We start from the raw sequence: 53,888 nt of genomic DNA, 5'->3' as shown, positions 1-53,888 counted from the left end.
CCGAGCATAGTCCGTAACCACGTTGGGTGAAAAGTTCAAATTTTCCACCCACAAGATAATATCAAATGTGCCGACGCACAACCACTTTCCGGCCAAGCTTCTAGTTCGTTCCGCCCGCCTTGACGTCGCCCGCGCTGTCAAGCTGGCGATATTTTTCCGAGTATTTCCGATACAACGCTTCATGTTTGTTGCCGAGATCGATGCGCCGGCCTTGAATAAACTCGTGCTCGACCTGCGTAGGAATTTCGAGCGGATCGCCGTTGGTCACGATCAACGTCGCATCTTTGCCGGGTTCGAGCGAGCCGACACGATCGGCAACGCCGAGAATTTGAGCCGGATAGAGAGTGATGGCTTTTAGCGCCTCTTCCCGCGGCAGGCCATACGCTGCCGCCGTCGCCGCTTGATAGGGCAAGTTGCGCACGTTGGCATTGTCGAAATCCGCGAGGCAGAATTTCACGCCCGCGGCATGCAGTTTCGCCGGAACCGTGAACGGCGTATCGTAAGGCTCCCATCCGCGGTTGGGCAAATCATGAACCTGGCCGTAAATCACCGGCACGTCTTTCGCCTTTAACAAATCCGCGACGCGCCACGCATCCTGCCCGCCGGTGATGACGATGCGAAGATTCTCTTCGACCGCCCACTGCACGGCCGCTTGAATTTGTTTGATCTCACCGGCATTCACGAACACCGGAATTTTTCTCTCGAACACCGGAATCATCGCTTCCCAGCGCGAATCGCTTTCATGAAAAACGCCTGCGGTTTTGGCTTCGCCGGCTTTGGCTGTCATGTAAGCGCGGCCCTGCGCAAACGCCTCTTTGAGTTTTTCCATGTTCTCTTTCATCTGCTTGCGCTGTTCTTCGTCGCTTTGCGTAATCCACCAGCGCCGCTGCAGCGTCATGTTCGGCCAATTCACGTGCATGCCCACCGGCGCTTTGAGCGTCATCTGTTCCCAGGTCCAACCGTCGAGCATGATCAATGCCGAGGTGCCGCTGATGATGCCGCCTTGCGGCACGCTGAGAGCGAGCGCCACGCCGTTCGCGCGCGTCACCGGAATCATTTCGCCGTCGGGATTCACCGCCACTTCCGCGCGCACATTGGGATTGATCGGGCCGGTTTCAGAAAAGTCCACAGTGGCGCGCACTGAGCCGATTTCGATCAAACCCAATGTCGTGTTCGCGTCGATCATTGCGGGATAAACATGCTTGCCGGAAACCTCGATGCGCTCGGCATTGGCGGGGATGCTCACATTTTGCCCCAGTGCCACGATTTTGCCTTGATCGAACACGATGGTGGCGTTCGCGATTGCCGGCGTGCTCACCGGATGAATCGTTGCGCCCACCAGCGCGATTGGCCGGGTTTGCAGCGGCGCCGGCACCTGGCCGTAGTTTTGCGCAAGAACGTTAGCTGCAAGCAACAAGCTGATTAAGAAAACGAATTTTATTTTCATCACTGATGGCTCCGTGTTGGGTCTAGTTCGTAGTTGACCCTTCAGGGTCAAGAAGTTTAGTTACCGAACGCGCCTGAAGGCGCGACTACGAACTCAATCCGTGGGTTTCTTTGCCTCGCGCGGACTATCTTTGGCGCTCTCTTCTTTTTCCATCAAAACTTTTTGGATCAACGCAGCGCGTTCTTTTTCGACTTCCGCTCGCATGCGGAGATCTTCCTCACGATCGAAATACTTGCGGCCCTCGATCCACGTCTGCTCGCACATCGAATAGGTTGACAGCGGCGAGCCGTTCCAAATCGCGAAATCCGCGTGTTTGCCGGCTTCGAGCGAGCCGACAAGATGATCGACTTTGAGTTGAATCGCAGGATTCAGCGTGACGAACTTCAGCGCTTCTTCCTCGGGCACATTGCCGTATTTCACTGCTTTTGCCGCTTCGAGATTCATGCGCCGCGCCAACTCGCCGCTATCCGAGTTGAACGAAACTACGATGCCCTGCTTGTGCATCATCGCGCCATTGTGCGGAATGGCATCGTACACTTCGAACTTGTACGCCCACCAATCGCTGAAACACGAGGCCGCCGCGCCGTGCGTGCTGATGGCATCCGCGACTTTATACCCTTCCAGCACGTGTTGGAACGTTCCGACTTTGAAGCCGAACTCATCCGCCAGGCGAATGAGCATTAAAATTTCGTCCTGGCGGTAAGAATGGCAATGAATGAAGCGCTTGCCGTTCAAGATTTCAACCAGCGTTTCCAGCTCCAAATCGCGGCGCGGCGGGATGGCCGCGACCGCATTTTTCTTGGCGGCGTTGAATGTGTTCCACTCCTTCTCATAATCGCGCGCGGCTTTGAAACGATCACTGATGATTTGCTCAACGCCCATGCGCGTGGCGGGATAACGGCTCGAAGGCTGCGAGCTGTTGCTGCGCTTGACGTTTTCGCCCAGCGCGAATTTTATGGTCGGCGGCGCTTCGACGAATTTCAATCCTTCGGCATCCGCGCCCCAGCGCCATTTCATGGTTTGATTTTTTCCGCCAATCGGATTTGCGGAGCCATGCATCACATGTGCAACCGTCAGCCCGCCGGCAAGTTGCTGATAGATGTTGATGCTGGTGGGATTAATCACATCTTCGATGCCGACTTCCGAGGTCACCGCCTGGCCAGATTCATTGATCGACGAAGCGGCGGAATGTGAATGCGCATCGATCAAGCCGGGCGTGACATGTTTGCCTTTCGCATCGATAATCATCGCGCCGGCAGGCGCCGTCAAGCTCTTGCCGATTTGCGCGATTTTACCGGCTTTGATCAGCATATCCGCGTCTTCGAGTTTGCCCTGCGGGCCGCTGGTCCAAATCGTTGCCCCGCGCACCAAAACGGTTTGCGGCTGCTCGGGCGCGCTGCTGCGGCCATAGCCGCCAAAGGGATAAACTTTCTTCAAAACCGCAGGCGCTGCGGCCGCCTTGATTTTCTCCGAAGATTTTTCTTCAAACGGCGCGGTTTGTTTCGCGCTCCACGAAACCGCAGAGCCGTCGGCCAGCTCGCCGTTGCCTTGCAATGCGCCGGCTTCAGCGAAACCCGAAAGCCGGATCACACCGGCATGGCCGAGCGAGTCGCCTTTGAAAACCAACGCAACTTTCTTGTCATCGAGTTGTGCTTTGGTGAGATTGGCCTTTGTCGCGTCTTTAGCAATGTCGCCGCTCAATTTCTCCGGCGTGCCTTTGAGATTGAGCTTATAAGATTGAATCGTGCCCGCAGCATTGGTCAGTGTGATTTCCCACGTGCCGCGCAAATCAACTGCCGCCGGCTTCTTGATTTCATGGCGGCTGCCGTCGATCCAAACATCCAAAATCGAAGTTTTTTCGGCAAACAAATTGCCGTCGGTGACAACGAGATTCGCAACTTTACCCGAGGCAATGCTGCCCAAACGATTTTCTTCACCCACGATTTTCGCGGGAATCGTCGTCAATGCCGCCAGTGCGGCGCTCTCCGGCAAGCCGCGTTTGATGGCTTCGCGCACGCGCCCGGGAAAATCTGATTCCTTTTTGAGTTTGGTGGTGCTCAACGCAAAACTTACGCCGGCTTGTTGCAGCCAATGCGCATTCGCCGGCGCCATATCCCAATGTTGCAATTCCTCGAGTGTAACTTCCAGCGCATCTTCCGGCGTTTCGACGTTGGGTTTCTCCGGGAAATCGAGCGGTAAAATCAGCGTGACGCCCGCGGCTTTCACGCGATCCAACTGGCGATATTCATGGCCGCTGCCGCGCACGATCATGTTGAGATTGAATTCTTTCGCGATTTTCAATGCGCGCATGAAATTCAAATCATCGTTCACTTCGATGATCACCGGCTGCCGGCTGTTCGCCGCTTCGAACAAAGCCGCGAGTGCGGGACTTTCTTCCGGGCGCGTTTGCGCGGGATTCTTGCGATAAGCCGTCATCGCCGCTTCATACCATTTCGCATCCAAAAACGTTTGGCGGATGAATGAAATGCTGCCCATGACGGAATTGGGATAGCCACCGTCCTGAAACGTGGCGGTTTCGAAAGCGAGATGCTGCGCCACGTTGGGTTTGAGGATGCCGCGATTCGCCGCTTCTTCGCCCAAACTGATCAGTGCGCTGGCGCCGCGGAAAATGCCTTTGGCCGGTGCGGTTAATGCCGCACAAAATCCCAACTCGCGCAGCGCTTGCGCTTTCTTGGCATCCGGTTGAAACATTTCTTCGGCGCTGTCATCGGCGCGCATCAGGGGATTCCAATGCCGCGGCCCGCGCCGTTCTTCGGTGCGGCGTTCCGTTTGACCGCCGCCGGCCTGGCCGCGAGTGGGAGGAGGCGCTGCCGGCAACCCGAGATTCGAATAGGTTTCAATGAAACCAGGATAAATAGTCTTGGCGGTGTAATCCCATACGCGCGCATCTGCCGGCGGCGTCACTTGCGCGCCGGCGGCCACGATCACACCGTCGCGCACGATCACTGCGCCTTTTTCGATTACTTGTCCAGGCGCCGGGACGATTCTGGCGTTGATGAGGGCATGCACTTTGGGCGTATTGTCGCGTAAACCCTCGGTCGGCGCAATTTGCGTATAGGCAACGCAGGTGTTGATGAGGACGATGAGAACCGCAGTCGGCAAAACATGATTTGCCAGCGGCCGGGTTTTCTTAAAGTGGCAACTGAGGTCACGTGGCATGAAATCCTCCTCTTGATAATGAACGGCAATAATGATTGTGCTGGGATGCGGCCAATATGCAAAGTTTCACTTGTGATGTCAAGCGCGCAAACGCAAATCCCAGGATAAAGTGCTTGCGTTTTTGACCGGCGGAGTAGAAATTAAGCTTGCTTTTTGCAGCGGTGATGATTTTTGCTATTCGTGTTCATTTGCAGTTTACTTTTAATGTCAGAAAACTAAGCTACATAAACGGAAAAACAGGAGTTCATTATGAAATATTTTCTGATGCTGTTGAGTTTATGGTTTTTGTCCGGCGCGATTTCTTCCGCCTCTGCACAAATAACGGCGCGCCGGGTCGCGCGCGAGGCTGCGGCGGATCGCGCCGAGATACGTTCCGCGAAATTGACCAACGAAGGCCTTGCGCTGATGAAGCGCGGCCGCGTGGTTCTGGCAAAAGCGAAATTCGAACAGGCTCTCCGGCTCGATCCGAAAAACGCAAAGGCGCATTTAGCCTATGCTGATTTATTGTTCAAGGAAGGCAAGTCCCTTGCAGCGTACGATCATTTCACCAAGGCTTTGAAATTCGCGCCGGAGGGAGGGAAGGATCGCGCGCAAGCGGCGCAAGTCATCGCGCGCATTCGCAGCCAGCATCCGGAATGGTTTAACAAAGCGCAGCCAAAACCGGAGAAAGCTGCAGAACCTGCACCGGAGCCACAGGCAATAACCGTCGTGGGCGAGAAGCCGATGTTGGCAGTTTTCCCGTTTGATTATCCCGGCGGCGATTCAACCGCGCAAGGGCTGGGCGCAACTTTTTCAGAAATGATGGTAACCGCGCTGATCAATCATGGCGCCTATCGCATCGTGGAGCGCCGCCAGATCGACCGCGTTTTTGAAGAGCAGGCTTTGGGACAAACCGGCGCGTTGGAGGCGGAGACGGCGGTGGCGGTGGGAAAAATCTTGGGCGTACAAGCCGTCGCCGTGGGCAATCTCAGCCGGCTCGCCGGCGGCTATGAAACCGATGCGCGCATTTTGCATGTGGAAAGCGGCGAAGCGCTGCTCGCCTGTCATGCGAAAGCCGCTTCATCCGCGCAATTCCGTGAAGCCGCCGAAACGCTGGCGGCAGACTTGAGTACCAAAGTTGTAAAAGTGCAGCAAGCGGTTGCAAAAGATTCGACAGAAGCCGCCGATCAATAAAATTGCCGGTAAGCAACCTCTTCATTTGCTGACTCACTCGCCGTGTCTCAGACATGGAGTTGTTTGAGCCTGGGCTTAATGCCGAGTACGTCACCCGATCCATGTAGGATGACAAGCGATGCTAGTTAGACGAATTGAGGTAACGCGGTAATAGCGAAAATTGACGCAGGCTGGGAATAGGCTGAAGGCCGTCGGTGTTGAGAGAAGAGTGACGAGCAGCCAGCCGAGTCAGCCTAGCGATAGCGCGGCGCAAGAGTTTTTGTTTCAGCTTGAGGTTATTCAGATTACGAAGCTGATTTCGGATTTCAACGATCATTCAATGTGATAAGGATTATGCCAACGCCCAGCGAACAACCTGCCTTTTACACTCGCCTGAAACAATTTCTTGTCGATATTCTGCATTCCGGCAGCGGTCCGAATGAGCGGCCGTTTCTTAAGAAACACAATGAGAGTAATTTTGCGGGCTTGTACATCGTGGGCGATCTTGCTGGCGCGCCGGTGATCAAGTATGCCATGGCGCAGGGGTTCGAGGTTGTTGAGCATATCGCCACATTACCCAATGCCATCGGCGGCAGCGATCGCGAGCTTTATGATGTCGTCGTGATTGGCGCGGGCGCAGCGGGGTTGAATGCCGCATTGCAAGCGAGTGAGCGCGGCATGCGTTACGTGTTGCTCGAGAAAGAGCAAATTGCGAATACCATCGAAAATTTTCCAGAAGGAAAATACGTTTATGCCGAACCGGATAGCCAGCCGGCCAAGGGCAAACTCTGGCTTGACGGCGCAACCAAGGAGGATTTGATCAAGCGCTGGCATCAAATCATTCAAGCCAATAGTCTAAATGTGCGTACAGGCGAGGGCGTTACCGGATTGGAGAGGAAGGGCGGCATTTTTTATGTGCAGACATCGTCAGCAACGTATCGCAGTAAACGGATCGTTCTTGCCACGGGGCTACGCGGCAATCCGCGCAAGCTTAACGTGCCTGGTGAAGAGCACGAGCGCGTGTATCATCGCTTATATTCGCCGCGCAAGTATAGGAATGAAAACATCCTCGTTGTCGGCGGCGGCAACAGCGCCGTGGAAGCGGCAATCACGCTCAGCGAACAAAACCAAGTCTATCTTTCCTACCGTCGCGGCGAATTTGAGCGCATCTTCAGAGATAATGAACGCCAACTCAACGAAGCGATTGCCGCGAAACGCATTGAGCCGATTTTTCATTCCAACGTCACGGAGTTCGGTGAACGCGAAGCGACGCTCACGATCGCTCACGGCGGCTCGCAAGAAACGCGCAAAATTCCATACGATCATGCCTTCGTGCTCATTGGCGCGGAGGCGCCGCGCGATTTCTTGAAATCACTCGGACTCAAAATGGAAAACGAATGGGATGGCAGCCTCACTCGCGCCGTTGTGCTTACGATACTCGGTTTCCTTGGCCTGTCAATCTTTGGCGCAAGCCTGGGGGGACATGCAAATTTTCTTGGCGTAAATTTGCCTGATTTACCTGGCTGGTTCGGCGGCCTCATCTGGGCGTTAAGTCTGGGCAGTCTGATTTTTTATGGCATGCGCGGCGATCGCTTTGCCTGGCTCGGCCTATCGTTCTTCGTATGGTACACAATTTACGGCGCAAAGATCGGCGCAGGGCAAGAATTTTGGCCCTATAAAGATTGGGGATACCAATTTCTTTCGCTGCTCGATCGCCCGTGGTCGTTTTGGTATACCGTACTGTACACCGCGTTGATGACGTTTTTTGGCTTGCAAGCACTCAAGCGCTGGGGACTTGATCGCAAAGATAAATTTCAAATTTGGCGTTTTGTCAGTTTGATCAGTTTTCAATGGGTTTTCTTTTTTCTCATCCCCGAGTTCTTATTTCAGACGGCAGTGAACTATCAATGGGTGGGAGAGAAGCTCGCGAGTGATCCAACATTTGCCGAGCAAGCGTGGCGGAGTTATGGACTCATTTATGCCTGGCCGCTGTTTTTTTACACGTTTTTTTACAGTCCGCATCAAGTTTGGGTTGTGTGGGGCGTGTTATTGACGTTCATCATCATCCCGATATTTGTGCTGTTTCACGGCAAGCGCTATTGTTCATGGATTTGCGGGTGCGGCGGTTTGGCCGAGACGTTCGGCGATCGCTGGCGACATCTCGCGCCTAAAGGTCAAAAATCAATTCAGTGGGAATGGATGAACCTTGCCGTATTGATTTTTGCCGCGCTGGTTACACTCTTGATGCTCTTGAAAGACGTGTATAACGCACTCACCGGCGCCGCCGAGTTGGGTATCAGCATTTATCGCATTTACGCGGATGTCTGGCTCGTCGGCATTTTGCCGGTGACGTTATATCCCTTCCTTGGCGGAAAGGTTTGGTGCCGTTATTGGTGTCCGCTCGCCAAGCTGATGCAGTTGGAGTCCGCCCTGTTTGCTAAACTGAAAATCGGCAAGTTCAAAATCGTGGCGAATGATAAGTGCATCGGCTGTTACGAATGTTCGCGGAATTGCCAGGTCGGCATCGATGTCATGAGCTATGCACTCAAGCAGCAAGTGCTGGATAACGCCACCAGCTCGTGCATCGGCTGCGGCATTTGCGTTACGGTATGCCCGATGGATACCTTGAGTTTTGGCAAAACCGACAGCCCGGCGCCTCTCGCCCCCATAAAGCTGACGAATAGAAAAGGCGAAGTGGTGGGATGAGAGTTGGACGCGAAGCATGATCTGAATGGAGTCGGATTTCACTTTGTCGTGATGATATTGCATCTGCACGCTTTTACCTACACCAGTAATCCCCCCTCGTTTCTGCTCAATTTTGCCCAAACTTGAAACTATTGCAACCCGCGTCCCGTTGCCTCAAAATAAAATGTTACCGGGAGGGGTGTAAAAAGGCTTTCGTCTTCCGAAGGAAGACGGGGGGTTAGGGTGTTTGAAAGTTTTCATTCTTCGATGGTCCTGTTTGTATGCGTTGCCAAAGTGAGAATGCGTTTAATCTTTTGGCTTATGGTTTTTTGTAGTTGAAATGGATTTAATGCCTGATACTGTTCTTTGAGTTGACGCTTCCGGGCAGGGCTCACGTGCGGCGAAGCCAGCGCACGCGCCAAGGGGGTTTGCGGGGCGTCGTACTTTTTGATAATCTTTGAGCCCAGCCGTTTCTTTTCGATAAGCTTGACCGAGGGCAAAAACGCATTCATCAGCCACCGCCACTCCGAGGTGTAGAGTTCGTTGAGCAAAGCCGTAATCTCTTGTTGATCGAAACGTTGATACCCGAGATATTGCCGAACGTGCGTCCAGTTTTTGTTTTCAACATGGGCATTGTCGTTTTTGTGATACGGGCGCGAACGCGTAAATTGAATCGGGCGCTTGCGCTTTTGCAGATACCGTTCCAAATGCCAATTTAGAAACTCCGAACCATTATCGCAATCGAAGCCGCGCACGTCGAAGGGCAGCAGGTGTTCGATGCTGGTAACGGCCTCGAGCACGCCGCGCTCGCCCTTGCCCTTGCCCCACACCGCACGCTGTTCTGACCAGCCCGTAGCAAGGTCGGTAGCGTTGACGGTCAAGACGAACATCCCGGCCGTGGAGTTGCCACAATGGGCCACGGTATCGGCCTCGAGAAAGCCGGGGATGGTTTCATCCCACTGGTTGGTTTTGACCGGGATGTGATGCTTGAGTAAAGAACCCGGTTTGGTGGTGGCCAATCCGCGTTTGGCATATTTCCCGCGGCTGGGCTTGAGCAAACGATCAATCGTTGCCGCAGAGATGTTCGAGAGCTTCTGCTGGATGTCATCCGGCAGTTCCCACTCGTAATGTGGCAGCCACAACGGCAAGAGCGCTTTGAGCCGTTTGGCGCAGGGCAAATTAGCCGCACGCCAAATGTCTTTGAGCACGCGCAACAGCAGCGGTTGATCATAGCCTCGTTTTCGCCCCCGTGGTTGACGCACCCGCGCATTCTGCTGGCGAGTCGGGCGTTGCAACAAACGAATCGCATGCTTGCGATGATAGCCACAGATTTCACAAAAGCCGTCCAGCAGTATTCTCTTTTCGGCGCGACTGGCTTTCTGATAACGCGCAAAGATGGCTTTTAGATACTCGCGTTTGGAAAAATGGCTCATAACTTATGTTCTCCGGTTTTGGGTAACATAAATTATGAGGCAACGACCCCTCATTCAAAATGCTTCGGTAACATTTTTTATGAGGCAATGCGGCGCAGTTCTGAGTTAAAAAGCGATTGACAGAAGCAGAAATTCCATTATCTTGAAGGCGTTAAGTAAGCAGACATGCCTGACAAGTATTACGCCTTTGAGAAGAAGCCCCGAATGATATGAATACAATGATGAATGAGACAACAATCAAAGGCAAGGGTTTACACCTCACTAAGCCGCCTCATTCAATCGGCATTATGAGTTACTCTGAAAGAGTGAAGACGTACCTTGCTAGCGCCCGCCTGCGTCCCCTTCTCCTCCATGGTGATGCGCAGATCGTCCTGGACGAACTTCCGACTTCGTCTATTGATTTCGCCATGACCTCGCCACCGTACTGGGGGAAACGTGAGTATGAAGCCGGAGGCATCGGCCTTGAAAACGACTATCAGGAATTCATCCGCCACCTGTTGGACATCGTTCTTTCACTAAAGCGAGTACTCAAACCTGAGGGGTCGTTCTGGCTCAACATCGGGGATACCTACCAAGATAAGGGACTAGCCGGCATTCCCTGGCGAGTGGCACTCGAACTCACCGATCGGCAAGGCTGGATTCTGCGCAACAGCGTGATTTGGAACAAAGTCAAGAGCGGCATGGACAACACGAAAGATCGCCTCGGCAATGTTCACGAACATGTCTTTCACTTTGTGAAGCAGGCGAAGTACTACTACGACGCTGACGCGATTCGGTCAAAACCCAGGGAGGCGCGGGTCGTTAACGGCGCCGTCGTATCTGCCACCGGCGTTTCTGGCGTCCGTTACAAGCGGCAGATCGAACTCTCTACATCGTTGAGCGAGGAAGAGAAACAAGCTGCCTTCAAAGCGTTGAACCAGGTTCTGGCAGACGTTGGTGCTGGACGCATCTCGGATTTCCGCATGATTATTCGCGGCCAACAACGTGCGACCCACTCCGATAGCGAAAAGGTCTCGGGCCGTGCCAAGGAACTGCGCGATCGAGGGTTCTACTTTCTCCGATACCATCCGAATGGTAGCAAGCCGGCCGATGTATGGGACATTATGCCCGAAGACACACAGAAAAGAGAGAGTCACTTCGCACCCTACCCGGTGGACCTGTGTCGAATTCCCATTCTCGCGACATGCCCGCACGGTGGAGTCGTGCTTGATCCGTTCTGCGGGACGGGTACTACCCTTCTTGCCGCGCGTGACCTGGGGCGTCAGTCCATCGGGATTGACATTTCAAGCCATTACCTAAAGATCGCAGAGGAACGATGCGCGACGCTGCTATGAGTACGGTCGTCGAACTGTTCGGCCACTCAGTCGAAAGCCGGCGGAAGGACTGGTCGCGTGTCGTGCGTGAGCAGCAGTGCCCATTTCTATCAAAGACATGCTACAAGGTTCGGAAGAGTGACCCCGGCACTTCCATAGGCTCGTGCACAGTTCTTTACGGCAAGGAGCAGGAGCCTGTGGTGATCTGCCCGACACGCCTTCTTGAACGACGCCAGATATTCACCGACTGCCTGCACTTGTTGACCACACATGAACCGGGAAACGAGCTTCACATCGTTCAAGAGGTCTCTGTTCCTGGTGGGAGCGTTGACTACTTCCTGGCATCGGCTCGAAAGGGTAAGGTGAAGGATTTCGTAGGAATTGAGATTCAGACTCTGGATACTACCGGCACCGTATGGCCGGAACGACAGCGACTCCTCTAAAAACTCGGCGCTCCACGCAGAGATAAAGAAGAGTCATCCACGAAGTCATACGGCATGAATTGGAAGATGACGGCGAAGACGATCTTGGTCCAGATGCACCACAAGATTCAGACTTTCGAGCACATCAATAAGAAGCTGGTTCTTGTACTCCAGGACAAGCTCTTCCGTTACATGGCGAAGGAGTTCACCTTTGAGCATTTGAAGAACCCAGCCGTACTTGGCGATGCGATGCACATGCACGTGTACCGACTGGAGAAGCAGGCAGACCGTTCGTTCAAGTTGGGAATGCATTCAAGGGTAAGTACCGACGCCGACGGAATCGCAGCATGTCTTGGGCTTCAGGCCGAAGCTCGGATTGAGCTGGCCCAGATTGTCACGGCTTTGGAAGCAAAGTTGTCTTCCAGCACACTTCTAAAGCCGGTGTAAGCGATTGTCCTTCTTAGCTAACAAGAAACTGCATCGGAGTACTCCAAATTGCCATCTGTTGTGAGGTCACTTTTCATTTCGTCGAGCCAATCACTTCGAAATGGAAGTCAGGACAGTTATCTGGGCTGTTACAAAATTTTTTGTGCAAGCATCTCCTCCCGCCAACTGAAACAGGAAAGGAAAGAATGTATGAGTGATCAAGAAACGACTCCACAAAGCGGCGTTATGTCGCGCCGGCAATTTTTGGGCACGGCAACCGCAGCGGCGGCATTCACCATTGTGCCGCGGCGTGTGCTCGGCGGCCCTGGTTTTGTGCCGCCTAGTGACAAAATCAATCTCGCTGTGATCGGCGTTGGCGGCCAAGGCACGTTTGACATGACGCGCTTTATGGAATTGCCCGAAGTGCAAGTGGTCGCCGTGGCAGACCCCGTGCAAGAAATGGATTACAGTAAATTTTATTTTGGCGGCATGAAAGGGCGTGAGCCGGCCAGGCAATTGGTGAATGAAACCTATGCCAAACAAGCCGGCAACGGCGCCTACAGCGGTTGCAATGCCTATGTTGATTTTTATGATATGCTCGAAAAAGAAGCCGGCATCGACGCGGTTTGTGTCTCGACCACGGATAGTTTGCATGCGTTTGCCGCAATGGCCGCGATGAAAAAGAAAAAACATGTTTATTGCCAGAAGCCCTTGACGCACGACGTGTGGGAAGCGCGCCAACTCACGCTGGCCGCGCGCGAGCACAAAGTCATGACGCAAATGGGCAACCAGGGCCACGCCGGTGAAGGCAATCGCCTGATGGTGGAATGGATCGAAGACGGCGCAATCGGTGATGTGACCGAAGTGCATTGCTGGACGGATCGGCCCGCAGGTTACTGGCCGCAAGGGGTGCGGCGCCCGGAAGAAACGCCCTCGTTGCCGCCCACGATTGATTGGGATCGCTGGCTGGGTCCCGCGCCGTGGCGTTATTTCCATCCGATTTATTTGCCGTTCAATTGGCGCGGCTGGTGGGATTACGGCACCGGCGCGCTGGGCGATATGGGTTGTCACATTCTCGATACGCCGGTGTGGGCGCTGCAACTCGGCCACCCCACCGCGGTGCAAGCCAGCTCCTCGCCGTTTACCGATGATAGCGGCCCCATTGCTTCCATGGTCACGTTCGAGTTTCCGGCGCGCGGGAAAATGCCGCCGGTGAAATTGATGTGGCATGAAGGCGGACTCACGCCGCCGCGTCCCATTGAATTGGAAGCAGGCCGGCGCATGGGCGATGGCAGCGGCACGCTGTTCATCGGCACAAAGGGCATGATTATGTGCAACACCTATGGCGAGCAACCACGCCTCATTCCCGAAACCAGCATGAAAGCCTACAAGCAACCCCCGAAGCGCCTCAAGCGCGTCGCCAATGGCCTCTCCGGAATTTATGCTGACTTCATCAACGCGATTAAAACCGGCGAGCCCGCATGCTCGAATTTTGACATTTCCGGCCCGTTGAGCGAAATCACTTTGATGGGCAATCTCGCGGTGCGCGTGAATGCTGCCTTCCAGGACAAAGGTCTGCGCGGCCAGCGCCTGCTGTGGGATGGCGAAAAAATGGAAGTCACCAACATGCCCGAGGCGAACAAATTCGTCAAGCGCGAATATCGCGAAGGGTGGAGTTTGTAAACGATGAATTTTTAAAACGCCGATCGAATAGCCAAGTTGCCGCTAACCCATCCCGCTGGCAAAGATAAGGGCGACACCGTGAAGCTCAATCAAACGTTGTTTCGGATTTCTCTGGGATTTTTGTGTTTTTCCGCCTCATTGCTTTTTTCCTCGGATGAGAGGGTCATGCCGGTTACGCCGAACGCTTCACCCGAGGCGGTGAATCTCCTGCAATTCATTTATGGCATCTCCGGTCAATACACCCTCAGCGGCCAGCATTGCGTGCCGTTGGTCGGTTCCAATCGCCTGGTCGGCGTGCATCGCGTCACCTCGCAATATCCCGCTGTCTTTGGCCAGGATTTTGGATTCGATGCGCCCGGCAGTTGGGACGGCATCAATTTTCGCCAGCAGATCGTGGATGAGGCCATTCGGCGGCATTCCGAAGGCTTCATCATCACACTCATGTGGCATGCCGTGCGGCCGATGGACGATGAGCCGGTTACGTTTCGCGAATCCATTCAGGGCAAACTCACCGAGGAAGAATGGCAGGAGCTGATTACCCCGGGAACGATGCTCAACGAACGCTGGAAATCGCAGGTGGATGTGATTGCCTGGCATCTCAAACAATTGCGCAACGCCAACGTGCCGGTGTTGTGGCGGCCCTATCACGAAATGAACGGCGGATGGTTTTGGTGGGGCAAGAAAGCCGGCGAAAACGGCTACAAAAGACTCTACCGCATGCTGTTCGATCGGTTGGTGAATTTTCATGGACTGAACAATCTCATCTGGGTTTTCAATACGAACGAAGTAAAGTTTACCGTCGATCCTCACGCGACCTACTTTCCCGGCCATGACGTCGTCGATATTTTCGCGACGGATGTTTATTCGCAAGGCTATGATTCGCTCAATTATACGCAGCTTCTCGGGCTGGCGGGCGACAAACCCATTGCCCTGGGCGAAGTGGGGCAAGCCCCGACCGTCGAGCTTCTCAAAAAACAGCCGCGCTGGACGTGGTTTATGAGTTGGTACGATCCCGAAGGCGCTTGGGCTGAGCGTGAACCGTATCTTGCCCTTTACAAAAGTGAAGCTACCCTGACGCTGGAGGAATTGCCCTGGGTGAAGCTCGTATCGCCGAAGATGCATTATCCGATACTAAAATAAACCATCAACAAACCGGAGGAGGAGTGCCAATGCTCGAATGCGTTGTATGTGCCGTGGCTTCTTTACAAGGCGAAGAAGTCCGGGTTAAAACAACTCAGCCGCAATGTGAACCATCTCACTGGAGGTTATCATGATAACCCTAGATATGCTCTGGCTTCCTATTTTATTGTCCGCGGTTTTCGTTTTCCTCGTGAGTTCCGTCATTCACATGGCTTTGCCCTGGCACAAGGGCGATTATTCTAAAGTGCCGAACGAGGACAAGGTGATGGACGCGCTGCGCCCGTTCGCCATTCCGCCGGGCGACTACATGATGCCGCGCGCTTCGAGCATGAAGGATATGGGTTCTCCCGAATTTACGGAAAAAATGAAAAAGGGTCCGGTGATGATTTTCACCGTCGTGCCGAACGGCCCGGCCACGATGGGAAAGAGCCTCACGCTCTGGTTTCTCTATTCGGTTCTGGTCGGATTTTTTGCGGCCTATCTTACGGGGCGGACCCTGGCCGCCGGCGCGGATTATCTCGAAGTCTTTCGCTACATCGGCACCACGGCGTTCTTGGGATACTCCCTGGCACTCTTGCAAACGTCGATCTGGTATCGCCGCGCCTGGAGCACCACGATTAAATCAATGATCGATGGATTGATATACGCGTTGGTGACCGCGGGCGTATTTGGCTGGCTGTGGCCGTAACCACTGATCATGACGGGCGGGTGTTTCCATTGGGATTGGAAAGGTGGCAACGTTTGAGACGCTTCTCGAAACGCTGCCGTGCGGCATCTAGCCTGGCATTCGAGAGTAACCGTTGACTCGAATTTGTGGAGGAGGAGAGATGGACGGAAACCATAGACTAATTTCGCGCCGTGAATTTTTGGAGACGACGGCAAAGGCGACGGCCGCTGCTTCGTTGCTGGGCGCGGCTGCCCTCAGAAGCGCGCAGCCGAACAAGCAGCGCGTGGCGCTGGTTGGCACCGGCATTCGCGGCTCGAATATGTGGGGCAAAGAGTTGCTCGCCGAGGTCGGCGACCGCGTCGAACTCGTGGGACTCTGCGATATCAACCGCAAACGGGTTGAAGTATGTAAAAGCCATATCGGCCTTGCGCTGCCCACCTTCACCAGGCTCGACGAAATGCTCGAGCAAACCCGCCCGGAAATTCTGATTGTCTGCACCAAAGACTCCACCCATCACGAACAAATCATACGCGGTCTCGAATTCGGTTGCAACATCATTACTGAAAAGCCGATGACAACCGATGAGAAAAAATGCCGGGCAATTCTCGAGGCTGAGAAAAAGACCGGCCGCAAGATTACCGTGACTTTCAATTATCGCTACATGCCGACCGCGCTAAAGGTCAAGGAGCTGCTTCTGGCCAACGCGATCGGCATGATCACTTCGATTGATTTTCATTGGTATCTTGACGTTTATCACGGCGCAGATTATTTTCGCCGCTGGCATGCCTACAAAGAAAACTCCGGCACGCTGTTCGTGCACAAGGCCACGCACCATTTCGACATGATCAACTGGTTTCTCGAAGCGGATCCGGTACAGGTGAGCGCGTTCGGGGCTTTGCGCAAATACGGCCGCAACGGCGCGTTTCGCCACCGCCATTGCCGCGGCTGTTTGTTCAAAGATAAGTGTGAGTTCTATTGGGACATCACGCAAAGGGCGGAGTTGGTCAAGCTCTATGTTGATTGTGAGTCGGAAGACGGCTATTTGCGCGATGCGTGTGTGTTTCGCGAGGATATCGATATTTACGACACCATGGTTGCCAACGTGTCGTACAGCAACGGCGCGATGATGAGTTATTCGCTCAATGCGTTTATGCCGTATGAGGGCTATCACCTGGCTTTCAACGGCACGCACGGACGTTTGGAAGTGCGGAATTATGAACGCCAGCCGTGGCAGGTTGCCAAGCCCAGCGAGATTCGGTTATCCAAAAATTTTGGCGGCACGGAGTTGATCGAATCGACTCAAGCAGAGGGCGGGCATGGCGACGCCGACCCCATGTTGCAGAAGATGCTTTTCAATCCGGAAATGCCTGATCCGTACAAACAGCGCGCCGATTCACGCGCCGGCGCCATGTCGATTCTTACCGGCATTGCTGCGGTGAAAAGCGTGGCACGCCGCAAGCCGGTGAAGATCTCGGAGTTGATCAAATTATAATCTAAAACGATGGTTTAGATTGATGTAGATATTGATTTGATTACTATAGATTTGAGCCATTAATTTTCCTTGTCGTCAAATTGATCTATGAACTGATACTTGAAGGTGAATGCTTGGCGATTTAGGCAAATGCGGAGTCTGAAACCAAAGCGTTTTGAGCCAAATTCCCAAGCATTCCCTTGTGAGATTGCACAGCGTAAAGAACTTCCAAATACGGAGGAGCCCTGAGTTACTCGCCATCTGAAACCCGCTACGATAACATGCGCTACAACCGTTGCGGACGCAGCGGTTTGAAATTGCCGGCAATTTCGCTCGGCCTCTGGCACAACTTCGGCGGCGTAGATGTTTTTGAAAATGGCCGCGCGATGGTTCGGCGCGCGTTCGATCTCGGCATCACGCATTTCGATCTGGCGAACAATTACGGTCCGCCCTACGGCTCTGCCGAGGAAACCTTCGGCAAAATTCTGCAAAAAGATTTTGCCAATTATCGCGATGAATTGATCATTTCTTCTAAAGCTGGTTGGGACATGTGGCCGGGGCCCTACGGCAATTTCGGCTCGCGCAAATATCTCATTGCGAGCCTGGATCAGAGTCTCAAACGCATGGGCCTGGATTACGTTGATATCTTTTATCATCATCGGCCCGATCCTGAAACGCCGCTGGAAGAAACCATTGGCGCGCTCGATCACCTCGTGCGCAGCGGCAAGGCATTGTATGTGGGCATTTCGCAATATGACGCCAAATTGACCCAGCAAGCCGCAACCATTCTGCGCCGCCTCGGCACGCCCTGCTTGATTCATCAACCGGTTTATAACATGTTCAATCGCTGGGTTGAAGAGGGTTTGCTGCAGGTACTGCAAGAAGAAGGCATCGGCTGCATTGCATTCTCGCCGCTGGCCCAGGGCCTGCTTACTGAGAGATATTTGCAAGGCATACCCGCTGACTCGCGCGCGCTTAAACCAAAAGCCTATCTGCGGCAGGACGATGTTACCGCAGAAAAAGTGGAGAAAGTTCGCAAGCTGCAAACCATCGCGCAGCAACGCGGCCAATCCATGGCGCAAATGGCCATTGCCTGGGTGCTGCGGCATCCGGCCATGACTTCGGCGTTGATTGGCGCGAGCCGCGTGAGCCAGATCGAGGAGATCGTTGCGGCACAAACCAATTTGAACTTTTCTTTGGAGGAATTAACGGCAATTGATGACGTTCTGAAAAAAATCACCAACTGATGCGCTGTTTCAATTGATATGAATTTGATTGTTACGGATGAAAGGAGTCACATGACGAAACAGACTTTGAAGCTCGGCATGATCGGCGCGGGGTTTGTTGCAAAGTTTCATGCCCGCGCGCTGATGCAGGTGAGAGGTGTAGAGATTGCCGGCATCACCGCAAAAGCAAACGCGGAGGAGTTGTCGAAATTCGTAAAAGCCAACGGGCTGGGCGAAGGCGTGGTCTATCCCGATGTGGCTGAACTGGCCAAACACGTTGACGCCCTTGCGATCCTCACGCCAAATTTTACCCGCGTTGAGATTGTCGAAAAAATCGTGGATGCCGTCAAGCAAGGCGCTGCGCTAAAGGGGTTGATCTGCGAGAAGCCGTTGGCGCGCAACCTGAAAGAAGCGCGGCGCATTGTCAACCTGGTGAGTGAAGTCAAGCTCAAGACGGCATATTTTGAGAATCAAATTTTCATGAAACCGATTCGCACACAATTGCAGCAGCTCGCGCCTCAGCAAAAGACCATGGGCCCGCTGGTGCTCACACGTTCCGCGGAAGAACACGGCGGTCCGCACGAGGGTTGGTTCTGGGATCCCACGCGACAAGGCGGCGGTGTGCTTTTGGATATGGGTTGCCACAGCATTGCAGTGGGATGGTATTGCCTCACGCCGCTTGGTAAGCCGCCAACATTTCTGCAACCCGTTTCGATTTCAGCGGATTGCTCGCTTTTAAAATGGGGACAGAAGCCCTGGCGCGAAAAATTGCTGCAAAAAGTGGGCGTGGATTACGGCAAAACTCCGGCAGAAGATTTTGCCACCGGCATGGTGACGTTCAAGAATCCGGAAACCGGCCAACTCGTCAAGGCGCAGTTTACGGACTCGTGGATGTTCGAGAAACAGGGCTTACGTTTGTTCATGGATGGCATGGGCCCGGGATATGCTTTTGAAGTCAATACGCTCAACTCTTCTTTGCAAGTTTTTATCGGCGACGTTGCTGCGGAAGCGGTTGCGGATGCGGAAACTGCGCTCGAAAAGGCAACGGCCTCGCGCGGCCTGCTCGCGGTGCAATATAATGAACCGGATTTATACGGTTACACCGACGAAAACGAAGAGGCGGCTGCGGCATTTCTCGCGGGGCGCGACGGCTTCTTGCCTCTGAGCTACGGTCTCGAAATCACCAAGCTCTGCATGGCGGGTTACATGGCTGCCGAACGCAAGCAGACCATCGATCTCACGGATGCCGCAATCCAAAAAGAGCTGGAAACCTACGTGCCGTTGATTCAGCAGGGCAGAGGCGCGGAGGTGTTGTTCGGTTAAAGCATGGCCGTTTTCATTGTAGCCGCCGCGGTTGTGACTCATTTCTAAAATGTTATTTGGAGATGCACATCATGTTTATTACACGTCGCAAATTTTTGCAAACGTGCGCCGCCGGTGTTGCCACGGTTGCGACCAACGCCAATGCGTTTGCAAATTGGAAAACATTCCCTGTACTCGACCAGCGGCTTGGCCGGGTCAAGCTCGGCAAAACCGGGCTTACGGTTTCGCGTCTGGCCATGGGCACGGGTACCAACGGCTGGCGCCAGCAATCCAATCAAACGCGGTTGGGCATGAAAAACTTTGTCGGCCTGGCGGAATATGCCCATGAAGTCGGTATTACTTTTTTCGATGCCGCGGATACCTATGGTTCGCACACCTATGTGCGTGAAGCCCTGAAAACCATTCCGCGTGAGAAGGCGGTGATCCTCACCAAAATCTGGGTGCACGCCAGCGGCCGTTCGGGGGCGCAGCAAGCAACAGAGATATTGGATCGATTTCGTAAAGAGATCAATACTGATTATCTCGACATCGTTCTGTTGCATTGCCAGACCTCGCCGAATTGGTTGACCGAAACCCAGCGCCTGCGCGAAGGGCTGTCGCAGGCCAAGGCACAGGGCGTCGTTCGCAGCCTGGGCGTGTCCTGCCATTCGCTTGAAGCGCTGCAAGCTGCGGCGGCGAGCGAGTGGGTTGATGTTCTTTTGGCGCGCATCAATCACACCGGAAGCGCTATGGACGGCAAGCCGGAGAACGTTATGCCTGTGCTCAAGCAAGCCCATGATCGCGGCGCCGGTGTGATCGGCATGAAAATTTTTGGCGCCGGCGCGCTGACGCAGGCGTCGCAACGGCAGCAATCGCTGCAATACGTTTTGCAAAGCGGCAACGTCGATGCCATGACGATCGGCTTTGAGAACATTGCGCACGTCAGCGATGCCGTAAACCGCGTGAATGGGATTCTGCAAAGTTAAGCCAAGCGCGCCTGAGGCAGCGTCACGCGCTGGCGTTTCAAGAGATTTAACTTGGTGGTTTGTTCTGTTCGATCTAAATCCTGTCGTTCCCATCAAACCGAGGAGGAAGGATGAGCACCAAAACCTACGTGCAGCTTAGCACCATGATGTTTCTGCAATTCTTCATTTGGGGCGCGTGGTTTGTCACGTTGGGCACGCATCTGGCGCATATTGGATTTTCCGGCAGCGATATCGGCTACACTTATTTAATGAACAATATCGCGGCTATTCTCTCGCCTTTTTTTGTAGGTATGATCGCCGACCGCTTTTTCTCGTCGCAAAAAGTGCTGGGTGTGTTGCATCTGCTCGGGGGATTCCTGATGTATGTTTCCGCGGACATCACGGCGGTCGGAACGTTGATCGCCGGCTTGCTGCTCTACAATCTCACCTACATGCCGACGCTCGCGCTGGTCAATGCCGTGGCCTTCAATCAAATGGACAGCCCGGACAAGCAGTTTCCGAATGTGCGTGTGTGGGGAACCATCGGCTGGATCGTTGCCGGCTTGGTGATCACGTTCGTGCTGGCGGATTTTATGCCCGAGGTTGAGAAAAGCTCCATGCCCATGAAAATGGCTGCGCTTGCCTCCGTGGTTATGGGATTGTATTCCTTTACGCTGCCCAACACGCCGCCGCAAAACGTCGGCAAGAATGTGACAATTGGGGAAGTTCTCGGCTTGAAAGCTTTGCGCCTGATGAAAGAGCGCAATTTCTTGATCTTCGTGCTGTGTTCACTGCTCATTTCCATTCCCCTGGCGTTCTACTATAATTTCACCAACCTATTTCTCAACGAGCAGGGCATGACGGGTGTGGCGGCCAAGCAAAGCATGGGACAGATGTCGGAAGTTCTCTTCATGGTTCTCATGCCGTTCTTTTTTGTTCGCCTTGGGGTAAAGAAGATGTTGTTGGCGGGCATGTTGGCTTGGGTGCTGCGTTATGCTCTCTTCGCCGCCGGCAATGTGGATTCCTTGGTGTGGATGCTCTATCTCGGCATTCTCTTGCACGGCATCTGCTATGATTTCTTCTTTGTCACCGGCCAAATCTACGTTGATCAAAAAGCTTCAAAAGACATTCGCGCGAGCGCGCAGGGTTTCATCGCGTTGATTACGTATGGCGTCGGTATCGGTTTAGGCTCGATTCTCTCGGGCAAGGTGGTCGATGCCTTTACCTCAGAAGGTGTCAAACACTGGGGCCAGATTTGGTGGGTGCCTTGCGGCATTGCCGTTGTGATTGCATTGTTTTTCTCGCTGACGTTCAAAGATGAGGGTGTTAAGAAAAACGCATGATTCAAAACCGCCCGGATGCTTTTTGTGGATTATTGATTTATGTTGTTAAGGCGTTTACCTTCTTAAAGTGAGCATGAAATCCTAAATGCTTAAGCCCACAAAATTAAAATCTCACAAAAAAAAGCTTTCTAATTTTGTGGGATTTCCACTTTTGTGGGCGGAGGTTAAAGTTGCTAGACGCGTTTCGAAGTTCAACGTGACTGAAAATCGATATTGACCTTTATTGCAAAAAAGCATCCGGACGGCTGTTTCTGCTGCGGCAAGCAAGTTGATTTATCATGAAAGACATAGCCTCCTCCCGCGCCGAAAAGAAAGCGAAGCAGGTTACGCGGCGCGAGTTTTTGCGCCAATCGCTAGTCGCCGGCGCTGCGGTTGGCGCGGGACTCCGGAGTTTCAGTGTTTCTTCTTACAAGCGCATCGCGGGCGCGAATAATGATATTCGCGTTGCCGTGGTGGGCCATCGCATCAAAGGCGCGGATCATATCGAAGTCTTTCGCAATTTGCCGGGCGTGCGCGTGGTGGCGTTGTGCGAGGTGGATGATGAAATTTTGACGCGTGAAGCGCAAAAATTCAAAGATCGTAACGAGACCGTCAAAACGTTTCGCGATGTGCGCCTCCTGCTTGACGACAAGGAGATCGATGCGGTTGTGATTGCCACACCCAACCATTGGCATGCGCTGATGGGCATTTGGGCATGTCAAGCCGGCAAAGATGTTTATGTCGAGAAGCCGGTCTCTCACAACATTTGGGAAGGCCGCAAACTGGTGGAGGCGGCGCGCAAATACCAACGCATCGTGCAGTCCGGCATGCAAAATCGCTCGGATGTCGGATTTGCTGAAGCCGCCGCCTACCTTCAAGCCGGCAATCTCGGCAAGGTTTTGTGGGCGCACAGCGTTTGGTATGGCGAACGCCAGAGCATCGGCAGAGTCGATCAACCGCAACCGATCCCTGCAAATATTGATTATAATCTCTGGACCGGGCCGGCGCCGCTCACGCCGCTGATGCGGAAGCAATTGCATTATGATTGGCATTGGTTTTGGGAAACCGGCAGCGGCGAGATGGGTAACTGGGGGCCGCATCAAATCGATGATTGCCGTTTTGCCATGAATCTCGCGGGATTGCCGCGGCGCGTGATGAGCTTCGGCGGGCGCTTTGTGTTTGATGATAACGCCGAGACGCCCAACACGCATATTGCCATTTTAGATTACGCCGCCGCGCCGGTGATTATCGAGATTCGCAATCTGCCCGCGGCTACCGGTCAGCGCATGATGGATCACCTGCGCGGGGTAAGAGTCGGCAACATTATTCAATGCGAGCACGGTTATTTTGCCGGCGGTCGCGGCGGCGGTTGGGCCTATGACAACAACGGCAACAAACTCAAGCAATTTGCCGGCGACGGCGGCGGCACGCATCAAGCGAACTTCATCGCCGCGATGCGCAGCCGCAAGCCGGACGAGCTGCGCGCTGAAATCCTCGAAGGCCATATTTCATCGCTGTTGTGTCATGTTGCAAATATCTCGTATCGCGTCGGCAAGGGCGCGTTGCCCGAACAAATGCGCGAGGAGATTTTTCCGCATGCGCAAACGCAGGAAACCCTTGAACGTTATTGCGAGCATTTATTGCGCAACGGCGTCGATTTGCAACGGCAGCTCACGATTTGGGGGCCGTGGTTGCAGCTCGATGCCCGAAAAGAAAAGTTTATCGGCGAATTTTCCTCCGCGGCCAATAAATTCGTGACCCGGCGAAAGTATCGCAAACCATTTGTTGTGCCCAAAAAGGTTTAAGGGGAGGCTAAATTCGATAGGTTATTCTGTTCCTCCCCGCTACGCGGATAGTATCAACCCGACAGCGGCAAAAGCTTTTTATCAATTGGGTTTTAATCTAGTGGAAATTTTTTTGCTTACGAAGCAGCAATTTTACGTTAACGGAACTCAAGGTTGGCAGGGCATGCGAAAGGACACATAAATCATCGTGACCACGGTGTCAAGAACGATCGATCTAAGTGGTGAATGGAAAATTGCATCGCTGGACGGAAAATTTTCTTTAGCCGGCACCGTTCCCGGCTCTTTTTTTTATGATTTGGAAAAAAGCGGCTACTGGGGCGAGCATGATGTTTTCTATCGCGAGAACAACCAAAAATGTGTTGACATTGCCAATCGCGACTTTGTCTACTCAAAACGATTCGTCGTGCCGGATGATTTCTTTGCTCCCCATAATCGTATCTTTCTCGAGGCCGATGGCCTTGATACGATTGCCGAAATCCGCATCAATGGCAAAATCGTCGCGCGGACAGAAAACATGTTTCGCCGTTATCGCTTCGAGGCGCGAAACTATTTGATGCCGGGCGAGAATGATATCGCCATTTTTTTTGCCAACACGGTCGCAGAGATCGCGCGCCGGCATGCGAAAAGGCCGTTGTGGAATCCGGCGCACACGCTGGATGGCGCGGTGCATCTACGCAAGAATCATTGCAGTTTCGGCTGGGATTGGGGACCGCAAATTCCCGATCTCGGCATTTGGCGGCCAATCCGAATTAAAGCATATCCCGGCGCGCGGCTGGAGGAGTTTTACGTCACACAACGTCACCTCGACGACAAAGTTTATTTGGAGTGTCTCGCGAATTTGGAGCAATGGGGCTTTGCGGCGTGCTCGCTTCATGTCACACTTGTCGATCCGGATAAGCGCGTGCAGCAATTCGAAGTCAATTCAAATGAAAAGCAAACGGTCACGGTTTCGAGCCCGCAATTGTGGTGGCCGAACGGTTATGGCCGGCAGCCGCTTTATGAAGTAATTTGCGAGGTGCGGCAGGGGGGAACGCTTGTCGATCAGCAACGGCAGTACATTGGCTTGCGCCGGCTGCGACTCGAACGCCGGCAAGACGAGTTCGGCGAATCTTTCCAATTTAACATTAACGGAATTCCCATTTTTGCGCGCGGCGCGAATTATGTGCCCGAAGATGTGTACTTGACTCGCGCCCATCGCCAGACAACGGAACGCCTGATCCGCGCGGCGGTGACGGCAAATTTCAATTGCCTGCGCGTGTGGGGCGGCGGGATTTATCCCTCGGATGATTTTTATGATCTATGCGATCGCTACGGGTTGATCGTTTGGCAGGATTTGATGTTTGCCTGCGGCGTATATGATGTCAATAATCCGCGCTTCTATGAAAACATTGCCGAAGAAGTCAGAGATAATCTCAAACGCATTCGACATCACGCCAGCCTGGGACTGGTGTGCGGGAACAATGAAATGGAATGGGGTTTTTTGGAATCGTCGATTCCTCAAACCGAAGAAATGCGCGCCGAATACCTGAAGCAATATGAAGCACTCTTTCCTGCATTGATGGCAGAAGTCTGCCCGTATGTTGACTATTGGCCGGCCTCGCCTTCTTCCGGCGGCAACTTTGAGGCTCCCAATGCCGAGAACAGAGGCGATGTACACTACTGGCAAGTTTGGCATGGCAACAAACCCTTCACGGAATTCCGCCGGCATTATTTCCGCTTTCTTTCCGAATTCGGTTTCGAATCCTTCCCCTCATTAAAAACCGTCAAAACATTTACGACGGAAGAAGACCGGAACATCTTTTCTCCGGTGATGGAAGATCATCAGCGTTGCGAAGGCGGCAACGGCAAGATTCTCTCATATATCGCCCAATATTTCCGCTATCCCAAAGACTTTGACGCGTTGTTATACGTATCGCAACTGAGCCAGGCCGAGGCGATGCGCTGTGCCATCGAGCATTTGCGCCGGCATCGCGGCCGGTGCATGGGCGCGACGTATTGGCAATTCAACGACAATTGGCCGGTGGCTTCGTGGTCGAGCATTGATTATTTCGGCCGCTGGAAAGCGCTGCAGTACGTGGTTAAACGCGCCTACGATCACGTTCTCATTTCCTGTGAAGAAGAGGAAACAGCGGCAAGCATTCATTTAAGCAACGAACACAACCATGCGATTGCCGGAACGCTCGCGTGGCAATTGCTCACGCTTTCCGGTGAGATCATTGCACAGGACCAGCGGCGCGTTGAGGTTGCGGCATTAAGCTCTGCAAGAGTGTTTGCGCTTGATTTTAGCAAGGAATTGGCGGGCGCACACAGGCGCGAGCGGTATTTGTCGTTTTCATATTTTGACGAGCGGGAACAGGTCGCGCGCCGAGGCACGGCCGTGTTTGTGCCTTACAAGCATTTACGTTTGCAAAATCCAGTTTTGAAAGCAGCCCTCAGCAAAGGAAACGGGGTGTATGAAATCGCCGTCACCGCCGCCGCATTTGCAAAATTCGTCATGCTTGATTTAACACATGCTGATGTCATCTTCTCGGATAATTATTTTGATTTGGACGCCGGCGAGACGCGCCTCCTCACCGTGCCGCAGGAGGAAATCGATTTACAGACGCTGCAAAGCCAGTTGGTTTTGCGCTCACTTTTTGACGGCTATTGATCTTATGAAACCACCATACGCGATATTAATGTGTACCGTTCTCGCTTTTGCTTTTGATGCCTGCACCGAAAGCGAGCAGCCAACTGACGCCAGCCGTTTCGTGCGCGCAGAGGGCAAACACCTGGTCGCGCCCGAGGGCGATTCCCTAAAATTGCGCGGCATTAATCTCGGCAATTGGCTCTTGCCGGAAGGCTACATGTTCAAGCTGGAAGTGACCACGGCGCATTGGCAAATTCAACAGGTGATCAAAGAACTGGTGGGGCCGGCGGAAGCGCGCGCGTTTTGGCGGCAGTATTATCAAACGTACATCACGCGCGAGGATATTCGTTTCATCAAACAAATCGGGTGCAACTCGCTGCGTGTGCCGTTCAATTACAAACTGCTCACGCCTGAAGATTATCCGGAGATCTGGCTCGAATCTGGATTTGCTTTGCTGGACAGTGTGATCGCGTGGAGCAAGCAGGAGCGACTCTACGTCGTTCTCGACATGCATGCAGCGCCGGGCGGCCAAACCGGCACCAACATCGACGACAGCGCCGGGCACCCGTGGCTTTTTGAAAGCGCAGAAAGCCAGGAACGCGCCCTCGCCATCTGGCGCAAGCTTGCCGAGCGTTATCGCGACGAGCCAGCGGTAATTGCTTACGAACTGCTCAATGAGCCAATCCCGCACTTCGAGGGCTATGAAAAGTTCAATCCCCTGCTGGAGCCGCTTTACAAGCGCATGGTTGCCGCCATTCGTGAAGTTGATCCGCACCATGTTATCATCCTGGGTGGCGCGCAATGGAATACGAATTTCAGCGTGTTCGGGCCTCCGTTCGCAGAGAATCTTGTTTATGCCTTTCACAAATATTGGATGGAACCGGTGCAGGAGCAGATTCAGGAGTATGTTGATTTCCGCGAGCAATACCAGGTTCCGATTTACATGAGTGAATCCGGCGAGAACACCGACGCCTGGATTGCGGCATATCGCGGGCTGCTGGAGCAGAATGATATTGGCTGGTGTTTTTGGCCTTACAAGAAAATGGCCGCAACGAGTTGCATGCGCACGTTTACGCCTCCGCCGTATTGGGATGAAATCATCGCGTTTGCCAAAATTCATCATGCCGATCCGGCGGACATCAAGAAATATCGCCCGCCTCTCGAACACAGCCGCGCGGCGCTAGCCGGCTTGCTGGAGAATATCCGTTTTCACAAGACCAGCGTCAATGACGGATATATTACCGCGTTGGGCTTGCAAACCAGCTTTGCAGCGCCATAAATCGGCCATAATGTGCATGCGATCAACTTCTCAAAAGGCGACTAGAACTTCGGAAGAATCTCGGCTGCGGAAACGAAATTCTACCGAAATGGTTTTTGTTTTTTTCGATGTCGGATCGCCCGGGACAGGATTTGAACTTGACAATGGCAGATGTTTTCTTATTCTCGGGATTTGATTGAATCAATTATCAACTCAAGAGCGGGTGGTTTGAACAAGAGTAAGCGGTACTCAATTCGAGGCATATTATGATGAACCGGCGCCAATTTCTCAAAACCGGTTTCAGCGTTGCGTTTGCCACGCCTTATTTCATTCCGTCGTCTGTTCTCGGCCACAACGGCGCGGTTGCGCCGGGCAGCCGCATTACCATCGGCTGCATCGGCGTGGGAGGGATGGGCACGGCGAATTTGAAAAGCTTTCTGACCAAACCGAATGCACAGGTGCTTGCGGTTTGTGATGTGGACACAGAACATCGCAACCGCGCGCGTGACTTGGTGAATGAAGCTTACGGTAACACCGATTGCGCCGCGTACAATGATTTTCGCGAATTGCTCGAACGCAAGGATATCGACGCTGTGATGATTGCGACGCCGGATCAATGGCACGGCATCATGGGGGTGGCCGCCGCGCGTGCGCGTAAAGATATCTACGCGGAGAAACCCCTGGCTTACACGATCTCCGAAGGCCGCGCCATTGTTGCTGCGGTGCAGCGCTACGGCGTGATTTGGCAAACCGGCAGTTGGCAACGTTCGCAGCGGCATTTTCGCTTTGCCTGTGAGTTGGTGCGCAACGGCCGCATCGGCAGCGTTCATACCGTGAGAGTCGGGTTGCCGTTTGGCAATAGCATTGACAAACGCGGCACGCAGCCCTGCGCGCCGCCCGCAGGTTTTGATTATGATCTGTGGCTTGGGCCTGCGCCATGGCGGCCGTACAATCCCAGCCGGTGTCATTGGAATTTCCGCTGGATTAGCGATTACTCCGGCGGCCAGCTCACCGATTGGGCCGGCCATCATTGTGACATTGCCAATTGGGCCATGAATACCGAAGTCTCCGCGCCTATCGAGATTGCAGGCACGGCGATTTTTCCGGCAGCGCAAGACGGTTTGTTCGATACGCCGGAATCGTATTACTTCGAGTGCAAATATGCCGAAGGCTTCACCATGATTGTGGCGGATCGCAAGCAGCAACCGAAGGGCATGGGCGTGCATTTCATCGGCAGCGAAGGTTGGATTCATGTCGATCGTTCCGGCCTGGAGGCGCATCCCCGATCGTTGTTGAAATCCGTTATCGGCCCGAATGACATTCGGCTTTATGAGAGCAACGATCATGTCGGCAACTTTCTTGATTGCGTGGCCAGCCGGGCTAAAACCATCACGCCGGCGGAAGTTGCGCATCATGCCATTATGGTCGGCCATCTCGGCAACATTGCCATGAAGCTCGGGCGCAAAGTGCAGTGGAATCCCCAGGTCGAGCGCTTTGTCAATGACGCGGAAGCTGATCGTTTGCTCTCGCGGCCAATGCGGAGCCCGTGGATGATTTGAATGTGTTGTCATTAAATCACGCAGGAGTCGATCATGAAAAGAATGGCAGCCCTCATCATTTTACTTTTTATGGGTGTGATCTTGATGTCGATGCAGAATGCGAAACTGGTTAGAGTCGTTTTCTTCGGCGACTCCATTACCGAGCTTGGCGTGCAGCCCGGCGGTTATATTGATGGAATGCGCAACATGCTCAAAGAAAAGAAAGCAACGAATTTTCAATTGATCGGCGCGGGCATTAGCGGGAACAAAGTTTATGATTTGTATCTGCGCCTGGAAGAAGATGTCTTGCGTCAGCAGCCGGATTGGGTGTTCGTTTACGTCGGCGTTAACGATGTCTGGCACAAGAAAACGCATGGCACCGGCACGGATCCCGACAAGTTTGAAAAGTTTTATGTCGCGCTAATTCGCAAGATGCAAGCGCAGGGCATTCAGGTTGCATTGTGTACGCCTGCCGTCATCGGCGAAAAGACTGCGGGCAAAAACGAATTGGATGCTGACTTGGACAAGTTTGCCCAAATCATCCGCAAGTTGAGCGCACAATACGGCCTGCCGCTGTGTGACTTGCGGCGGATTTTTTTGGATCATCTGGCGCAAGTCAATAAAGAAAACAAGGAAAAAGGCATTCTCACCAACGACGGCGTACATCTCAACGAAGCCGGCAATCAGTTGGTTGCCGAGCATATGCTGAAGATCATCACGCAGCCGTAACTCAAATTTGAATATGTCAAAATTTCGCGCCCAAACAGGTTTTGCGCTTTGCCTGGTTGTGTTTTGCTCCGGCGTGGCGTTCACGCAAATTCCTCCCGAAGATTTGCGAAAAATTGAAGAGGCCGCGCCGCGACACGCCTCCGTGAAGCCGCAACAGCCGCGCAAGCTGTTGGTATTCACCCGCGCCGAGGGCTACAAACACAGCGCGATTCCATACGCGGCGAAAGCTCTGGAGCTGATCGGAAAACAAACCGGCGCTTTTACAACCGTCGCCAGCGCCGAAATGTCCGCGTTTGCGCCGGACAATCTCCAACAATTTGATGCCGTGCTTTTTGCCAGCACCACACAACTTATCTTCGAAGATCTTGCGCTGCGCCAGAGTCTGATGGCATTTGTTAAGAGCGGCAAAGGCATTATTGGCATTCACGCCGCGACGGATAATTTTTATAATTGGCCGGAAGCTGCTGATATGATGGGCGGACACTTCGATGGCCATCCCTGGACTGCCGACGGAACCTGGATGATCAAAATCTCCGATCCGGCACATCCGCTCGCGGCCGCATTTCAAAGCAAAAATTTTGCAATCCGCGATGAAATCTACCGCATTCGGTCGCGCAGCTTGCGGCAAAATGCTCGCGTTTTGGTCGCGCTCGACATGGCAGATGAAACGAATCGCGCTGCGAATGGCGTGCGGTTTGGCGATCGCGATATTCCCATCAGTTGGGTGCGCCGCTTTGGCGAGGGCCGGGTGTTTTACAGCTCGTTTGGCCACAATCACGAGATCTACTGGAACCCCGCGATTTTACAGCATTTTCTTGATGGTATTCAATATGCACTCGGCGATTTGCCCGTTGAAACAACGCCGCTGCCATTCGAAGTTGAAGAAGCGTTTTTGCCGGGCGAGATTGATCAACTTTTTGAGAAAATCAAAACCTACGAGTATGGCCAGAGCCGTGAGCCATTGGTGAATCTCATCGAATACTTCCGGCTTGCGGCCTCTTCAGCAAAACTGCAACAACAAAACGAATCGCGCCTGCTGCAAATTCTAACCGGCAACGCAACTCCCGCCGGCAAGCAGTTCAGTTGTGAACAACTGAGTCTTATCGGTTGGAAAGCTTCAGTCCCCACATTGATCAAATTGTTGCATGACTCTTCCACCTCGGATATGGCGCGATATGCGCTCGAACGCATTCCTGATCCTGCGGTCGATAAGGCCTTGCGCAACGCTTTATCCAAAAGCAGCGGCAAAATTCGTCTCGGCATCATCAATACCATCGGCCAGCGCCGTGATGCCAATGCGGTTGCCGAGATGGGGAAGCTCGCGAAGAATTCTGAGACGTTGACGGCGGCAGCCGCAATCAACGCGCTGGGAAAAATTGGGGGAGAAAAAGCGGCAAAAATTTTGGCTGAGGCAAAAGATAAAACCTCCGGCGCTATGCAAGCATTGGTTTGCGAGGCGTATTTGAATTGTGCCAGCATGTTTTTGACGCAAGGCAAAATGGATAAAGGGCGCGCCATTTATGCGCAACTCAACGCGCCGCGATTTTCGGAAGCGACCCGCTTCGCGGCGTTGCGCGGCCTGGTGCAGACGCGCCGGGAAAACGTGAATGAATTTGTTCTAGGTTTGATCAAGAATCCCGAAGCACAAACGCAAACCCTTGGCGTGAATCTCGTGAGTGAAATTCCTGCGACGGAAAGTGTTGCCGAGATTGCACGCATCCTGCCGCGCTTGTCTCCGGACAACCAGGTTCAATTATTATTCTCACTCGCGGAAAGACCAGAGCCCGTGGTGCGTCAGGCCGCCGTTCTTGCGGCACAAAGCCAGCACCCTGAGGTTCGCGTTGCGGCTTTGCAAGCGCTGGGTAAAGTCGGCGATGCCTCCGTAGTGCCGTTGCTGGCAAACGCGGCGGCCACGAAAAGCGTGGAATCCGCGAGTGCGCGCAAGAGCCTTTATCGCCTCAGCGGCCCCAATGTCGATGAGACGATTGTCACCGGCCTTGCCTCTGCCGCACCCGAGGAGCAGGTCGAAATGCTTCTCGCGGTGAAGCAGCGTCACATCAAAGCTGCGGCGCCAACGCTTCTACAGATGGCCAAATCTCCCGAAGCGCCGGTCCGTCTGGAAGCCATTCGGGCATTGCGGGTGATTGCAGAAGAAAATCATTTGCCGGATTTGGTTGAATTGTTGGTACAAGCGCCGAATGCCGCGGAACGAAACGAGTTGCAACAAGCCGTCATTGCGGTGGCGTTGCTATCACCGCTGGAAAAACGCAACGGCTCCGCCGTGCTGAATCGTCTCAAACAAATCCCGCCGCAAACAAATGCGCCAGCGCGGAAATCATTGCTCTACGTTTTGGGCAGCATCGGCGATAAAGCTGCGTTGCCGGTTTTGGTGGATGCGTTGCAGGACACCACCGCCGGCATTAAAACCGCGGCCCTCAATGCTCTCTCCGAATGGCCCTCTGCCGAGCCGGGCGATCATCTTCTTGCCGTCGCCGAACGATCCCCAAACAAAACCCATCAAATTTTGGCTCTGCGCGGTTTCGTTCGCCTGTTGCGTTTTGAAAGTGATCGACCCTCGCCCGATACCATCAAAAAATTCGGGCGCGCGCTGGAGTTGGCTGCCAATGCTGAGGAGCAGAAGATGATTTTGGGATGGTTGGCTGACGTCAAAGCGCTGGAGGCAATGGACCTCGCCATGGTTTATATGAAAAATGAAGCGTTGCGCGCAGAAGCTGAAATGGCTGCTGTAAAAATTGCGGGCGCCGTCAGCGGCAGTTATCCGACGGAGACCAGAACTAGGCTGCAGCACATTTTGCAGAGCGCAACAGAGGATACGCTCGCGCATTTGCAACAAGCGCGCGCCGTACTGCAGCAGATTGAGCGTTTCGAGGATTTCATGACGCAATGGTTGGTTTCCGGGCCGTATGGCAATCCTGATGAGAACGCGTTCGATTTTGCTTTTCCGCCGGAACAGGCCGGGCAGAAAAAGATTAAATGGCAAATCATGCCGGCGAGCATGAATGCCAACGCGCCGTGGCTGCTCGATTTGGCCAGCGTCTTTGAGAGTGAAAATTGCGCGGCATATTTACGCAATCTAATCTGGTCGGAGCGGGAGCAGCGTGTTCGCCTGGAATTGGGCAGCGATGACGGCGTCAAAGTCTGGCTCAATGGCGAATTGATACACGCGCATCACACCAGCCGCGGGGTTGCTCCGGGAGATGATATTGTGGAAATTACTCTGCGTCCCGGCGAGAATTCGCTTTTGCTGAAAATCACTCAAAGCACGGGAAACTGGGGCGCTTGTGCGCGATTGCGCAATTTGGACGGCAGCGGCGTGTCAGGCGTGAAAGTTGCATTGCCAGAGGAGTAAAAATCAAACGAAGCAAAAAACTGCGGGCGTTAGAAAAACAAACCACGAATTGACGCGAATGAACGCTAATATTTTGCGCCAGAATTTCAGGCAAGCGGAAATCTGAAGCTCTTCAAACAGCTTCAAATGGTTCGCCACCGAAAAGAACTCCCACAGAACCAACAAAAGTCTTTTCAGTGGGATTTCATTTCGGCGGGCGAAAAACTTTCATCACTTTATTCTCTGCGTTTGAAAAGTTAAACACCTTCTCGGTGTCTTTTAACGTTCATTCGCAGTTGCTTTGCATGATCGCAGCTTCAAATTCATATTGTCGTGGAACGCATCGCAGATATGTTTTTCAAGGTAATCTTAACCTCAACGTTAAACGAGATGGTGAGAGAAGGGAGTTTCTATCTATGAAAAAGAATCTTGTTTCGGTTTTGCTGCTGGCATTTTGCATTGGCCACGTTTCTTCCGGGTTCTCTGAGATTCGCTTGCCGGCGGTGCTCGGCAATCACATGGTGTTGCAGCAAAAAAGTGAAGTGAATCTCTGGGGCTGGAGCAATCCCGGTGAAAAGATCCGGGTGATGGTGGATTGGGACACGACGATTTATCACGCCACGGGCTTGCGCACTGCCAAATGGAGCGTGAAGATCAAAACACCCGCTGCCGGCGGGCCGTACAAGATCATTCTCAATGGCAATAATGCGATCGTGCTGGAAGACGTGATGATCGGAGAGGTTTGGCTGTGCAGTGGCCAAAGCAACATGGAATGGAGCGGCAGTCAGGGGCTGCAACAATCGTTCGACGAAGCGCCGCATGCCACCAACACCAAGATCCGCTTATTCTATGTTCCCAAATCAACGGCGGATTTTCCGCAGGACGATTGCACCGCCGAGTGGCGCGTTTGCAATCCCGAAGACATGAAGCGGTTCAGCGCCATCGGGTATTTTTTCGGCAAAAAATTGCAGCAGGAATTGAATGTGCCGGTCGGTCTGATCAATTCCAACTGGGGCGGAACGCCGGCCGAAGTCTGGACGCCCAAGGAATTGGTGGAGAACGATCCGGCGTTGAAGGAAGCGGCGGGAAAAGTGAATGTCACGCGCTGGTGGCCGGTGCAACCCGGCGATATCTACAATGCCATGATCCATCCTCTCACGAATTTTGCCATTGCCGGGGCGCTGTGGTATCAAGGCGAGAGCAACACCGGAACGTATGCCACCTATCAATCGCTGTTCACGACCATGATCGGCGCATGGCGCAAGGCCTGGCAAAAAGATTTTCCGTTTTATTATGTTCAGATTGCGCCGTTTGCCGGCTATGGACATGAAAATGTCTGCGCATTGCTGCGTGAGGCGCAAACCAAAAGCCTGAGTTATCCCAACACCGGCATGGTTGTCATCAGCGATCTGGTCGATGACATTAACGATATTCATCCCAAAAACAAGATCGACGTGGCTCTGCGTTTGGCGAATTTGGCTTTGGCAGAAACCTACGGCAAAACAGGACTCACGTACAAGAATCCGAGGTACAGCCGCATGAACATCGAAAGCGGTAAAATCCGCATTTATTTTGATCATGCTGAAAATGGCTTAATGAGTAAAGGCGGCGCGCCCTCTGAGTTTTATATTGCCGGCGTGGACAAGAATTTCCTGCCGGCCGTGGCTAAGATCGAGGGCAATACGGTGGTGGTTTCGCATAAGGATATTAAAAATCCTGTGGCCGTGCGCTTCGGGTTCAACAATACGGCCATGCCGAATTTATTCAGCAAAACCGGCTTGCCAGTGGATCTCTTCCGCACGGATGATTGGCCGGTTGATACACCGCCGGTCAAGAAATCGTAGCCGGCAAAACTTCATTTTTTGAAAGATGTTCTAGCAACGGCTTGGCCGTTGTATTAAGGATCGACGATTAAATAACTTTCCCAATCTCCAACCGCGAATAGACGCGAATCATCGCGATTAAAAAGCATTAGCGACCATTCGCGTTGATTAGCGGTTTAAAGAATTTGAATGGCAATCCTAAAAACTTGCGAATTCTCACGAACGCACGCCTCCTCCAAATTCCGCCGAGCCGAGGTTGGAACATTCTCAGACAGGCGCTAAGAATTCTCGCTTAAATAACTTGCCCATATCACTTTGGTGAAAACATTGCAGGCAACCATGAATGCTGTTCTCGAAGTTTTTGATTTACGAAAACAATACGGCGATCTCAAAGCGGTTGACGGCGTGAATTTCAGCGTGACCCGCGGAGAAGTATTTGGCATTCTCGGGCCGAACGGCGCCGGCAAGACCACCACGCTCGAAATGATCGAGACGCTGCGCCCTATCGATTCCGGACGCGTACTGCTCAACGGTGTTGACGTGCAGCGGGAGCCGCAAAAAGTCAAACAGATGATCGGCGTGCAACTTCAATCCTCCTCATTTTTTGAAAAGCTCACGCTCACAGAACTGTTGCTTCTCTTCGGTGAAATCTACGGCCGTCAAGTGGATGCCGTGGCATTGCTCGAAGAAGCCGAGCTGCGGGATAAAGCAAAAGCCTATGTCGCGCAACTTTCCGGCGGGCAAAAGCAGCGTTTCTCGATTGCCGCTGCGCTGGTGAACGATCCCATTGTACTTTTTCTTGATGAACCGACCACCGGCCTGGATCCGCAAGCGCGCCGCCATCTCTGGGGCGTCGTCCGGCGCATTCGTTCTGAAGGTAAAACGATCGTACTCACCACGCATTACATGGAAGAGGCGGAAGAATTGTGTGATCGTGTGGCGATCATGGATGCCGGCAAGATTGTTGCCAACGCGCCGCCGCAAGAATTGATTCAGCAACTGCTCGCCAAAGGCTTTTCGAAGGCACGAGTCGAACGGCTGGCGAGTTTAGAAGATGTGTTTTTGGATTTAACCGGACACTCACTGCGAGACGAATAAATGCGCCTGAAATTAAAATTGATGGCTGCTGTTTTTAAAATGTTCATCCGGCAACGCGAGGCCATTATTTGGACATTGTTGTTGCCGCTGTTTATGATATTTTTGTTCAGCTTTGTCAAATTCGATGGCCTCGGACAGGTCAACCTCGGCATCGTCAATCATTCGCAGGATTCGACACTGATCAATTCCCTGCGGCCGATTCAGGCCTTGCGGATTTCAGAGGGGAAGGAGGAAGATGAGCTGGCGCAACTGAAAGACGGTGAACGCGCCCTGGTGCTCGTCATTCCGGCTTCGTTCCAGCCGATCGGACAAGACTCGCTGAGGCTTTATCTCAACGCCGAGCGCCAACAGGAGACGCAAGCCGGAACGTTGATCATTCAGCGTGCATTGGATGAGCTAGTCTTTCGTCAAAACCATCTGCCGCGCCACGGGCTGCGCACGGAATTGGTTAACAGCCGCAATCTCACCTACATCGACTTTCTGCTGCCGGGCATCCTGGCCATGGCCATCATGCAAAGCGGCGTTTTTGGCGTGGCATTCGGCTTTGTGATTCTGAAAAAACGCGGCATTCTCCGCCGGTTGCTGGCAACGCCCATGCGCACCAATGATTTTATCTTCGCGCAAGTGGCTACACGCTTGCTGTTGCTGATGACGCAAATATTGATTATGGTCGGCGCCGGTGTTTTGTTTTTTGATTTGCATTTTATCGGCAGCATGTTTGACATGCTGGTCGTCGGCGTGCTGGGCGGCGTCATTTTTCTTTCGATCGGATTCGCGCTTTCAGGCATTTCAAAATCAGAAGACCAGGTTGCGCCGCTCGCCAATATCATTACCCTGCCGATGTTAATGCTCTCCGGAGTCTTTTTCAGCCGCTCGAACCTGCCGGGCATTGCGCGCACCATCACGGATTTCTTTCCGCTCAGTTACCTCGCTGACGGCCTGCGCAGCATTGCCATTGACGGCGCAACGTTGATAGATGTGCTTCCGCAAATCATCGGGCTGGCCGTGTGGGCCGTGATCACACTGTTTATTGCCGTCAAAGCGTTTCGGTGGGAATGAGGAATGTGGCGCAACAAAAAGCACGGGCACACATTCTCGGAGGAGGAGAAGAGCAGTGACTTGCTTTTTGCGGGAAAACTTATTAGAATAGCCCGTCACGATCAGTAATGAAGAAGGTTGGGACTCATGAATCTTACTGTTAAAGAAATATTGGAAGATCTGCACGCCGCCGAGAGAGATTGCCAGGTGTTCGAGCAAAAGTATGGCGTTCTCTCAGAGTATTTTTATACGGCATACATGAACGGCTCGCTGGAAGATACAGGCAATCCGGATTTTGCTTTATGGGCCGGCGCTTGTGAAATCAAACAAAATCGTGAAGAAGCCTACCGCAATTTAGTGCTGGTACGATCTTCCCTGTTCTCCAACTTGTCGAGCTTGAAGATTGATCATGTGGACCCTCAACCGGTATGAGAGTCTGATTTACGATATTCAGGCCACCTCCTCATCTATCGTCTCATCAAATCTGGTTCTGCAACGACGGGGCAAGTTTTACTGCTGGTTGGTGGGAAAGGTGCAGTTTGCCGAGGGTATTCGTTTAGAAGTTACCGAAGCCCTTGATTTCACAACGGAATCCTTCATCAGGCATTACAGCTATGCCGTTTTTCGGGGTGACGAAAAACTTTATTGGTATGATTCCCAGGCTCATCCCAACGAACTCTCCTTGCAATCGACTCATCCTCATCACAAGCACATTCCGCCTGATATCAAGCATCATCGTATTCCCGCTCCCGATTTATCGTTCACTGAACCCAATTTGCCTTTTCTTATTCAAGAGATTGAGACGCAATTTTACAGGCCCTCAGCGCCCTGATGCGCCAAACATAAAAAGAATTTCTTACTGGCCTGTTGCCCGGCGGCGATCTGGTGTTGCCGCATTTACACAACAACGCGAAGGGCAACAAGAGCTTTTATCCCATCTCTCAAAGGCTTTGTGGAGAAAATTATGCCTTCCAAAAGTAGTCGTCACCGTTTTGTAAATACTTCGGCGATTGTAATTTTCTTAAGCGCCTCAACCATGAATTCCGCCTTTTCTCAACAAAACGCCCTCGGGTTGTTTGAAGGTCAGACTGACGTCGGTCAAGTCCTGCACTCCGGCTCGACAAGCTACGGCGCGGAAAAGCAGGAATACACCCTCAGCGGCTCCGGCGCGAACATGTGGTTTGATCGCGACGAATTTCATTTTGCCTGGAAGCGCATGAAGGGAGATTTTATTCTGCGGGCGCGCGCGCATTTCTTGGGTGAAGGCGTGGATCCGCATCGCAAACTCGGCTGGATTATACGCCCCAGTTTTGGTACTGATGCGCCGCATGTCAATGTCGCGGTACATGGCGATGGCCTCACCTCTTTGCAGTTCCGGCGCGCCCAGGGCGATTCAACCGAGGAAGTGAGATCGTCCGTCACCGGCGCAGACGTGATTCAATTAGAAAGAAAAGGCAACACCTACATCATGTCAGTCGCGCGGTTTGGCGAGATTTTCGCAACCGAGCAGGTCACAGAATTGGCGCTGGGCGATGAAGTGTACGCCGGCCTGGTTGTTTGCTCGCACAACAAGGATGTCATCGAGCAGGCCGTTTTCCGCGACGTGCGCATTATCGTGCCGCCCAAGCAGGGCTATGTGCCGTATCGCGATTACATTGGCAGCAATCTCGAAATTTTGGATATTGCCAGCGGCCATCGCAAGATCATTTATCGTTCGCCCGCATCGTTGCAAGCGCCCAACTGGACGCCGGACGGCAAAGCTTTGATCTACAATCACAATGGTAAACTCTATCGCTTTGATCTCGCCAAAAACGAACCCGAAGAGATCAATTCCGATTTTGCGACGGCCAACAACAATGATCATGTGTTGACCTTCGACGGCAAAATGCTTGGCATCAGCCATCACAGTGCGGAGGATAACCATCAATCGATTATTTACACGCTGCCGGCGACCGGCGGAAAGCCCAAGCGCATCACAGCGAAAGGCCCTTCGTACTTGCACGGCTGGTCGCCCGATAACAAATTTTTGCTCTACACCGCCGAACGCGAGGGCGATTATGATATCTATAAAATATCGGCTCAAGGCGGCGAGGAAATGCGGCTCACGACTGCGCCGAGCCTGGACGATGGTTCAGAATACACTCCAGATGGAAAGTACATTTACTTTAACTCCGTGCGCAGCGGCGCCATGCAAATCTGGCGCATGAAACCGGACGGCAGCGCGCAAGAGCAGATTACTGATGATGAATTCAACAACTGGTTTCCCCATGTTTCGCCGGATGGCAAATGGATCGTCATGCTCTCATACACAAAAGACGTCGCGCCGGGCGACCATCCTTTTTATCAACAGGTTTATTTGCGTTTGATGCCTTTTGGCGGAGGGCAACCCCGAGTGATTGCCTACGTTTACGGCGGCCAGGGTACGATCAATGTGCCTTCTTGGTCTCCGGACAGCAAGAAGATCGCTTTTGTCAGCAATACGGCGATGGAATAAGAAACTGGTTTTGGCACATCGGCTATGTTTCATGAATAATCATAACTTTGTTGCACGCATTTTATTGCGAGCCGTATATCGTGGGTCAGTTTAGGCGGACTTGAAGAATGTTTCGAATTGCAAACGAGGCTGCCTGGGCGAAACTGAGTAATAAGGCATGAGTTTATAACCATGCTTTTATTGGAGAAAAATCATGGCCTTCACGCTGCAAACCTGGCAGGAAAAATTCAAAGCCAGTCTCGCCAATTGGAAACAGCGCATGCTGGCAAACGGCGTCGACTCGATTTATGCATTTTTGGCAAGCTCAGCATTGTTGCCGGTGGCGCAGGCGATTCGTGACGGTGATCGTGCCATGTTGCTGGCAATTGGCGGCGTGCTGGCCAGCGTGGGCGCGAATCTCATCGCCAACCGCATAGAAGCTTGGAAATCAGAAGCCGAAATCGCACGTGAGCTTGAAGCCGCGTTACCAGAAGAACCGGATTTGCGCGTCGAACTTGATACCATACTCGAAAAGCTTGACGCGCTGCCCCTTGCCCGGCAAGCGCTTGCCGAAAAGGAACGTGAGTGGTTCGCCCAAACTTTGCATGCTGAATTGCAACGCTTGGGAAACTGGCCCAGGTTCGAAGCCGTGCTCATCGGGCCGGGTGCGATCGCGCAGGGGCCGGGTGCGCGCGCGGTATATGCCCAAACCTATATTGAAACGCAAATCAATGCCGACCAGCCGGCTTTCGATTTGGCGCATCTGCGCGAGTCTTACCTCAATCGCCTTTTTGAAAGTGCCCGCCAGCTCTCCCTGGCCGGCGTCGATCCCAAAGTTGCCAACGATCCCGAAGCGCATCTCCATCTCGATGCCGTTTATACCGCTTTGCTTACGCTCACCCCGGAAGTGCATGAGCGCATGTTGCGCGGGGACTTAACGGAAAAAGAAACGCGACGCCAATCCGCGCTGGAGTTATTGAACCGTCACCCGCGCCTCGTACTGTTGGGCGATCCTGGCAGCGGCAAAAGCACGTTCGTCAATTTCATTGCTCTGTGTCTGGCTGGCGAAGCCTTGCGCCGCGCCGAAGCTGGTCTCACGTTGCTTACCGCGCCTTTGCCTGACGAGGAGAAGGATGAACCAATAGAGACGAAGAAGAAAAGCAAGCCGCAGGCTTGGGATCACGGTGCGCTGTTGCCGGTGCGCGTGATTCTGCGCGATTTCGCGGCGCGGGGGTTGCCCTCAGCCGGCGCCAAAGCCAATGCCAGTCATCTTTGGCAATTTCTCGCAGCAGAGCTGGAAACCGCTTGTCTCGCAGACTATACCGCTGCTTTGAAAAACGAACTGCTGCAAACGGGTGGTTTGATCTTACTTGACGGCCTCGACGAGGTGCCTGAGGCCGAGCAACGCCGAGGACAAATCAAAGACGCCATCTCGGATTTTGCGGCAACTTTCAAAAATTGTCGCTTCCTCTTAACCAGCCGCACCTATGCCTACCAAAAGCAGGAATGGCGACTACCCGGATTCACGGAAGCTGTGCTCGCGTCTTTCACCCCGGCACAAATTCGCCGCTTCGTCGAACGCTGGTACGACCACATCGGCGCATTGCGTGGTTGGCATGCCGAAAAAGCGCAAGGCAACGCCGAACTGCTCAAACGCGCCATCTTTAAAAATGATCGCCTGCAGGCACTGGCCGAGCGTCCGCTCTTGTTGACTTTGATGGCAAGCTTGCACGCTTGGCGCAGCGGCACGCTGCCTGAGAAGCGCGAAGAACTTTATGCCGACACTGTCGATCTGCTTCTGGAAAAATGGGAAAGCCCGAAAATCGTGCGCAATGAGAAGGGCGATCCCAAAATTCTGCAACCCAGCCTGGCGGAATGGCTGCGCGTGGACCGGCAGAAAATGCGCGACCTGCTCAATGAACTTGCCTATCAAGCGCATGCTGCACAACCCGAATTGGTGGGCACGGCCGACGTGCCGGAGGAAAAACTCGTAGCCGGATTGTTGCATTTGAGCAACAATCCGGAGGTCAAACAAAAGCTGCTGATGGAATATCTCCGCGATCGTACCGGGTTGTTGTTGCCACGTGGCAGCGGTGTGCATACGTTTCCGCACCGCACGTTCCAAGAATACCTGGCCGCGTGTTATTTGACGGACCATGATTTTCCCGACTTGCTGGCGCAGTTGGTGAAAAACGATCCCAACCGCTGGCGCGAAGCCACGCTGTTGGCCGGGGCCAAAGCCAGTCGAGGCGCGGCCTCGACCATTTGGTCATTGGTGGACGCGCTGTGCTACGATCTGCCCAACGCGGCCAGTACCGGCAAAGAGTTTTGGGGCGCGCATCTGGCTGGACAGGCTTTGGCAGAGATTGCCGATCTCACGCGCGTGAGCAAACGTAATCAGGCCAAGGTGCAACGCGTGCAGCAATGGCTCATCTCCATTCTAAAACACACAGATTTTCCCGCCGTCGAGCGCAGCCACGCCGGCAACAGCCTCGCCCGTCTCGGCGACCCTCGCTTTCGCGCTGATGCCTGGTTTTTGCCTGATGAACCTCTGCTCGGCTTTGTTGAAATTTCTGCAGGTGAATTTCTCATGGGCAGTGACAAGAAAAAAGATAAAGATGCTTTTGACGATGAATACCCGCAGCACAAAGTCACGCTGCCGGCTTTTTATATCGCGCGCTATCCGGTCACGGTCGCACAATTTCAAGCTTTTGTCGAAGACAACAAGCATCAACCGAAAGACCCGAGGTGTCTATCCGGCTTGCCCAATCATCCCGTGGTCTATGTGACCTGGCATGAGGCCATGGCGTATTGCGATTGGCTCACCGAAAAGCTGCGCACCTGGCCCGAAACGCCATCGCCGCTGACAACGCTCTTGCAAAAACAAAACGGCCGTATTATCTTGCCTAGCGAAGCTGAGTGGGAAAAGGCTGCCCGTGGAACGAAAGGATTGATTTATCCTTGGGGCGATAAACCGAATCCCAACGTGGCAAACTATAATGTTACCGGCATCGGCGCCACCAGTTCGGTGGGTTGCTTTCCTGCCGGTGTCAGCCCGTCTGACTGCTGGGATATGAGCGGGAACGTTTGGGAATGGACGCGTAGTTTATGGGAGAAATATCCCTACCCGAATGAGAAAGGTGGACGCCAGAAACGTGAGCGACTTAATGCTCCTGATGATGTCGCCCGCGTGGTGCGCGGCGGCGCGTTCCACTACAATCGTCGGAGCGTGCGCTGCGCCGCCCGCAGCGGGCACTATCCGTACTACTGGCACTTCAACTTCGGGTTTCGTGTGGCGGCGCTCCTATTACTCTGATCTCTGTAAACTCTGATTTCTGAAACTCTGGATACCTGTACTCTGGGGGGATTCCAAAGGGGGCGCGCCCCCTTTTGGCAAATTTTTTTTGAAAAATGAGACCCTGCACCGCCCGGGCACTTTTTTCAAACAGAGATTGGTGTTTATGGGCATGAGCAATCGTAAAAACTGAGCGCCCGGGCGGTTGTTTGATATTATCATTGAGGAGATCGAATGGCTTATCAAGAGATGCCCATCTTCACCCGCACCTTCGATTTTTTGACGTGGTTGCTGCCTGCGACCAACAAATTCCCGCGCGCACACCGCCACAGCGCCACCAAGCGCTTGTTGGATGCCGCGTTCGATTTGCGCGAGCGTTTGGACGAGGCAAATGCGCGCATGGAAAAACAAGCGCGGCTGGAGCGCCTGGCGCGCGCAGATGAGGCGCTTTCGCGCGTGCGCCTGTATTTGCGTTTGTGTGTGAAGTGGGGATGGCTGACCGCCGGACAGTATCAGCATGTCGCGGAAATGGTTACAGAGATCGGCCGTTTGCTTGGCGGGTGGAACAAAACGACGAAAGGCGAAAAAAAGACGAAAGAAGCAGAACAAGGGGAAGGAAAGAGTAGGTGAAGGGGGCTAAGAGGCAAATGGCAAATAAGGGCTTGGGCTTGGTTGCTCTTACTCATGCTCCACTCATACTCTTACTCGTTTTCAGAAACAACGGCGAGCGAGAGTATGAGAAAGAGTATGTAAGAGCGCGGAGTTTATGGCGGCTTGCCATTTGCCCCTTGCCATATGCAGGGCGGGGCCGGTTCACCGCGCCCGCGTGGTGCGCGGCGGCGCGTTCAACAACAATCATCGGAACGTGCGCTGCGCCTACCGCAACAGGAACAATCCGAACAACTGGAACAACAACATCGGGTTTCGTGTGGCGGCGCTCACATTTTTCACCGTCAGAATTGCGGTGCGTCTCGCTGCGGCGGGATTCACGGCCGAGACGAAAAATGGCGGAGCCGGTTCCGGGCCGCGTCGCCGTCAAAACGGCGCCGGGCAAATAACAACCGCCCCGTTCTCTCGTTCGCACAGGCGAAAACAGAACGGGGCAATTTTTTCGTGGCTCCCACCATTTTGTGAAAGCGTCCCCAATGTTCAAGCAACTAACTTCCTGGGATAACCTGCTGCTGGCCTCTAAAAAAGCGAGTAAAGGCAAGCGCGGCCAGGCGAATGTAGCCTCATTTGAATATTTGTTGGAAGAAAACCTGTTATGCTTGCAGGATGAATTGCTGTCACAGGCATATCGTCCGGGAAAATACGAGAACTTTTTCATTCACGAGCCGAAACGCCGGTTGATCAGCGCTGCGCCCTTCCGTGACCGGGTGGTTCATCACGCGCTTTGTAATGTTATTGAGCCGATCTTCGAACGCAGCTTCATTTATGATTCTTATGCCAATCGCGTCGGCAAAGGTACGCATCGCGCCCTCGACCGCTGCCAGGAGTTCGCGCGACGCTTCAAATATGTTTTGCCGTGCGATGTCTGCCAGTTCTTTCCGAGCATCGACTACGCCATTCTGCGCGGCTCGATTGCCCGGAAAATTCATGATGCGAACGTGCTCTGGCTGATCGACCTTATTCTCGCCAGCGGCGAAGGAGTTTTGCGCGACGCCTATGACATGATTTATTTTGCCGGTGACGATTTGTTTGCCGTCGATCGTCCGCGCGGCCTGCCGATAGGTAATCTCACCAGCCAATTTTGGGCAAATGTTTATCTCAACTCTTTCGATCACTTTGTCAAGCGTGAGTTGCGTTGCACGGGTTATTTGCGATTTGTCGATGATATTTTGTTTTTTGATAATAACAAAGAGACTTTGTGGAAATGGAAAGACCTGAGTCAGCAACGTTTGGACCAGCGGCGGCTAACAATGCACGCGGGCGCACATCCGCGTCCCGTGCATGAGGGCGTTTCATTCTTGGGTTTTATTGTCTTCCCGCAGCATCGCCGCTTGAAACGGCGCCGGGGGATTCATTTTCATCGCAACCTGCGTAGCCTATTTGCGCAGCATGATTCCGGTCAAATTCCGCTGGCAAGGATCACCGCCAGTGTGCAGGGCTGGGTAAACCACGTGCGTTACGCCAACACCATTGGCCTACGAAGCAAGATTTTGTCGAATGGAGCATGAATGGAACGCAACCTCCTCGAGAACTATCCCGTCATCATCGAAATTCCCGTTGCCTGGGGCGAGATGGACGCTTTTCAACATGTGAACAATATCGTCTATTTTCGCTATTTCGAATGCGGCCGCATGGCTTATTTCGAGCGCATTGGTTTTAACGAAATCATGGCAAAAACCGGCGTCGGCCCGATTCTCGCACACACGCAATGCCGCTATCGCAAAGCCTTGACCTATCCGGACACCGTGACGGTGGGCACGCGCATTTCTGAAATCAAAGAAGATCGTTTTACCATGGAAATTTGCCTGGTGAGCCGCAAACTGCAAAAAGTCTCCGCTGAAGGCACGGCAGAGTTGGTGGCGTTCGACTATCGCGAAAACCGCAAGACGCTGTTGCCGGAGGAGATTCGAAAAAAAATCGAAGCGCTGGAGGGGAGGAGGTTTTAGTGAATTTTGACAGTCAAGATCGGTAATTCCGGCTTGCTCGGCCACGGCATCCACTATGGTCAAGCCACGGCCAAGCCGTGGCTGAACCTTATCGAACTTGAATGTCAGAACTCATATGATCTTTTCGCGAATGCCGCAGTATTGATTCAAAACTCGAAACGCCACTTACCCCCGGGACTTCAGTCGTGGCGTTTCGAGATGTGTTTATGGGTCACCCAACAACGCAACCGTGGCGTTGCGATCACGAAGATTCCCTGCGAAGTTGCTGGCGCAATGTAAGTGAAATCACTTGGAGATTCAATCACACGAACGTTGTATTTTTGACCGAGGGGGGAAAGAGGAGGGGCACTTGGCTGCTTTTGAAAAGCATAGTTGGGGCGCCTGAAGGCGCAACTACAAACAAAAAGCGTGACGACAACCCTCACTTCTGCAAATACTTCAACACCGCTTCGGTGCGGTTATGCACGTGCAGCTTCTCGTAAATTTTATGCAGGTGGGTACGCACGGTTTCGACGCTGATGCCGAGAGTTGTTGCGATTTCTTTATACAAAAATCCCTTGGCGAGATAGCTCAGAATTTCCTGCTCGCGCCTGGAGAGATGTTCCATTTCCTTTGCGGGCGCTCGCATCTGTTGAAAGATTTGCACAACTCTGCGCGCGATTTGGCTGGACATGGGTGAGCCGCCGTTGTGCAGGTCTTGAATGGCCTCCAACAGCTTGGCAGGTTGCGTCTTTTTCAGAATATATCCGCTGGCGCCGGCCATCAGGGAATCAAAGATTTTGTCGTCGTCTTCGTAAATCGTGAGCATCATGATCTGCAATTCGGGAAAATCCGACTTGAGGCGGCGAATGCACTCGATGCCGGACATGCCCGGCAGCTCGATATCCATCAAGACGACATCCGCCTCCTGAGCCGCTAACTCCTCCAAAGCGGCTTCAGCGCTGCTGCACTTGGCCACGCAGCGAAAACCCTCAGAGCCGTTGATGAGATAGGCCAGGCCGTTGCGAATGTCGTCGATATCTTCGACGATGGCGACGTTGATGGGCATATGACTGTGCACAAATGACGATTCAGGCACAACTGTTTGCATCCGGGTGACTTCAAAAATAGAAAGATTGCGCTGCCGATCAATCACACGAAAGTAGTAGGGAGGTTGCCGCGCACGAGTCGCCGTGACGGCATTGGATTTGACCGAAATCAATTGATCTTCGCCCAAATCCTCACCTGCGTTCCTCCGTTCGGCTGTGATTGAATCGCGAATTCGCCGCCGATATCCACCATGCGCTTGCTCATGTTGCACAAGCCGTTGCCGCAGCCATTGACGGTCTCCGGTGCAAAGCCTCGTCCATTGTCCCGGATAAAAATTTCGAGCGTATGATCATGGGAGTTGAGCTGCAGCTCGGCTTCCGTTGCCCTGGCATGCTTGACCACGTTGTGAATCGCCTCTTTCACCACCAAAAAAACATGGCGGCGGAACTCCGCAGAAATCGGATGGCCGGGCACGGCCTCCGGAAAATGCAGGCGATAGTTTATCGCCGCCAGCTCGAAGCAATCTGCCGCGCATTTGCGCAGATATGCCGCCAGATTGTCGAGCGAGTTGTTCTTCGGATTGATCGCCCAGATAATCTCGCTCATGCTGTCGATGGTGGCGCGCGCGGTGGCGGAGATCTTCTGCAAGTCGGTGCGCAGTTTTTGGGGATTGGCCAAATTTTGCTGCGCCAACTCGCCGAGAATGGCGATTTTGGTCAAGTTCGCGCCCAACTCATCGTGCATGTCTTTGGAGATGCGCTCGCGTTCGCGGCTTAAGGCCTGCTGGCGCTCGATCGCTTCCAAACGCCGTTGGAATTTCCGCACCGAAATATATTTCGCTGCGCCGGCAGCCGCGGCTAGGGCGCTTGCGCCCGTTAATATTTTGAACCACCACGTCATCCAAAACGGCGGCACAATGGTGAGGGTGAGCGCCGCGCCCGCCTCATTCCACACGCCGTCGTGATTTGTGCCTTTGACACGAAAGGTATAGTCGCCGGGATTGAGGTTGGTGTAACGCGCAAAGCGGCGGTCGCCGCAATACACCCAATCTTTGTCAAAGCCCTCCAGCATATAGGCGTATTGATTATGCTCCGGATGCGTATAATCCAATGCGGCAAACTCGAAGGAGAAGACGTTCTCCTCATAATCGAGTTTGAGCTTGGTGGCATTGGCGATATCAATGTCGAGCTTCACCGGCAGATCGAATTTTTTGAAATCCGTCAACACGATCGGCGGCAGGAACGAGCTGTCTTTCACCGAATCCGGATGAAAAATATTGACGCCATTGATGCCGCCGAAAAACATTTCGCCGGTTCGTTTGCTGCGATGATACGCGCCGGTGTTGAACTCGCGTGATTGCAGGCCGTCCTTCAAGGCGTAGTTGCGGAATTTTCCGGAGACGGGATCAAGTTTCGAAATGCCACCATTGGTACTCAACCAGAGATTGCCATTATCATCGCCCAGAATGCCGTAAATAAAGGTGTTGGGTAGCCCCTCTTTTTCATGATAGCGCGTAAACGTTTTTCTCTCGGGATCGAGCTTGTTTAAACCATCGGTTGTGCCAATCCAAAGATTGCCGTCGCGATCTTCAAAAATGCTTTTGATGTAGTCGTTGCTCAGACTGTTCGGGTTCGCAGGCTCGTGAAAATAGTGTGTGAAGTTTTGGCTGGCGCGATTGAATTTGTTCAAGCCGCGTTGCGTGCCGGCCCACGTAATGCCCTGCCGGTCTTGATAAACAACGGTCACGGGTATGCTGCTCAAGCTGGCGGGATCATCCGGTTGATGCTCGTAGGTGATGGTTTGCAGGGTTTGCTTGTCATACATGCTCAAGGCATTGCCGCCGACCCAAATCTTGCCCTCTTGATCCTGGCAGATCGCATCAGCAGTATGTCGGGGCAGGGCCAGGCGCCGGCCTTCGTCGTTGTGCGGATTTGCAAAGGTTTCATGTTCACGATCGAAGCGATTCAAGCCCTGGCTTCCCAACCACAGGATTCCTTCACGATCTTCATAAATTGCTACGACGTCGGTCGCGTTTAGCGTCCGTGGATCGGTGGGATCATGTGAATAACGGGTGATTTCTCCGCTGCGGCGATTGACGCGGTTGACGCCGGAGCTGATCATGCCGATCCACAAATCGCCTTCGTGATCTTCCCAGATTGCTTTCGGCAGGCCCAGGCTGAGGCTGTTGCGATTACCCAACTCATGTTTGAGATGCGCGAATTTGGGCGGGCGCGGATCGAGTTTGCTCAAGCCGCTGCCATCGGTGGCAAACCACATCAAGCCGGAACGGTCGCGATTGATTCTGATGCAATTGCCAAAACTGATGTTGGCAGGATTTTTCGGATCGTAGCGGAAGCGCGAAAGCCTGCCGGTGGCGCGATCATACCGGCTCACACCGCCGCGGTTGGCCAGCCACAATGCGCCGGTAACGTCTTCACAAATCGCCACGACTTCATCATCCAACAGCGAGTTGGAATCGCGAGGGTCATGTTGAAAATGATGTGTGACCTGCTCATTGTTGCGATCAAAAATCATCAACCCACTGCGCGCGGTGCCCAGCCAAAAAGTGCCTCGGCTGTCTTCGTGAAGCGCCATTACGCCATCGTCCGTCTTGCGCAGACCAAAATCATAACGCCTGAAAGAACCGGCGGCGCGATCAAACTTGTGCAATATCCACCCGGCAATAATCCAGAGTGTGCCCGCGCGATCTTCATAAATGCGCCGGACATAGGGATGGCTCAGGCTCTGCGGATTTTGCGGATCGTGCCGGTAACGAGCGAATGTCTCCGTTTCGGGATTGAAGGAATTTAAACCATCAAAGGTGCCGATCCAAAGCACGCCGTTGGCGTCAAGACAAAGATTTGATATATGATCACCCGAAAGACTGGAGGAATCGGCAGGATTATTCCGATAGCGCGTGAACGTGCCGCTCTTGCGGTCGAATTTGTTGAGTCCTGCTTCAACCGTACCGAACCACAGCATCCCCTCCCGATCTTCTGCGATTGCCGACACGTTGTTGTGCGAGAGACTATTGCTGTTGCCGGGATCGTGCTTGTAATGCTTAAAGCTGTAGCCATCGTAACGGTTCAGTCCGTCTGCGGTGCCGAACCAGAGGAAGCCTTGGCGATCTTGAAAAATGGCGCCGACCGAGCATTGCGATAAGCCCAGCTCGACCGAAACATGCTCGAATTTGAACTCACGCGGTTGCGCCGGCGCATCCGCAGTTGGCAAGGTGGAAAGCATGCCAATGCCCGCCATCAGCGCTTTTGCCGCGCCATTTCGAAATGATTCTGCAAACATGGAAATTCACCGCCAAAGCCGTTTCACATCCATCGATGATTTTGGAGCTTGAGAAGACCCTGTTAGGTGCTGCTTGCACTGTGAGATTATACCGGCAAGCGACGGGCGATGGCGAAGAGGATTTTAACAAGAAGTCAAGGTTGTTTCTCCACAAATAGCGAAACCGCCCGGTCGTGGCGTGAAGTAATCTCACAAATGGCCTATTGCTATGTATGAACAGTTTTCTTATACTTATGCAGCGCTGAATTGAGGAGGAAAGACATGGCGGGTGAAAAAAGAAGAGCCGCACAATTCATGGGCAAGAACGCCATCGTAGCGGTGATCGGCCAACGCTTCAAGCTTTCCAAGACAAAGAAAAACCTGTCGAAACGTATCTACAAAGAGACGGACGCATAATTTATATCGGCAGCAATGGCCGTACACACATCTTTGAGGGTGAAAAGCATCTCATGAGTTTTAGAACAACCAAGCAAACGCGCGAACGAAAAGTGAAAAAGGGCTTTTGGCAAAAACTGCCGTAAAAATTTTATCAAAATTTGAGAGTTGATCATGAAACTGCAAAGGCAAAAAGAAATTGCGGACGTTCTGCTCTTCGATGTGGAAGTATCCGAGTCCGAGCTTGAGCTTTATCAGCAATGCTTGGAATTCGTGATGGCGCATGTCTCTCCCAAGCGCCTGGAGGAGGATTTCGGCGCTTACCCGGACGAGATCGAAGGCATGCTCCAGGATATTCAGGACATTCTGCAACAGCCTGGTGTGCACGAGAAATCGGGCTCTGCGGCTGCGCTGGAAACAGCGCGTTAAACTGGGCTTGACAGCCGTCATGAATTTAATTTTCGATCCCACATCACCAACGCCAGCAAGATCGCCATGGTCACGCCGGATAAGCCCGGCACCGCCCAGCCGAGATAGCCGAATGACTCCATCACATCGATCGCGAACGCCGACAGGATGGGTCCGAACAGCGAAGCATAGCCGTAGAGCATCGAAAAGCGCGCATTGGCGATGGGTAATTTGTCCGCTGGTGTGCGATCTCCGAGAATTTTTAAACTGACAGGATAAGTGCCGCCCACGCCCACGCCAATGCCGACGAACGCCACGGTCGCCCAGATTTTTTCTCCGGCAAGAACTCTCTGGCTTAGCACCCCGGCAGCAATACAGCAGAGAATTCCAAATATGCCGATGCCAGTCAACGTTTTGCGTGCGCCAAATTTATCCGCAAGCCAGCCGCAAAGTGGTTGGCTGAACACCATACCCAAAGCAGTGAATCCGACAATATTCATGGCCTCACTGCGCGTTAAGCCAAGGCGCTGGCCCTCGACTGGATAGGTGCCGGCAATGGCCATGTCGAGCGCGCCGAACACGATTGCGCCGAACAGGCTGAGCCATAAGCTCCGCCACGCAAGAGGAGAAGCAGGAACATCTGAATTTTGTGACGCAACGTGAGGAGAGGGTTTTCCAATCGCCCCGCGCATGCCCCACCAGGCAATCGGCGCAATGAAAAGAGCAGCCGCTGCAACCAGGCCGAAACACCATAATCCGATACGATCATAAGCCCAGTCACTAAAGAACACTCCTGAGGAAAAGCCGACGGCAAGCGACGAGCCGTAAGCTGCCATCACCCGGCCGCGAATCGCCGCGGCGACGCCGCGCAAAAGCGCCACCTCGGCGGCGATGAACGTCATGTTTGCCGCCGCGCCCAACTCAAATCTCACCAAGAAAAGCAGCGGTTCATAGTAGGCGAGTGCGAGTCCAAGCCCAGCAAACCCGAGCGCCTGGCCAAGCAATCCAATAAAGTTGATCCGTTGCGAGCCGACGCGTTCCACCAGTTTGCCCACCGCGGGACTGAATACTGCAATTGCCACCGCAAGCATGGCAGAAACGCCGCCGGTAAAATATTCATTGAATCCGCGCGTTTCCAGCAGGGAGGACACCAACGGCGCAACCGCGCCGAAACTCGTGCCAACCAGCAGCATCGAGGCAATCAGCGCAATGACGGCGCCGGGCCGCAGCGTTGAATTTTTGATGGATGAAGAGTCGGGTTGCGTTTCGATTGTTGAGGTGTCGGCCATAAATTTTTTTGAGTGACCGTTCCGCCGGCAGGTCGCTCCGCCGCGTGTTGCAATCTCACGGAGATGAATTGATTTTTGAACTCAGGGATCAGCAATAAAAAGTCAGCATACGCACGCGGTGATCAGGTTCGTTGCTGGTTTGAATGTAGTGACGGAAATGCCCGGGCGCAAGCCCGACCTTGCTTTCGAGAACACAAATCAGTACTTTTGTCCGAACCAAAAAAACGTTGTTTACTCCCTGAATTTTGCATTGTGCCTGTGGATGAATCCACAGGCCAAGATGTGAAAGTCGCATGAATGCGCCTCTCACCGTTGGGCGACATCCGCCTTCAGACGGATTACAAAACTTAGCCTGCGATTTCAATCGCAGGCGGAGGTGGGCGCAAAACGCGCGCAAAATTCAGATACTCGTTGAATTGCTGATGTGCTCATGAGCCACCTACGTTATTTTACCGCCGGTGAATCGCACGGCCAGGCGCTTGTCGGTATATTGGAAGGTTTGCCAGCCGGTTTGGAAATCGATGAAGCTTATCTCGCGCAGCAGCTTCATCGCCGGCAGCAGGGTTATGGCCGGGGCGGCCGCATGCGCATCGAGCAGGATTACGCACAAATCCTCAGCGGTGTGCGCTTCGGCAAAACCTTGGGAACGCCGCTGGCGCTGCACATCGAGAATCGCGATTGGCAGAATTGGCAAACCAAGATGTCGGTCACGCCCGTCACCAGCCAAATTCCGCCGGTCGAAATTCCCCGGCCCGGGCATGCTGACCTTGCCGGCGGCGTCAAATATCAAACCGATGATTTGCGCAATGTGCTGGAGCGCGCCAGCGCGCGTGAAACCGCGATGCGCGTGGCGCTCGGCGCGGCGGCGCGAAAATTCCTCGAAGCCTTTGATATTCGGATCATCAGTCATGTTGTGCAGATTCAACAAGCGCAGAGCCGTTATTCTTTTATGAATATCGGCAAGATTGATTTTGATGTGCCGCTGACGGAAATCGCCTCTCGCACGGAAGCGTCATCGGTGCGCTGCCTCGATGGCGAGGCTGAGAAACAAATGATTGCGCTTATCGATCAAGCCAAAAGAAACCGCGATACGGTAGGCGGCATTTTCGAAGTTGCCGCGCTCAATCTGCCGGTGGGACTCGGCAGTCATGTGCAGTGGGATCGCCGGCTGGACGCGCGTTTGGCCGCAGCCATGATGAGCATTCCGGCAATCAAGGGCGTCGAAATCGGCAATGGCTTTGATGCGGGGCGAAACTGGGGCAGCGCGGTTCACGATCAAATTTACTATTCGGACGAACGCGGTTATTTTAGGGCGTCAAACAATGCCGGCGGTTTGGAAGGCGGCATCACCAACGGCGAGCCGCTGGTGGTGCGCGTCGCAAAGAAGCCGATTTCAACCTTGATGCGGCCGCTGGATTCAGTTAACATTCATACCAAAGAACCAGCAGAAGCGCATATCGAACGCTCGGATGTTTGCGCCGTGCCGGCTGCCGCCGTCATCGGCGAAGCAATGCTGGCGCTGGTGCTCGCGGATGCAATGCTTGAAAAGTTCGGCGGCGACTCGATGCAGGAAATTCACGAACGATGGACAGCTTGGTTACGTCAAAACCGATAAATCACGTTTTTTTGGTTGGCTTCATGGGAAGCGGCAAAAGCACGATTGGACGCTTGCTGGCGTTGCAGCTTGGTTGGCGCTTCATCGACTTGGATGAAGAAATTGTGCGGCACGAACGCATGCCGATCGAGCAAATTTTTGCGGAGCGCGGTGAGCCTTATTTTCGCGGAGTGGAGGTGAGGTTGTTGCAAAACCTGCTCGCGCATCACAAAACCGTGATTGCGCTAGGCGGCGGTACGCCGGCGCAAGAAAGCGCCTGGCCGGTTCTGGCGCAGGGTCTGGTGATTTATTTGCGCTGCCATCCCGACGAATTGTTTCGCCGCTTGAAGGATGAAGTCAACCGCCCGATGCTGAGCCGTGTGCCACCGGCAGAACGCCCGCTCTTCAT

38 protein-coding genes and 1 pseudogene are annotated in these 53,888 nt (G+C 53.4%); 33 read left to right on the top strand and 6 right to left on the bottom strand.

The genetic code is table 11. From position 1 onward, the window contains the following. Window positions 1–100 precede the first annotated feature (100 nt). Together FBQ85_01430 and FBQ85_01425 are read right to left on the bottom strand one after the other, a co-directional pair. Window positions 101–1,447: an amidohydrolase gene (locus FBQ85_01430; GenBank protein ID MDL1873826.1), complete on the bottom strand. Its 1,347-nt coding sequence runs from the start codon at window positions 1,445–1,447 to the stop codon at window positions 101–103. Between the two features lie 93 nt (window positions 1,448–1,540). Then, window positions 1,541–4,627 carry an amidohydrolase gene (locus tag FBQ85_01425; protein MDL1873825.1) on the bottom strand — a complete coding sequence of 1,029 codons (3,087 nt, stop codon included), beginning with the start codon at window positions 4,625–4,627 and terminating at the stop codon, window positions 1,541–1,543. Between the two features lie 249 nt (window positions 4,628–4,876). Here FBQ85_01425 and FBQ85_01420 point away from each other — a divergent pair, with 249 nt between their 5' ends. Further along, window positions 4,877–5,800, top strand: coding sequence for a hypothetical protein (locus tag FBQ85_01420; GenBank protein ID MDL1873824.1), 924 nt, complete (start codon window positions 4,877–4,879; stop codon window positions 5,798–5,800). A 333-nt stretch (window positions 5,801–6,133) separates the two neighbouring features. After that, a complete protein-coding gene (locus FBQ85_01415; GenBank protein MDL1873823.1) occupies window positions 6,134–8,485 on the top strand; it encodes an FAD-binding protein in 2,352 nt (783 codons plus the stop codon). A gap of 236 nt (window positions 8,486–8,721) precedes the next feature. Here FBQ85_01415 and FBQ85_01410 read toward each other — a convergent pair whose 3' ends face one another. Next, window positions 8,722–9,897 carry a transposase family protein gene (locus FBQ85_01410; GenBank protein MDL1873822.1) on the bottom strand — a complete coding sequence of 392 codons (1,176 nt, stop codon included), beginning with the start codon at window positions 9,895–9,897 and terminating at the stop codon, window positions 8,722–8,724. A gap of 209 nt (window positions 9,898–10,106) precedes the next feature. On the opposite strand from FBQ85_01410, the gene FBQ85_01405 reads away from it, so the two are divergent. The 28 genes and pseudogenes from FBQ85_01405 to FBQ85_01270 all read left to right on the top strand — a co-directional run bounded on the left by FBQ85_01405 (window position 10,107) and on the right by FBQ85_01270 (window position 45,763). After that, window positions 10,107–11,231 carry a site-specific DNA-methyltransferase gene (locus FBQ85_01405; GenBank protein MDL1873821.1) on the top strand — a complete coding sequence of 375 codons (1,125 nt, stop codon included), beginning with the start codon at window positions 10,107–10,109 and terminating at the stop codon, window positions 11,229–11,231. Next, window positions 11,228–12,079: pseudogene (locus FBQ85_01400) on the top strand (hypothetical protein). The gene FBQ85_01405 and the pseudogene FBQ85_01400 overlap by 4 nt, the downstream one beginning before the upstream one ends. A gap of 189 nt (window positions 12,080–12,268) precedes the next feature. Continuing rightward, window positions 12,269–13,741, top strand: a complete 1,473-nt coding sequence (locus FBQ85_01395; GenBank protein ID MDL1873820.1) for a Gfo/Idh/MocA family oxidoreductase — start codon at window positions 12,269–12,271, stop codon at window positions 13,739–13,741. Window positions 13,742–13,906: 165 nt separating this feature from the next. After that, on the top strand, window positions 13,907–14,881 hold the full coding sequence (locus tag FBQ85_01390; GenBank protein ID MDL1873819.1) for a glycosyl hydrolase family 26: 975 nt from the start codon (window positions 13,907–13,909) through the stop codon (window positions 14,879–14,881). A gap of 130 nt (window positions 14,882–15,011) precedes the next feature. Further along, on the top strand, window positions 15,012–15,569 hold the full coding sequence (locus FBQ85_01385; GenBank protein ID MDL1873818.1) for a hypothetical protein: 558 nt from the start codon (window positions 15,012–15,014) through the stop codon (window positions 15,567–15,569). A 139-nt stretch (window positions 15,570–15,708) separates the two neighbouring features. Next, window positions 15,709–17,040, top strand: a complete 1,332-nt coding sequence (locus FBQ85_01380) for a Gfo/Idh/MocA family oxidoreductase (protein MDL1873817.1) — start codon at window positions 15,709–15,711, stop codon at window positions 17,038–17,040. A gap of 224 nt (window positions 17,041–17,264) precedes the next feature. Beyond that, complete coding sequence (gene mgrA / locus FBQ85_01375) at window positions 17,265–18,266, top strand: L-glyceraldehyde 3-phosphate reductase (protein ID MDL1873816.1); 1,002 nt, start codon at window positions 17,265–17,267, stop codon at window positions 18,264–18,266. An 18-nt stretch (window positions 18,267–18,284) separates the two neighbouring features. Then, window positions 18,285–19,568, top strand: coding sequence for a Gfo/Idh/MocA family oxidoreductase (locus FBQ85_01370; protein ID MDL1873815.1), 1,284 nt, complete (start codon window positions 18,285–18,287; stop codon window positions 19,566–19,568). Window positions 19,569–19,630: 62 nt separating this feature from the next. Next, window positions 19,631–20,533 (top strand): aldo/keto reductase, encoded by a 903-nt coding sequence (locus FBQ85_01365; protein MDL1873814.1) that lies wholly within the window; start codon window positions 19,631–19,633, stop codon window positions 20,531–20,533. A 110-nt stretch (window positions 20,534–20,643) separates the two neighbouring features. Continuing rightward, on the top strand, window positions 20,644–21,855 hold the full coding sequence (locus tag FBQ85_01360; protein MDL1873813.1) for an MFS transporter: 1,212 nt from the start codon (window positions 20,644–20,646) through the stop codon (window positions 21,853–21,855). A 278-nt stretch (window positions 21,856–22,133) separates the two neighbouring features. Next, complete coding sequence (locus FBQ85_01355; GenBank protein ID MDL1873812.1) at window positions 22,134–23,639, top strand: Gfo/Idh/MocA family oxidoreductase; 1,506 nt, start codon at window positions 22,134–22,136, stop codon at window positions 23,637–23,639. Window positions 23,640–23,835: 196 nt separating this feature from the next. Next, window positions 23,836–26,289, top strand: coding sequence for a glycoside hydrolase family 2 protein (locus FBQ85_01350; GenBank protein ID MDL1873811.1), 2,454 nt, complete (start codon window positions 23,836–23,838; stop codon window positions 26,287–26,289). A gap of 4 nt (window positions 26,290–26,293) precedes the next feature. Then, a complete protein-coding gene (locus FBQ85_01345; GenBank protein MDL1873810.1) occupies window positions 26,294–27,547 on the top strand; it encodes a glycoside hydrolase family 5 protein in 1,254 nt (417 codons plus the stop codon). A gap of 245 nt (window positions 27,548–27,792) precedes the next feature. After that, a complete protein-coding gene (locus FBQ85_01340; protein MDL1873809.1) occupies window positions 27,793–29,085 on the top strand; it encodes a Gfo/Idh/MocA family oxidoreductase in 1,293 nt (430 codons plus the stop codon). Window positions 29,086–29,118: 33 nt separating this feature from the next. Beyond that, window positions 29,119–29,793 carry a DUF459 domain-containing protein gene (locus tag FBQ85_01335; protein MDL1873808.1) on the top strand — a complete coding sequence of 225 codons (675 nt, stop codon included), beginning with the start codon at window positions 29,119–29,121 and terminating at the stop codon, window positions 29,791–29,793. Window positions 29,794–29,806: 13 nt separating this feature from the next. Further along, window positions 29,807–33,163 carry a hypothetical protein gene (locus FBQ85_01330; protein MDL1873807.1) on the top strand — a complete coding sequence of 1,119 codons (3,357 nt, stop codon included), beginning with the start codon at window positions 29,807–29,809 and terminating at the stop codon, window positions 33,161–33,163. Window positions 33,164–33,558: 395 nt separating this feature from the next. Then, window positions 33,559–34,986 carry a sialate O-acetylesterase gene (locus tag FBQ85_01325; GenBank protein ID MDL1873806.1) on the top strand — a complete coding sequence of 476 codons (1,428 nt, stop codon included), beginning with the start codon at window positions 33,559–33,561 and terminating at the stop codon, window positions 34,984–34,986. Window positions 34,987–35,304: 318 nt separating this feature from the next. After that, window positions 35,305–36,063, top strand: a complete 759-nt coding sequence (locus tag FBQ85_01320) for an ABC transporter ATP-binding protein (GenBank protein ID MDL1873805.1) — start codon at window positions 35,305–35,307, stop codon at window positions 36,061–36,063. Further along, window positions 36,064–37,122: an ABC transporter permease gene (locus tag FBQ85_01315; GenBank protein MDL1873804.1), complete on the top strand. Its 1,059-nt coding sequence runs from the start codon at window positions 36,064–36,066 to the stop codon at window positions 37,120–37,122. A 126-nt stretch (window positions 37,123–37,248) separates the two neighbouring features. Further along, window positions 37,249–37,533 carry a hypothetical protein gene (locus FBQ85_01310; GenBank protein MDL1873803.1) on the top strand — a complete coding sequence of 95 codons (285 nt, stop codon included), beginning with the start codon at window positions 37,249–37,251 and terminating at the stop codon, window positions 37,531–37,533. After that, window positions 37,511–37,933: a hypothetical protein gene (locus FBQ85_01305; GenBank protein MDL1873802.1), complete on the top strand. Its 423-nt coding sequence runs from the start codon at window positions 37,511–37,513 to the stop codon at window positions 37,931–37,933. Before FBQ85_01310 ends, FBQ85_01305 begins: the two co-directional genes overlap by 23 nt. A 204-nt stretch (window positions 37,934–38,137) precedes the next feature. After that, window positions 38,138–39,595 (top strand): DUF5050 domain-containing protein, encoded by a 1,458-nt coding sequence (locus tag FBQ85_01300; GenBank protein ID MDL1873801.1) that lies wholly within the window; start codon window positions 38,138–38,140, stop codon window positions 39,593–39,595. Window positions 39,596–39,788: 193 nt separating this feature from the next. Beyond that, window positions 39,789–42,890 (top strand): NACHT domain-containing protein, encoded by a 3,102-nt coding sequence (locus FBQ85_01295; GenBank protein ID MDL1873800.1) that lies wholly within the window; start codon window positions 39,789–39,791, stop codon window positions 42,888–42,890. Window positions 42,891–43,103: 213 nt separating this feature from the next. Then, window positions 43,104–43,499: a diversity-generating retroelement protein Avd gene (avd, locus tag FBQ85_01290; protein ID MDL1873799.1), complete on the top strand. Its 396-nt coding sequence runs from the start codon at window positions 43,104–43,106 to the stop codon at window positions 43,497–43,499. 136 nt (window positions 43,500–43,635) lie between these two features. Beyond that, the gene (locus FBQ85_01285) at window positions 43,636–44,043 is read left to right on the top strand and encodes a hypothetical protein (protein ID MDL1873798.1); all 408 of its coding nucleotides are present in this window, start codon (window positions 43,636–43,638) and stop codon (window positions 44,041–44,043) included. After that, window positions 44,015–45,046 (top strand): RNA-dependent DNA polymerase, encoded by a 1,032-nt coding sequence (locus tag FBQ85_01280; GenBank protein ID MDL1873797.1) that lies wholly within the window; start codon window positions 44,015–44,017, stop codon window positions 45,044–45,046. Before FBQ85_01285 ends, FBQ85_01280 begins: the two co-directional genes overlap by 29 nt. After that, window positions 45,047–45,484, top strand: coding sequence for an acyl-CoA thioesterase (locus FBQ85_01275; GenBank protein MDL1873796.1), 438 nt, complete (start codon window positions 45,047–45,049; stop codon window positions 45,482–45,484). It begins immediately after the preceding gene. A gap of 6 nt (window positions 45,485–45,490) precedes the next feature. Further along, complete coding sequence (locus tag FBQ85_01270; protein MDL1873795.1) at window positions 45,491–45,763, top strand: hypothetical protein; 273 nt, start codon at window positions 45,491–45,493, stop codon at window positions 45,761–45,763. Window positions 45,764–45,905: 142 nt separating this feature from the next. Here FBQ85_01270 and FBQ85_01265 read toward each other — a convergent pair whose 3' ends face one another. Next, complete coding sequence (locus FBQ85_01265) at window positions 45,906–46,532, bottom strand: response regulator transcription factor (protein MDL1873794.1); 627 nt, start codon at window positions 46,530–46,532, stop codon at window positions 45,906–45,908. A 149-nt stretch (window positions 46,533–46,681) separates the two neighbouring features. Beyond that, entirely contained in the window at window positions 46,682–49,813 is a 3,132-nt protein-coding gene (locus FBQ85_01260) for a hypothetical protein (protein MDL1873793.1), read from the bottom strand. Window positions 49,814–50,362: 549 nt separating this feature from the next. Between FBQ85_01260 and FBQ85_01255 the strand changes: the two genes are divergently transcribed. Further along, on the top strand, window positions 50,363–50,617 hold the full coding sequence (locus FBQ85_01255; GenBank protein MDL1873792.1) for a hypothetical protein: 255 nt from the start codon (window positions 50,363–50,365) through the stop codon (window positions 50,615–50,617). A 17-nt stretch (window positions 50,618–50,634) separates the two neighbouring features. Here the strand turns inward: FBQ85_01255 and FBQ85_01250 are convergent, their stop codons facing one another. Continuing rightward, window positions 50,635–51,885, bottom strand: coding sequence for an MFS transporter (locus tag FBQ85_01250; GenBank protein MDL1873791.1), 1,251 nt, complete (start codon window positions 51,883–51,885; stop codon window positions 50,635–50,637). A 430-nt stretch (window positions 51,886–52,315) separates the two neighbouring features. Here FBQ85_01250 and aroC point away from each other — a divergent pair, with 430 nt between their 5' ends. Together aroC and FBQ85_01240 are read left to right on the top strand one after the other, a co-directional pair. Beyond that, window positions 52,316–53,500: a chorismate synthase gene (gene aroC / locus FBQ85_01245; GenBank protein MDL1873790.1), complete on the top strand. Its 1,185-nt coding sequence runs from the start codon at window positions 52,316–52,318 to the stop codon at window positions 53,498–53,500. Further along, window positions 53,470–53,888 (top strand): shikimate kinase (locus tag FBQ85_01240; protein MDL1873789.1); only part of this gene is annotated, 419 nt, incomplete at its 3' end. The genes aroC and FBQ85_01240, both read left to right, overlap by 31 nt.

The organism is Cytophagia bacterium CHB2, from assembly GCA_030263535.1.
GTDB lineage: Bacteria > Zhuqueibacterota > Zhuqueibacteria > Zhuqueibacterales > Zhuqueibacteraceae > Coneutiohabitans.
This window is presented reverse-complemented; position numbering and strand designations above follow the sequence as displayed.

Excerpts from the sequence above, each read along its gene's own strand:
- FBQ85_01430 (MDL1873826.1), bottom strand. The coding sequence starts at position 1,447 with ATGAAAATAAAATTCGTTTTCTTAATCAGCTTGTTGCTTGCAGCTAAC.
- FBQ85_01425 (MDL1873825.1), bottom strand. The coding sequence starts at position 4,627 with ATGCCACGTGACCTCAGTTGCCACTTTAAGAAAACCCGGCCGCTGGCA.
- FBQ85_01420 (MDL1873824.1), top strand. The coding sequence starts at position 4,877 with ATGAAATATTTTCTGATGCTGTTGAGTTTATGGTTTTTGTCCGGCGCG.
- FBQ85_01415 (MDL1873823.1), top strand. The coding sequence starts at position 6,134 with ATGCCAACGCCCAGCGAACAACCTGCCTTTTACACTCGCCTGAAACAA.
- FBQ85_01410 (MDL1873822.1), bottom strand. The coding sequence starts at position 9,897 with ATGAGCCATTTTTCCAAACGCGAGTATCTAAAAGCCATCTTTGCGCGT.
- FBQ85_01405 (MDL1873821.1), top strand. The coding sequence starts at position 10,107 with ATGAATACAATGATGAATGAGACAACAATCAAAGGCAAGGGTTTACAC.
- FBQ85_01395 (MDL1873820.1), top strand. The coding sequence starts at position 12,269 with ATGAGTGATCAAGAAACGACTCCACAAAGCGGCGTTATGTCGCGCCGG.
- FBQ85_01390 (MDL1873819.1), top strand. The coding sequence starts at position 13,907 with ATGCCGGTTACGCCGAACGCTTCACCCGAGGCGGTGAATCTCCTGCAA.
- FBQ85_01385 (MDL1873818.1), top strand. The coding sequence starts at position 15,012 with ATGATAACCCTAGATATGCTCTGGCTTCCTATTTTATTGTCCGCGGTT.
- FBQ85_01380 (MDL1873817.1), top strand. The coding sequence starts at position 15,709 with ATGGACGGAAACCATAGACTAATTTCGCGCCGTGAATTTTTGGAGACG.
- FBQ85_01370 (MDL1873815.1), top strand. The coding sequence starts at position 18,285 with ATGAATTTGATTGTTACGGATGAAAGGAGTCACATGACGAAACAGACT.
- FBQ85_01365 (MDL1873814.1), top strand. The coding sequence starts at position 19,631 with ATGCACATCATGTTTATTACACGTCGCAAATTTTTGCAAACGTGCGCC.
- FBQ85_01360 (MDL1873813.1), top strand. The coding sequence starts at position 20,644 with ATGAGCACCAAAACCTACGTGCAGCTTAGCACCATGATGTTTCTGCAA.
- FBQ85_01355 (MDL1873812.1), top strand. The coding sequence starts at position 22,134 with ATGAAAGACATAGCCTCCTCCCGCGCCGAAAAGAAAGCGAAGCAGGTT.
- FBQ85_01345 (MDL1873810.1), top strand. The coding sequence starts at position 26,294 with ATGAAACCACCATACGCGATATTAATGTGTACCGTTCTCGCTTTTGCT.
- FBQ85_01340 (MDL1873809.1), top strand. The coding sequence starts at position 27,793 with ATGATGAACCGGCGCCAATTTCTCAAAACCGGTTTCAGCGTTGCGTTT.
- FBQ85_01335 (MDL1873808.1), top strand. The coding sequence starts at position 29,119 with ATGAAAAGAATGGCAGCCCTCATCATTTTACTTTTTATGGGTGTGATC.
- FBQ85_01330 (MDL1873807.1), top strand. The coding sequence starts at position 29,807 with ATGTCAAAATTTCGCGCCCAAACAGGTTTTGCGCTTTGCCTGGTTGTG.
- FBQ85_01325 (MDL1873806.1), top strand. The coding sequence starts at position 33,559 with ATGAAAAAGAATCTTGTTTCGGTTTTGCTGCTGGCATTTTGCATTGGC.
- FBQ85_01320 (MDL1873805.1), top strand. The coding sequence starts at position 35,305 with ATGAATGCTGTTCTCGAAGTTTTTGATTTACGAAAACAATACGGCGAT.
- FBQ85_01315 (MDL1873804.1), top strand. The coding sequence starts at position 36,064 with ATGCGCCTGAAATTAAAATTGATGGCTGCTGTTTTTAAAATGTTCATC.
- FBQ85_01310 (MDL1873803.1), top strand. The coding sequence starts at position 37,249 with ATGAATCTTACTGTTAAAGAAATATTGGAAGATCTGCACGCCGCCGAG.
- FBQ85_01305 (MDL1873802.1), top strand. The coding sequence starts at position 37,511 with ATGTGGACCCTCAACCGGTATGAGAGTCTGATTTACGATATTCAGGCC.
- FBQ85_01300 (MDL1873801.1), top strand. The coding sequence starts at position 38,138 with ATGAATTCCGCCTTTTCTCAACAAAACGCCCTCGGGTTGTTTGAAGGT.
- FBQ85_01295 (MDL1873800.1), top strand. The coding sequence starts at position 39,789 with ATGGCCTTCACGCTGCAAACCTGGCAGGAAAAATTCAAAGCCAGTCTC.
- avd (MDL1873799.1), top strand. The coding sequence starts at position 43,104 with ATGGCTTATCAAGAGATGCCCATCTTCACCCGCACCTTCGATTTTTTG.
- FBQ85_01285 (MDL1873798.1), top strand. The coding sequence starts at position 43,636 with ATGGCGGCTTGCCATTTGCCCCTTGCCATATGCAGGGCGGGGCCGGTT.
- FBQ85_01280 (MDL1873797.1), top strand. The coding sequence starts at position 44,015 with ATGTTCAAGCAACTAACTTCCTGGGATAACCTGCTGCTGGCCTCTAAA.
- FBQ85_01275 (MDL1873796.1), top strand. The coding sequence starts at position 45,047 with ATGGAACGCAACCTCCTCGAGAACTATCCCGTCATCATCGAAATTCCC.
- FBQ85_01265 (MDL1873794.1), bottom strand. The coding sequence starts at position 46,532 with ATGCCCATCAACGTCGCCATCGTCGAAGATATCGACGACATTCGCAAC.
- FBQ85_01260 (MDL1873793.1), bottom strand. The coding sequence starts at position 49,813 with ATGTTTGCAGAATCATTTCGAAATGGCGCGGCAAAAGCGCTGATGGCG.
- FBQ85_01255 (MDL1873792.1), top strand. The coding sequence starts at position 50,363 with ATGAAACTGCAAAGGCAAAAAGAAATTGCGGACGTTCTGCTCTTCGAT.
- FBQ85_01250 (MDL1873791.1), bottom strand. The coding sequence starts at position 51,885 with ATGGCCGACACCTCAACAATCGAAACGCAACCCGACTCTTCATCCATC.
- aroC (MDL1873790.1), top strand. The coding sequence starts at position 52,316 with ATGAGCCACCTACGTTATTTTACCGCCGGTGAATCGCACGGCCAGGCG.